The sequence below is a fragment of the Kluyvera sp. genome, from assembly GCF_047971185.1.
Lineage (GTDB): Bacteria > Pseudomonadota > Gammaproteobacteria > Enterobacterales > Enterobacteriaceae > Kluyvera.
In genome coordinates, this window is record NZ_JBKDZH010000108.1 from 1 (window position 1) to 45,961 (window position 45,961).

General features: G+C 59.1%; 43 protein-coding genes and 2 rRNA genes. 22 read left to right on the plus strand and 23 right to left on the minus strand.

Annotated elements, in window-relative coordinates; all coding sequences use genetic code 11:
• The 6 genes from ACK5JN_RS21400 to ACK5JN_RS21425 form a co-directional block, all read left to right on the plus strand.
• A partial coding sequence (locus tag ACK5JN_RS21400) for a molecular chaperone (protein WP_416871988.1) occupies window positions 1–517 on the plus strand: 517 nt, incomplete at its 5' end.
• Window positions 501–2,720 (plus strand): fimbria/pilus outer membrane usher protein, encoded by a 2,220-nt coding sequence (locus ACK5JN_RS21405; protein WP_416871989.1) that lies wholly within the window; start codon window positions 501–503, stop codon window positions 2,718–2,720. The genes ACK5JN_RS21400 and ACK5JN_RS21405, both read left to right, overlap by 17 nt.
• A complete protein-coding gene (locus tag ACK5JN_RS21410) occupies window positions 2,711–3,679 on the plus strand; it encodes a spore coat U domain-containing protein (RefSeq protein ID WP_416871990.1) in 969 nt (322 codons plus the stop codon). The genes ACK5JN_RS21405 and ACK5JN_RS21410 overlap by 10 nt, the downstream gene beginning before the upstream one ends.
• A 110-nt stretch (window positions 3,680–3,789) precedes the next feature.
• Entirely contained in the window at window positions 3,790–4,542 is a 753-nt protein-coding gene (locus ACK5JN_RS21415) for a winged helix-turn-helix domain-containing protein (RefSeq protein ID WP_416871991.1), read from the plus strand.
• 3 nt (window positions 4,543–4,545) lie between these two features.
• On the plus strand, window positions 4,546–5,022 hold the full coding sequence (locus ACK5JN_RS21420) for a hypothetical protein (RefSeq protein WP_416871992.1): 477 nt from the start codon (window positions 4,546–4,548) through the stop codon (window positions 5,020–5,022).
• 39 nt (window positions 5,023–5,061) lie between these two features.
• Window positions 5,062–5,577 carry a GNAT family N-acetyltransferase gene (locus ACK5JN_RS21425; protein ID WP_416871993.1) on the plus strand — a complete coding sequence of 172 codons (516 nt, stop codon included), beginning with the start codon at window positions 5,062–5,064 and terminating at the stop codon, window positions 5,575–5,577.
• A 26-nt stretch (window positions 5,578–5,603) separates the two neighbouring features.
• On the opposite strand, the gene tsr is transcribed toward ACK5JN_RS21425, so the two are convergent.
• The 5 genes from tsr to ACK5JN_RS21450 form a co-directional block, all read right to left on the minus strand.
• A complete protein-coding gene (gene tsr, locus ACK5JN_RS21430) occupies window positions 5,604–7,271 on the minus strand; it encodes a methyl-accepting chemotaxis protein (protein ID WP_416871994.1) in 1,668 nt (555 codons plus the stop codon).
• A gap of 262 nt (window positions 7,272–7,533) precedes the next feature.
• Complete coding sequence (locus ACK5JN_RS21435; RefSeq protein WP_416871995.1) at window positions 7,534–7,875, minus strand: HigA family addiction module antitoxin; 342 nt, start codon at window positions 7,873–7,875, stop codon at window positions 7,534–7,536.
• Between the two features lie 80 nt (window positions 7,876–7,955).
• On the minus strand, window positions 7,956–8,261 hold the full coding sequence (locus ACK5JN_RS21440) for a type II toxin-antitoxin system RelE/ParE family toxin (RefSeq protein WP_416871996.1): 306 nt from the start codon (window positions 8,259–8,261) through the stop codon (window positions 7,956–7,958).
• A 138-nt stretch (window positions 8,262–8,399) separates the two neighbouring features.
• Complete coding sequence (locus ACK5JN_RS21445) at window positions 8,400–9,407, minus strand: Ldh family oxidoreductase (protein WP_416871997.1); 1,008 nt, start codon at window positions 9,405–9,407, stop codon at window positions 8,400–8,402.
• Window positions 9,408–9,493: 86 nt separating this feature from the next.
• A complete protein-coding gene (locus ACK5JN_RS21450; protein ID WP_416872028.1) occupies window positions 9,494–10,537 on the minus strand; it encodes a zinc-binding alcohol dehydrogenase family protein in 1,044 nt (347 codons plus the stop codon).
• Between the two features lie 145 nt (window positions 10,538–10,682).
• Here ACK5JN_RS21450 and ACK5JN_RS21455 point away from each other — a divergent pair, with 145 nt between their 5' ends.
• On the plus strand, window positions 10,683–11,600 hold the full coding sequence (locus ACK5JN_RS21455; protein ID WP_416871998.1) for an FCD domain-containing protein: 918 nt from the start codon (window positions 10,683–10,685) through the stop codon (window positions 11,598–11,600).
• Here the strand turns inward: ACK5JN_RS21455 and ACK5JN_RS21460 are convergent.
• The 3 genes from ACK5JN_RS21460 to ACK5JN_RS21470 are packed head-to-tail and all read right to left on the minus strand — an operon-like array spanning window position 11,597 to window position 16,158.
• Entirely contained in the window at window positions 11,597–13,759 is a 2,163-nt protein-coding gene (locus ACK5JN_RS21460; RefSeq protein WP_416871999.1) for a glycosyl hydrolase family 28 protein, read from the minus strand. The two genes, ACK5JN_RS21455 and ACK5JN_RS21460, sit on opposite strands and share 4 nt — an antisense overlap.
• Window positions 13,760–13,774: 15 nt before the next feature.
• Window positions 13,775–14,857: a glycoside hydrolase family 88/105 protein gene (locus ACK5JN_RS21465; protein ID WP_416872000.1), complete on the minus strand. Its 1,083-nt coding sequence runs from the start codon at window positions 14,855–14,857 to the stop codon at window positions 13,775–13,777.
• 11 nt (window positions 14,858–14,868) lie between these two features.
• Window positions 14,869–16,158 carry an extracellular solute-binding protein gene (locus ACK5JN_RS21470; RefSeq protein WP_416872001.1) on the minus strand — a complete coding sequence of 430 codons (1,290 nt, stop codon included), beginning with the start codon at window positions 16,156–16,158 and terminating at the stop codon, window positions 14,869–14,871.
• A 420-nt stretch (window positions 16,159–16,578) separates the two neighbouring features.
• Here ACK5JN_RS21470 and btsT point away from each other — a divergent pair, with 420 nt between their 5' ends.
• The 3 genes from btsT to yjiA all read left to right on the plus strand — a co-directional run bounded on the left by btsT (window position 16,579) and on the right by yjiA (window position 20,004).
• On the plus strand, window positions 16,579–18,729 hold the full coding sequence (btsT, locus tag ACK5JN_RS21475; protein WP_416872002.1) for a pyruvate/proton symporter BtsT: 2,151 nt from the start codon (window positions 16,579–16,581) through the stop codon (window positions 18,727–18,729).
• 107 nt (window positions 18,730–18,836) lie between these two features.
• On the plus strand, window positions 18,837–19,040 hold the full coding sequence (locus ACK5JN_RS21480; protein WP_035893372.1) for a YbdD/YjiX family protein: 204 nt from the start codon (window positions 18,837–18,839) through the stop codon (window positions 19,038–19,040).
• A 10-nt stretch (window positions 19,041–19,050) separates the two neighbouring features.
• Entirely contained in the window at window positions 19,051–20,004 is a 954-nt protein-coding gene (yjiA, locus tag ACK5JN_RS21485; protein WP_416872003.1) for a GTPase, read from the plus strand.
• A 47-nt stretch (window positions 20,005–20,051) separates the two neighbouring features.
• Here the strand turns inward: yjiA and ACK5JN_RS21490 are convergent, their stop codons facing one another.
• Window positions 20,052–21,422 carry an NAD-dependent succinate-semialdehyde dehydrogenase gene (locus ACK5JN_RS21490; protein WP_416872004.1) on the minus strand — a complete coding sequence of 457 codons (1,371 nt, stop codon included), beginning with the start codon at window positions 21,420–21,422 and terminating at the stop codon, window positions 20,052–20,054.
• 149 nt (window positions 21,423–21,571) lie between these two features.
• Between ACK5JN_RS21490 and ACK5JN_RS21495 the strand changes: the two genes are divergently transcribed.
• Together ACK5JN_RS21495 and ACK5JN_RS21500 are read left to right on the plus strand one after the other, a co-directional pair.
• Complete coding sequence (locus ACK5JN_RS21495) at window positions 21,572–22,315, plus strand: helix-turn-helix domain-containing protein (RefSeq protein WP_416872005.1); 744 nt, start codon at window positions 21,572–21,574, stop codon at window positions 22,313–22,315.
• A gap of 47 nt (window positions 22,316–22,362) precedes the next feature.
• Complete coding sequence (locus ACK5JN_RS21500) at window positions 22,363–23,001, plus strand: LysE family translocator (protein WP_416872006.1); 639 nt, start codon at window positions 22,363–22,365, stop codon at window positions 22,999–23,001.
• Window positions 23,002–23,040: 39 nt separating this feature from the next.
• On the opposite strand, the gene ACK5JN_RS21505 is transcribed toward ACK5JN_RS21500, so the two are convergent.
• The gene (locus ACK5JN_RS21505) at window positions 23,041–23,205 is read right to left on the minus strand and encodes a DUF1127 domain-containing protein (RefSeq protein ID WP_416872007.1); all 165 of its coding nucleotides are present in this window, start codon (window positions 23,203–23,205) and stop codon (window positions 23,041–23,043) included.
• Between the two features lie 178 nt (window positions 23,206–23,383).
• On the opposite strand from ACK5JN_RS21505, the gene ACK5JN_RS21510 reads away from it, so the two are divergent.
• Window positions 23,384–24,805: a PLP-dependent aminotransferase family protein gene (locus ACK5JN_RS21510; RefSeq protein WP_416872008.1), complete on the plus strand. Its 1,422-nt coding sequence runs from the start codon at window positions 23,384–23,386 to the stop codon at window positions 24,803–24,805.
• Window positions 24,806–24,846: 41 nt separating this feature from the next.
• Here the strand turns inward: ACK5JN_RS21510 and ACK5JN_RS21515 are convergent, their stop codons facing one another.
• The 3 genes from ACK5JN_RS21515 to ACK5JN_RS21525 form a co-directional block, all read right to left on the minus strand.
• Window positions 24,847–25,149 (minus strand): BrnA antitoxin family protein, encoded by a 303-nt coding sequence (locus ACK5JN_RS21515; protein ID WP_416872009.1) that lies wholly within the window; start codon window positions 25,147–25,149, stop codon window positions 24,847–24,849.
• Entirely contained in the window at window positions 25,136–25,378 is a 243-nt protein-coding gene (locus tag ACK5JN_RS21520) for a BrnT family toxin (RefSeq protein WP_416872029.1), read from the minus strand. Before ACK5JN_RS21520 ends, ACK5JN_RS21515 begins: the two co-directional genes overlap by 14 nt.
• 296 nt (window positions 25,379–25,674) lie before the next feature.
• Window positions 25,675–26,619 (minus strand): TauD/TfdA dioxygenase family protein, encoded by a 945-nt coding sequence (locus ACK5JN_RS21525; protein ID WP_416872010.1) that lies wholly within the window; start codon window positions 26,617–26,619, stop codon window positions 25,675–25,677.
• Between the two features lie 207 nt (window positions 26,620–26,826).
• Here ACK5JN_RS21525 and ACK5JN_RS21530 point away from each other — a divergent pair, with 207 nt between their 5' ends.
• The 5 genes from ACK5JN_RS21530 to ACK5JN_RS21550 all read left to right on the plus strand — a co-directional run bounded on the left by ACK5JN_RS21530 (window position 26,827) and on the right by ACK5JN_RS21550 (window position 29,801).
• Window positions 26,827–27,069 (plus strand): DUF2164 domain-containing protein, encoded by a 243-nt coding sequence (locus tag ACK5JN_RS21530; RefSeq protein WP_416872011.1) that lies wholly within the window; start codon window positions 26,827–26,829, stop codon window positions 27,067–27,069.
• On the plus strand, window positions 27,066–27,536 hold the full coding sequence (locus ACK5JN_RS21535) for a GNAT family N-acetyltransferase (protein WP_416872012.1): 471 nt from the start codon (window positions 27,066–27,068) through the stop codon (window positions 27,534–27,536). The genes ACK5JN_RS21530 and ACK5JN_RS21535 overlap by 4 nt, the downstream gene beginning before the upstream one ends.
• A gap of 77 nt (window positions 27,537–27,613) precedes the next feature.
• On the plus strand, window positions 27,614–28,765 hold the full coding sequence (locus ACK5JN_RS21540) for a double-cubane-cluster-containing anaerobic reductase (RefSeq protein ID WP_416872013.1): 1,152 nt from the start codon (window positions 27,614–27,616) through the stop codon (window positions 28,763–28,765).
• An 8-nt stretch (window positions 28,766–28,773) separates the two neighbouring features.
• The gene (gene yjiL / locus ACK5JN_RS21545) at window positions 28,774–29,535 is read left to right on the plus strand and encodes a putative 2-hydroxyacyl-CoA dehydratase activator YjiL (RefSeq protein ID WP_416872014.1); all 762 of its coding nucleotides are present in this window, start codon (window positions 28,774–28,776) and stop codon (window positions 29,533–29,535) included.
• On the plus strand, window positions 29,532–29,801 hold the full coding sequence (locus tag ACK5JN_RS21550) for a DUF3343 domain-containing protein (RefSeq protein WP_416872015.1): 270 nt from the start codon (window positions 29,532–29,534) through the stop codon (window positions 29,799–29,801). Before yjiL ends, ACK5JN_RS21550 begins: the two co-directional genes overlap by 4 nt.
• A gap of 99 nt (window positions 29,802–29,900) precedes the next feature.
• Here ACK5JN_RS21550 and ACK5JN_RS21555 read toward each other — a convergent pair whose 3' ends face one another.
• The 7 genes from ACK5JN_RS21555 to ACK5JN_RS21585 form a co-directional block, all read right to left on the minus strand.
• Window positions 29,901–30,980: a glycoside hydrolase family 88/105 protein gene (locus tag ACK5JN_RS21555; protein WP_416872016.1), complete on the minus strand. Its 1,080-nt coding sequence runs from the start codon at window positions 30,978–30,980 to the stop codon at window positions 29,901–29,903.
• The gene (locus ACK5JN_RS21560) at window positions 30,977–33,388 is read right to left on the minus strand and encodes a hypothetical protein (RefSeq protein WP_416872017.1); all 2,412 of its coding nucleotides are present in this window, start codon (window positions 33,386–33,388) and stop codon (window positions 30,977–30,979) included. The genes ACK5JN_RS21555 and ACK5JN_RS21560 overlap by 4 nt, the downstream gene beginning before the upstream one ends.
• Before the next feature lie 238 nt (window positions 33,389–33,626).
• Window positions 33,627–35,297: a hypothetical protein gene (locus tag ACK5JN_RS21565; protein ID WP_416872018.1), complete on the minus strand. Its 1,671-nt coding sequence runs from the start codon at window positions 35,295–35,297 to the stop codon at window positions 33,627–33,629.
• Between the two features lie 72 nt (window positions 35,298–35,369).
• Window positions 35,370–36,431, minus strand: coding sequence for a DUF2955 domain-containing protein (locus ACK5JN_RS21570; protein ID WP_416872019.1), 1,062 nt, complete (start codon window positions 36,429–36,431; stop codon window positions 35,370–35,372).
• Window positions 36,421–37,488, minus strand: a complete 1,068-nt coding sequence (locus ACK5JN_RS21575; RefSeq protein WP_416872020.1) for an HlyD family secretion protein — start codon at window positions 37,486–37,488, stop codon at window positions 36,421–36,423. The genes ACK5JN_RS21570 and ACK5JN_RS21575 overlap by 11 nt, the downstream gene beginning before the upstream one ends.
• Window positions 37,489–37,492: 4 nt before the next feature.
• On the minus strand, window positions 37,493–37,960 hold the full coding sequence (locus tag ACK5JN_RS21580) for a MarR family transcriptional regulator (protein ID WP_416872021.1): 468 nt from the start codon (window positions 37,958–37,960) through the stop codon (window positions 37,493–37,495).
• Window positions 37,961–38,055: 95 nt separating this feature from the next.
• A complete protein-coding gene (locus ACK5JN_RS21585; protein ID WP_416872022.1) occupies window positions 38,056–38,394 on the minus strand; it encodes a YebF family protein in 339 nt (112 codons plus the stop codon).
• Window positions 38,395–39,050: 656 nt separating this feature from the next.
• On the opposite strand from ACK5JN_RS21585, the gene trpS reads away from it, so the two are divergent.
• From trpS to ACK5JN_RS21605, 4 genes are all read left to right on the plus strand, one after another.
• Window positions 39,051–40,058 carry a tryptophan--tRNA ligase gene (gene trpS / locus ACK5JN_RS21590; protein WP_416872023.1) on the plus strand — a complete coding sequence of 336 codons (1,008 nt, stop codon included), beginning with the start codon at window positions 39,051–39,053 and terminating at the stop codon, window positions 40,056–40,058.
• 263 nt (window positions 40,059–40,321) lie between these two features.
• A complete protein-coding gene (locus ACK5JN_RS21595) occupies window positions 40,322–41,389 on the plus strand; it encodes an HlyD family secretion protein (protein WP_416872024.1) in 1,068 nt (355 codons plus the stop codon).
• Entirely contained in the window at window positions 41,386–44,115 is a 2,730-nt protein-coding gene (gene rbbA, locus ACK5JN_RS21600; protein WP_416872025.1) for a ribosome-associated ATPase/putative transporter RbbA, read from the plus strand. The genes ACK5JN_RS21595 and rbbA overlap by 4 nt, the downstream gene beginning before the upstream one ends.
• The gene (locus ACK5JN_RS21605; protein ID WP_416872026.1) at window positions 44,115–45,239 is read left to right on the plus strand and encodes an ABC transporter permease; all 1,125 of its coding nucleotides are present in this window, start codon (window positions 44,115–44,117) and stop codon (window positions 45,237–45,239) included. The genes rbbA and ACK5JN_RS21605 overlap by 1 nt, the downstream gene beginning before the upstream one ends.
• Window positions 45,240–45,279: 40 nt before the next feature.
• On the opposite strand, the gene ACK5JN_RS21610 is transcribed toward ACK5JN_RS21605, so the two are convergent.
• The 3 genes from ACK5JN_RS21610 to ACK5JN_RS21620 all read right to left on the minus strand — a co-directional run.
• On the minus strand, window positions 45,280–45,411 hold the full coding sequence (locus tag ACK5JN_RS21610) for a hypothetical protein (RefSeq protein ID WP_416872027.1): 132 nt from the start codon (window positions 45,409–45,411) through the stop codon (window positions 45,280–45,282).
• A gap of 9 nt (window positions 45,412–45,420) precedes the next feature.
• Window positions 45,421–45,536, minus strand: a 5S ribosomal RNA gene (rrf, locus tag ACK5JN_RS21615).
• Window positions 45,537–45,630: 94 nt separating this feature from the next.
• A 23S ribosomal RNA gene (locus tag ACK5JN_RS21620) occupies window positions 45,631–45,961 on the minus strand; the annotation flags it as partial.

Sequence of the window (45,961 nt, forward strand, 5' to 3'; positions counted from 1 at the left end):
CAGCAGCCCGGCGGTCACCGCGCTAAAGCCCGGCCAGCAGCAGCTGGTGCGTATCGTGGTGCTTAACCCCACATCTCACCCGCATGAACAAAGCTTCCGGTTGCTGGTTGATGAGCTACCCGGCGGGCATCAGGGCGGCACGGAGCAAAACGGCGTCCATTTTCTGCTGCGCTACTCCATTCCGCTGTTTATCGCCAGCGGCCAGGCAAAGAGTCACGATGAAGCCACCCAGCTCACCTGCACGTTACAAGATGCCCGCATTGGCTGTCACAACCGGGGAACCGCGCATGTGCGGCTGAGTAACGTCGAAGCGCTCAACGCGCAGGGACAGGTCACGGAAACACTCTCCGGGCTGGCCGGTTACGTCCTGCCAGGCCAACGATTCGTGCTGCCGTTTAAACAGTTGCACCGACATTCGCCCTCCTCACTGCGCGCGTATCTGAATGAACATACCCAGGCCAGCCTGCTTAACCTGCATCCTGCTGCTATGGCTACTGTCAATGACGCTCCACGCTGAGCCTCCCACCGCCAATACGCAATACCTCTCCGTCACCGTAAACCACTACACCTACGATGGTTTATGGGCTATACGCGTGGTGGATCATGCGTTGTGGATCGCTGCTGACGACGCGGTCAAGCTGGGCATTGCATCCGGGCAGGTAAATGCAGACTGGCTCAATCTTTCCGCCCTGCAGAACATTGAGGTCGATTTCGACAGCCTGCAACAGCAGCTGTCGCTCACGGTTCCCGAGCAAGCGCTCACCCACGTTCAGCATCTGGACGGCCAGCCCCACGCGACCACGCCCGCGTGGCAACAGGCGCAGCCGCTGGGTAACCTCACGCTCGACTATTCCCTGTACTCCAGCGATACCCCCAGCCAGCAGCAAACCAGCCTGCAAAGCCAGCTGCAGACCTCCGGCTGGCTACCGGGGCAGCTTAGCAGCAGCATGAACAGCCGCGTGCAGCATGGGCAAAGCGCCGAAGGCACCACCCATACCCGGCTGATGACCACCTGGCAGCACGACTTCCCGCAGTGGCTCACCAGCGTCGCGGTCGGCGACAACATTACCACCGGCGTCAGCTGGAGCCGTCAGGTACGCTTCGCGGGCCTGCATCTGGCGCGTAATTTTCAGCTCGACCCACAGCTAAACACCGCGCCGCGCGCGCAGTTCAGCGACAGCGTAGCGTTGCCGTCGACCGTCGATTTGTACATTGACGGCCTACAGCAAAGCCGCCAGCAGGTGAAGCCAGGCAGCTACATTCTCGACACCCTGCCCACCTTCTCCGGCAGCGGACAGGCGCAGGTGGTGATTACCGACATCAACGGCCAGCGCCGGGAAGTGACGCTTGATTTGTACGGCGCGCCGGACATGCTGGCCCAGGGCGTCAGCAGCAGCTCGCTGGACGTCGGCTGGCTACGCAAAAACTACGCCGAGCGCTCAAACGACTACGCGGCTTCGCCCTTGCTCGACGCAGGCTGGCGTTACGGGATGAGTAACAACCTGACCGTTAGCGCGCACACCGAACAGCATCACGATACGCACAACATCGGCGTCGCCGGCGACTGGCTGATCTCACCGCGGGCCGGGATTATCAGCGGCCACGCGGCCGCCAGCCGAAGCCCGCAGGGAGAAGGCAACAAATGGGGCATCGGCTACCAGTGGAACGCGCAGGGGCTAGGTTTCTCCGCCAATACCAGCCGCAGCGATCGTGACTGGGCGGATCTCGCCCGCGTCAGCGGTAGCCTGCCGATACGGCGAAGCGATAACCTGTGGGTGAGCCAGACCGTCTCCGGCTGGGGAACGCTGGGCGCCGGCTGGGTGCGCCAGGATAGCGCCCGCTACCTGAACGCCAGCTGGTCAAAATCCTTTCACAACCGCATCTCAGCAACGCTGGGCTATACCCACGCGTTAAGTTCCGGCGACAAGACCGTGCAGCTGATGCTCTCCATTCCGCTCGGCAACCGCGACGCACTCTCGTTACAGGCGGGAAATCAGTCATCACGCTGGGATTACCGCCACCAGCCGGATAACCAGCTGGGCGGCTGGTCGTGGCAGGTAAGCCAGAATACCGGCAGCACATCACGTCAGGAGCATGCGGACATCGGTTACCTCGGCCAGTACGGCGAGTGGCATGCTGGCGTGGACCGTGACCAGAGCAGCGCCAGCCGCTATCTCAGCGGCGAAGGTTCGATGATGCTGCTGGAAAATCACGCCTATGCGCTGCGCTACAACCGCCAGGGGATCGCGCTGGTCTCCACCAACGGTATTCGCGATGTGCCCATCGCCGTTGAAAATCGCCGGGCGGGGAAAACCGATGAAAACGGCTACCTGCTGCTGACGGATTTGCCGCGCTATCACAATGCCAGAATCTCGCTCGACCCGCTGAACCTGCCGCCGGAAGTCGTCACCCCCTTCACCGAAATACTCGCCCAGCCGGGAATGACCACCGCGGTGAAGGTTGATTTTCAGGTGCATCGCGCGCGCCTGGTGACGGCTCAACTGCGCGATCGCCAGCGCCAGCCTATCGCGGTTGGCAGCAGCGTAAGCTATACCGGCGGAGAATCCATCGTCGGGCGCGACGGCTTTATCTGGCTGGAGAGTCCGCCGATGCCGGGCACCTTAAGCATTCATACGCCCTCTGGTCCCTGTGAAGTGACGCTTCCCGCCGCCGCTTCCGCTGCCACAACCTTCAATCTGGGAACTTTATCGTGCCACTAAAACTGCCGCTCGCCTCGCTACTGCTGCTGATGGTGACTCTGTTTTCAAGCCCCGCGAAATCCGCCAACTGCTGGATTACCCAGGGGGCGTCCACCGCATTTGGTACGCTGGTAGCGGGCAACACCAGCTCAGCGCAGTCGAGCGTAAAGTTCAGCTGCTATGCCGATTACGGCGAAACGCGCTACTTCAACGTCTGCCTGAGCAGCCTGGAATCGGCGCCGTTTAAAATGACCTCCAACGGCGATGAAGAAGGCAAGCAGTACACCATGCTGTTTCGCCTTTTCAGCGCCGTGGATAACAGCCTTGAGTTGACCTCCATCGGCGCAGGACGCGCGCTGCAAACCGCGCTGACGATTGGCGGCAACCAGACCTCCGGCGGCAGCTTTGCGCTACAGGCCACCATACCCTCCGGGCAAAACAACCTGCCGGTGCGTAGCTACTTCAACTATACTTTGGGGCTTAAGCTGACGTGGAACAGCGCCACCAGTAAAGAGGCGCTCACCGGTTGCCAGGACGGTAACTGGCAGGGGGAAGCGACGGATGCGTCATCCAGCGCCAGCGCGACGCTGTCCGATAGCTGCTTTATTCAGGGCGTTACGGCGCTCAACTTTGGCGCTGTCGATAGCACCGCGCTCATCTCCCGTCTCGCTTCGACGGCCAGTATTCGCGCGCGCTGCCCGATGGGGACAACCTATTCGCTTGGCATCAGCAGCGGTGAACATGCGTCGGGTAGCCAACGACAAATGTGTAATGAGCATCAACAGTGTCTGCAATACGCCCTCTGGCAGGATGCCAGCGCGACGCGTCCCTGGGGCACAGAACCAGGCAACAATACGATGGAAATGAGCCATCATGATGGGAGCGTGCAGACGGTTACCGTCTACGGTACGGTGCCGACGCAAACCCTCACCGGCACGGGCGTATTTAGCGATGACGTTGTGGTTACGCTCACTTATTAATCTAAATATTGCGCGGTCTGGATCAATGTTACCGATAACAATCCGCGGTATTATAATCCTTCTCGCACTGGGTCACTCTTTTTTCTCTGAAGCGGATCGCCGACAACTCCATGAAATACCTGCTCGCAGACGCCATCGTCTATGACAACGAGGATGGTTCACTCACCCTACAAAATGCGGATGCCGAAAGTCAGACGCTGACCTGTACGGCACAGACCATCCTCAACCTGCTGATTGCCCATCACGGCATGGTGGTCGAACGCGAGGTTTTTCTCCAGCAGGTGTGGGACGATCGCGGCCTGCGCGGCTCGAGCAACTCGCTGAATCAGTACATCAGCATTCTGCGTAAAATGCTGGCGGGGCTGGTGCCGGATAACCTGTTTATCGTCACCGTTCCCAAAGTTGGATTTATGCTCAGCGCGGATATCAGCGTGGTGCAGCTTGATATGCCCATCGCTGCGCCCGCGCCAGCCCCTGCGCCGGTCAGCGTGAAGCGCGCTAGCCCGAAAAAGCTAAACTGGCTGTATGGCGCCGTCACCGCCGTGGTACTGACCCTCTGCGGCGCCGCGCTATTCTGGAACGCCCAGCGTCAGCACATTGAACCGCATCTGCTGGATCACATCGACAGCTGCCCGGTCTATACCCTGGCGCCCCTCTCTGAGGTATTTACAAAGCAGGCACAGGCGCTGGTCAAAGAGATAAAAAACGCCGGCGCGTTCTCGTGCCTGCCCAGCTCGATTTTTTACGTGCATATTCAGGACCCGGTGCTTTATGGCGACGAGGGGCGTCTGGTCCTGTCACAGTGTTCCCAGTTCCGCGGTAAGGCCAGTACTTGCCAGACGCTGTATTTTTACGAGTGGTAGAGAGTGAAACAGAAAAAAAGACTTTTTTGCGTCATCGCACTCAATGCGCTGCTCATCCTGGGCACCTTGCTGTGGATACACCAAAGTACGCGTCTATCCATGACCTGCCAGGGCAGCCTGACTTATAAAGACAGCCATCAGGATAACCATTTCACCTTTGAAGGGATGGTGGTCATGCACTTTACGCCGGACGGTACGGGCTACTTCAATATCAACGGTGACGTCATGAGTCACGGCCAGAACATGAAGGTATCGCGTCAGGAGAGCTTTAACTGGCGCTACGTACATGAATCGTTCTATCAGCTCCACATCACCCAGGTGGAAAAGTTCGGCCACGATAACGTCCCCGCAGGCGTCTTCGAACAGTACGCGCTGGGCATCACTGCGGGTCAAAAAAGGCTGCTGAGCATTCGCAAAACGCCGGATAAGGCGATGGTGGTCAGTAATTTTTACTCCCCGATTTTGCTCTGTGCCGGATAACCCTCCCACTGGCGTATCTCCCCCGGCTATACTCAGCGCATGAACGACACTTTTCGCCCGACATCCCCGGCGGATATCGCCGCCCTGCCCGCCATTGAACGCGCCGCCGCGCAGCGCTTCCACCAGCTGCCGGCGCTGAGCTGGCTTGCCGCTGGCCCGGTCATCGATGCCGCAGAACATCAGCGTTACGTTGATAACGCCCTGAGCTGGTTAGCGCTGGCCGACGGTCGGCCCGTGGGGTTTCTGCTGGCGGAAGCGCACGGCACCTCGCTCTTTATTGTCGAATTGTCGCTGCATATTGACTGGCAGGGGCGCGGTCTTGGCCGCGGATTGATGGACTACACGATTGACCAGGCGCGAGAAAAAGGCTTCAGCGCGCTGACGCTCACCACCTTTCGCCAGGTACCGTGGAATGCGCCGTGGTATGCGCGTCTGGGATTTGAAGCCGTGCCTGAGCCCTTGCTTAGCGACGCGCTGCGGCAGAAACTCAATGAGGAAGCGGCGCACGGTCTGGCAGCGGAATCGCGCTGCGCCATGCGCCTGAAGCTGGATTAACGCGCCCGGACAGGGGCGCGAAAACATCAGAAGGTTTCCCAGTTTTCCCCGCTATCGGTCGCTGCCGCTTTACGCAGCAGGCCAGGCGCAGGCGTCACCGCCGCGCTAACCGCTTCACGACTGGCGCTCGCCTGGCTTTGCTGGATACGAAATACCGCGACCGCCTGCGTCAGACGGCTGGCCTGCTCTTCCAGCGCCGCCGCCGCCGCTGCGGACTCTTCCACCAGCGAGGCGTTCTGCTGGGTCACGCGGTCCATCTCCGCTACCGCCAGCCCCACCTGGTCGATCCCACGGCTCTGCTCATCCGACGCAGAGGCGATTTCGCCCATAATATCGGTCACGCGGGTTACCGCATTCACAATCTCATCCATGGTTTCACCGGCGCTTTCCACCAGCGTGGAGCCGAGATCGACGCGGTTAACCGAGTCTTCAATCAGGCTCTTGATCTCACGCGCCGCCTGGGCGCTGCGCTGCGCCAGGTTGCGCACTTCCCCGGCCACCACCGCAAAGCCCCGGCCTTGCTCACCGGCGCGGGCGGCTTCCACCGCAGCGTTCAGCGCCAGAATGTTGGTCTGGAAGGCAATACCGTCAATCACGCTGATAATATCGGCGATTTTCTGCGAACTGGCGGTGATATCGCGCATGGTCTGCACCACGTTATCCACCACCTTGCCGCCCTTCTGCGCGGTTTCCGACGCGCTCAGCGCCAGATGGCTAGCCTGGCGCGCGTTTTCGGCGTTCTGCTTCACCGTCGCCGTCAGCTCTTCCATACTGGCCGCGGTCTCTTCCAGCGAGGCCGCTTGCTGCTCGGTACGCGAAGAGAGGTCGTTATTGCCCATCGCAATTTCGCTCGCCCCGCTGTAGATAGCATCCGCCCCCTGACGCACTTCGCCCACGGTGCGCGCCAGCTCGGCCTGCATGTGGCGCAGCGAATTCGCCAGCTGCCCCATTTCATTATCGCTCTCAACGTCAATGCGCTTCACCAGATCGCCGCCGGCAATGTGGCGAATGCTGTCGATTAAACGATTCAGTGGTGCGATAAGCGTTTTGCGCACGCCCAGCCAGACGGTAACGATCACCGCCAGCACCGCAATCATCACCCCGAACAGGATCCACATCGCCTGGCTATAGGAGGCGTTGCTGTCCTTCACCGCCAGCTCGTAGAGGCCGTCGTTCTGCTGCAGATAGTTGACGTACGCTTTCTCAAAACCATCCTGATAGCCCTGGGTAGGCTGGTCGAAGAAATCGTTGATCTTGCCCGCGCCGAGCAGTTGAATCAGCTCCGCCAGCGCGCCGTGATAGATATCGTAGTTACGCTGAATCTCCAGCGCCGCCGCTTCGCTTTGGCGCGGGTCGCGCGGCATCGCGGTGTATTCAGCCCAGCGTTTTTCCGCCTCGCTCAGCGATTTCGTGGCAATCTGCATCAGCTCGGCAACGGTAGCGCCGCTGCCGATATTGTTCTGATCCATCATGTAGCGGATCCCGGCGCGGTTGAGCGTGTTGCGGGTTTGCAGCAGGGCGACCCAGCTGCCGTTCAGCCCGGACTGCTGCTGACGCACGGTTTGTAAGATGGTGAAGTTCTCTTTGTCATGCTTCAGTGAATTAAAGAACAGGCCCCCTGAGACCATCTGCAACAAGCCAAACAACACCAAAACCAGCACGAGACTGGTGACGATTTTAATACGCTTTAACACGTTTCTCTTTCCTCCAGACGAATAACGAATTTTCGGCGGGGAAAGGAAAAACTTTATAGAAAATGTGACTATTAATACGCGGGGATGGCGGGATATTTGGGGGCTAATCGTGTCACTTATTCGAACGAGCATCGCTAGCGGGCACAGAGGAGAGCCCTTATGGTCGTTTTCGTTGTTCGAAGAACGTTAACCAAAGGGCTAAGCCGGTTTTATCCCTGGCGCAGGTAAACGTTCGTGGATTACGCGCTGCAGGCTATCGCCGTTATGCCGCTTTGCCATCCGCTTTTGAACGTGCGGCCAGGAAGTCTTCTGCGGTCACAATTTTATCCAGCGCCACCTGAAGTCGCGCATCGTTTTCTGTTTCCCAGACATCGACAGCTGCCTGTAAGTTAAGCCAGAACTCAGCCGAGGTACCAAACGCTTTAGCCAGGCGGAATGCCATGTCGGTCGTGAGTTTACGATTATTGTTAACCAGGGCGCTTATCGTGTTGCGGTGAACCTGCAGCATCTCAGCAAGATCGTTGATTTTTAGCTCAAGCGGTTCCAGGTATTCAAAAAGGAGAATATCTCCTACCGTCGTCGGCTTTCTGGTGGCCTGATTCATAATTTACTCCATGATAGTCGGCAGCTTAGCTGCGGTCGACTTAGCGCCAGACAGATCGCTAAGTCGATCATTTCACTTGATTAGTATTCATGCGGGTCTAAATAGAGGTCTTGCGCTTTACCGTTTACCCACCTGAATATTAATCGGTACTGCTTATTCACTCTGATTGAAGAATATTCTTTGAGCTTTCCCGTCAGTGCTTCATAACGGTTGCCGGGCGGTGACATTAAGTCTTTATAAGTGGCTGCTGCATTAATGATATCCAGCTTACGTGCCAGGGCTGCATGTATATCTGGAGGGATTTTTTTATCCGATGCCGCATGCTTAAAAAAATCCTCGAGCCAGCCATCTCGAAAACTTCCGATGTTTCCCCGCTTATCAGGCATCTCATGGCATCTCCTTTGCTTAGCTTAAGGGAGATAATAGCGCACCAATGCACAGTGCACAAGTGCACCAAATCACCATAAAAGCGTTTTATCTAAGCTTGACCACCTCTCCCTACAAGGAGAGGTAATCGTATGCCGTCAACGCAGCGCGCAGATTTCCTCATACAGGCTACGCGAAAGATTCAGCCCCTGCTGCTCGCTCTGCTGTCGCGCCTGATAGCGCCGTTCGCCCGGCAGCCTTGCGCCCTGCGCCTGCATACCGCTAAACAGCGTCTCGGCGCGCGCCAGATGCGCCGCGGCGTCATCGCCAAGGAAACGCGCCGGGTCAAGCGCCAGAATCAGCTCGCCGCCGTACGGCAGGCCGCCCGCGCCGTTGTCCCACGCCAGCGATTCCGAGCTGGTCATATCGCCAATCAGCGGCCCGGCAAACAGCTCCACCATCGCCGCCAGCGCCGATCCTTTATGGCCGCCAAAGGTCAGCATCGCCCCGTCGAGCACCGCCTGCGGATCGGTGGTCGGCTGGCCGTCGCTATCAATCCCCCAGCCTTCGGGAATCGCTTTGCCCGCCCGTTGATGCAGCTGAATCTCCCCGCGCGCCGCCGCGCTGGTCGCCATATCAAAAATAAACGGCGGTTTGTCGCCGCGCGGCCAGCCGAAGGCGATAGGGTTGGTACCAAACAGCGGCTGGCTCCCGCCCGCCGGGGCTACCCACGCATGGCTTGGCGTGCAGGCATAACCCACCAGCCCGACCTCGGTCAACGGTTCAACGTCGGCAAACAGCGCGGAGAAATGCACGCAGCGGTTGATCGCCAGCGCCGCAATGCCGCTGTGACGCGCCTTCTCAATCAGCAGCGGCAGCGCCTGCTCATACGCACACAGCGAATAGGCGCCGTGGGCATCGGCTTTCACGATCGCCGGGGCCTGATCGACGATGGTCGGCTCGGCGTCCGGCGACACTTTGCCTTTGCGCAGGGTTTCCACAATGCCGAGCAGCCGCCACAGGCCGTGCGACGCGCAGCCGTCGCGTTCGCCCGCCGTCACGTTGCGCGCAATGGCGTCGGCGTGAGGCTGTGAAAAACCGTTGGCGCGCAGGACCTCGAAGGCCAGCGCGTAAGCGTCGTTGAGTGCGATGTTGAGCGTTGTCATGTCAATCTCCGTATTATTGTTGTACTGGCATAAAGCGTAGACGGAGGCGCAGGTTTTACTTGGTTAACGTAGTGATTTAAATCACATTAATTCCCAGAGGCGCCGTCGATGTTCTCCGCAAACTCTATCACGCCTTTAATCAGCCGTGGGTTATTGATGACGTCGCGCTCAAAGGTGCTACCCAGCTCGCTAAAGCGCAACCGATGGGTCAGCAGCATCTCAGCGCGAAGCGCCCCGCTGCGCATCAGCTCGCCGACGCGAGCAAAATCTTCGGTGTTGGCGTTGCGGCTGCCCATCAGGGTGGTCTCTTTTTTATGAAACTCCGGATCGGAAAATTGAAGATCGCCTTTAAACAGGCCGACAAAGACGATACTGCCGCCATGGCGGATCAGATCCACCGCGCGATTCATCGACTGCGGGCTGCCCGTGGCATCAACGATCTTTTGCGCCAGGTTGCCGCCAAACAAGCCGCGTAGCCGGGCGTTAAAATCCGCCGCCAGCGGATCGAGCGTCGGTAGATCCAACTGCGCCGCCACGTGCGCCCGCCGCTCGCTGCTGACATCCGCCACCGCCACCCGCGCCCCTTCAGCTTTGGCAATGGCCGCCGCGCCGAGGCCAATGGGCCCCGCGCCGACCACCAGCACCTCGTCGCCCGCCTGCACCGCCGCTCTGCGCACCGCGTGGGCGCTGATGGCAAACGGTTCAATCAGCGCCACGGCCTCCGGCGCAATACCTTCCGCCAGCAGGATGTTTTGCTGCGGCACGCACAGAAACTCGCTAAAACCGCCGTCACGATGCACGCCGATCACCGCGATATTTTCACAGCAGTTGTCGCGTCCGCTGCGGCAGGCGCTACAGCGATGGCAGGCCACGTAGGGGATCACCGCCACCTGTTGGCCCACCCGCCATGCCTGAACGGCGCTGCCCACCGCCACAATATCGCCACAAATTTCATGGCCTAATACCCGCGGGTAGCTGAAAAAAGGCTGCTTGCCTCCCCATGCGTGGATATCCGTACCGCATATTCCGACCGTTTTTATTTTTATTAACACCTCATCTTGTTGTGGTTTTGGAATATTTCGCGACTGCCATGCCCATTCACCTGGCTGCTGACAAACTAACGTTTTCATAATAATCATTGGGGCTTCTCCTTTTATGTTCTCCTTGTTATTGTGGATTTCGCGTTAATTCCGCATCAGCGCGACAAATTCTTGTGAATGCCAACGCAGAAATAGGTTTTAAATTCGTTTTTAATCATTATCAGGAGGATGCAGCATGAGCCGTTCGCAGAATTTACGTCGTAGCGTGGTGAATCAGATTATCGATGGGATCGCCCGCGGTCATATTCCTTCTCCGCTGCCGGTGCAGTCGGCGCTGGGCGAGATGTACAACATCAGCCGCACCACCGTCAGGCACATTCTTACCCACCTGCAACAGCGCGGCGTGCTGGAAAAAATAGGCAATGATTACATTGTGCTACGCAAACCCGATGCGCTGGACGGCTTCGAGTGCACCCAGGCGCCGCTCGAAGAACAGACGCAGATTTTTGAACAGGCGTTCTTTTCCATGATTAACCAGCGGCAGCTGAAGGCCGGGGAAGTGATGAGCGAAATTGCGCTGGCCAAAATGGCCGGCGTCAGCCCGGTGGCGGCCAGAGAATATTTGCTGAAATTTGGCCGCTATAATCTTATCGTCAGCGAAAAGCGCGGCCTTTGGCGTATGAAAGAATTTGACCGCTCCTATGCCGAGCAGCTTTTTGAATTACGCGAAATGCTGGAATTACACGCCCTTCAGCGTTTTCTTAATTTACCCTACGGGGACCCTCGCTGGCTCCAGGCGAAAACATTACTGGAGCACCATCGGCAATTAAGAGACCGCATTGGTGACAACGTAAAAACATTCTCCCAGCTCGACCGGGATTTTCATGCTTTATTGCTTTCGGCCGCCGACAATATATTTTTTAATCAGTCACTGGAAATTATCTCGGTTATTTTCCACTTCCACTATCAGTGGGATGAAAGCGATCTTAAACAGCGCAATATTATCGCCATTGATGAGCACATGATGATCCTGATCGCGCTGATCTGCCGTAACGAGATCGACGCCACCCTGGCGCTGCGCAACCATTTAATGACGGCGAAGCAGTCGATGATCCGTTCTATCGATCAAACTGCCCGCCGCCAACCCGACTAGCGCAGCGACTTCACCTGCCGCTGCGGCGCATCCTGGTCACCCATAAAGTGGCCAATCGCCAGCAGCATTTCCAGCGCCTCGTGGCGGCGCAGATAGCGGCGTGGGCGGAAGCGGCCTTCTTCATCGCAGCGCATAAAGCCAAAGGCCACCGCGCGCTGGGCGTTAGTCAGATAGATATCGCGCAGAATGCGTCCGTCGGTAAAGGTCGATTGCAGCATCGTTGAGGCGTTACGGTACGACACGCCGCAGCTCATCATGGCGACCGTCGCCGCTTCCTCACGGCGAATCGGCCTGTCGGGCAGAAATTTCCCCTGCACCAGCGCCATCATGCCGCGCTGAATCAGCGCGGCAATACCCGGATACCAGACAGAATCCGGCGCAATATCCTGGATGACGACCCCATTCGATGGCTGATACTGCAAGCCCCACAGGCGAACGATCATCTGCGCCAGCTCAAAGCGGGTCATACACTCCGCGCCGCTTTCCTCTTCGATCACCCCGCGCGCGCGTAAAATGCCGGCATTCACCGAACTGCCGTTTGCCAGATCGATGCTGCCCTCAGGCTGAATCAGCCACGGTTTACTCAGCAGGCTCATATCACCGTAGTTCACCCGACAGCGAATAAAGCGCCCGGCCATCGTCGGCGTCAGTGCCAGAATGTCGCCCTCGCCCAGCGGCGTCATCGGCCCTTCCGCCGTTTTTCCCAACCACCACGAATAGCGCAGCACCGCGTCGTCATTGCCCGGCAGCTGCGCAATCGCTCGCAGATAGTCCCCCACCTGCGGTAGCCCACGAATAAACAGCTGCACCGGACGCGGATAGGCCAGCTCGTTAATGGTGACGTTTTCCATCTTCACGCCGCTGCCCCAGTGGGCAGCGTGCAGCGGATGCTCGACGTCGGTGATGCGAATATCCTTCAGCACCAGCCCTTCAATGGGCGACTGCGCCAGCCCCTCGATAAACAGACCATATTCGCCGCCGCTCGCTTCCAGGTCTTCAACCACAATATTGCGAAAACGCGGCAGATGGCTGCCGTAGACGCCCTCGGCGTAGTTCATGGTGGCGTGGACCACCGCATCGCGCACCCGCTTCACCCGCGAGTGGCGCAGCCAGACGTTTTCAATCACCCCGCCGCGCAGGGCGTTGGCCTTGAGACGCAGCGGGTAGGTTAACGCCGGGCTATCAAACTCGTTGCCCACGGCGAAGACGTTGCGAATGCCGCCGCTCATCTCGCTGCCCAACGCAATACCGCCGTGGCCGTCGGCAAAACGGTTATTGCGGATGATGATGTTTTCACAGGGAACGTTGGCTTCACGGCCGTCGCGATCGCGCCCGGACTTGATGGCGATGCAGTCGTCGCCGGAGTCAAACAGGTTGTCTTCAATTAATACGTCGCAGCAGCTTTCCGGGTCGACGCCATCGTTATTGTGGCCGTGGGAGCGCAGAGTCATGCGCCGGACGGTGACGTTACGGCACATGACCGGATTCACCTGCCACATCGGCGAGTTGCGCAGCGTGACGCCTTCCAGCAGGACGTTCTCACAGCGCAGGGTCTGAATAAACATCGGCCGCAGGTAGTGGCCGTCGCCAAAACGGCGCTCGGCGACCGGCACGCCGTTGAGGTTCATTTCGCGCAGGCGCAGGCTGGCCGGGCGCTGCAGGTTGCGGGCGGAAGTCGACCAGGCGTGCTCAATCTGATGCGTCCAGTGCCACCACACGCTGTTGCTGGCCTGGCCGTCCAGCACGCCCCGCCCGGTGAGCGCGATATTTTGCGCATCGCAGGCGTAAATCAGCGCGCGGTAGTTCCACAGCGGCGAGCACTCCCAGTGGCCAAACGCCAGCGGATAGTGCGCTTCGGTGGTGTCGGTGGTAAACAGCAGCACGCTCTGCGGGCTGGCCAGATGCAGGTTAATGTTGCTGAGCAGCGCCAGCGAGCCGGTGAGATAGCGCCCGGCGGGGACGATGACCCTGCCGCCGCCCCGACGATGGAGATCGGTGATGGCCCGCTGAAGCGCCTGCGTATCCAGCGTGACGCCGTCGCCAACGGCGCCATAATCGCGCACGTTCACCTCGTTGTCAGGGATGCGCGGATCGTGGATCCGCGCCAGAATCTTTTGCTCTTCCTCGACGCTCAGCACCGCGCAAGGGTTTGTCGTCATGACCTTGTCCTTAAGTTATCCGTTTAAATGGGCAAGCGCTTCCCCTAGCGCCAGCATGGCCAGCGACTGCCCGTAGGCGCGCTGACGAACGCGGATATCCAGATAGTGCTGGAGGTCGCGCCCTACCGATGTGCCAGCCGACACGTCAGCCACTTCCCCTTGATCGTTAATCCGTGCAATCAGCGCCTGGATGCCCGCCCAGCCCGCATCACGGCAGCGGTTGTCCAGCAACCCCAGCCGCGCGCCTTTCAGCAGCGCGTAGGTCAGCCCGGCGGTTCCCGACGCTTCCTGATAGCTTTCGGGGTGGTCGATTAACGTCGACCACATCCCATTGTTATGCTGGTAGTGCACCGCCGCCTGCATCTGGCGGACAAACGCCTCGCGAATAAAGCGCGTATTCGCGTTATCCGCCGTCGCCATCTCCAGAAAATCGACGCTGCCCACCGCCGCCCAGCCGTTACCCCGCCCCCACAGCGCCGCGCCGTAGTTGTTGCGGTCGATAAAGCTCCAGCCGTGCATCCACAGCCCGCTGCGACGGTCGACGAGGTATTTGATGTGCAGTAAGAACTGATACGCCACATCGTCCATGTAGTGCGGTTTATTGAGCAGCTGCGACGCCCGGGCGTGGAACAGGCCGCTCATAAACAGCGTATCGACCCACAGCTGCTCTTCGTTGAGATGGTCGCTGGTGCAGTGGGTATAGCCGTTTTCCTGGGTGCGCAGCAGGCGCGTGTCGATCCAGTCGGCGTAGTCGGTGATATCCGCCAGCCAGCCGGTTTCGCCCAGCTCTGCCGCCATGCAGGTGGCAGTCAGCATCGGCGCCATCCGGTTGATGTTTTTCTCCGGCAGCCCTTCGGCCATCCGTCGTGAGAACCAGCCGTTCAGGTAATCGAGGTAGCGCGGCTCGCGGGTAATCTGATACAGACGCCAGATACCGTAAATGCCCACGCCCTGCGACCAGTCCCAGTTTTCAATCGACAGGTCAGAGGCGATAACTTTCTGTTTTTTTAGCTCAGCGTCGTTGGTGCGCACCACAATCACTTCATTAAACAGTGTATCCAGCTTGCTTAAAATGGACTCTTTTAATAATTGCGACATAACCACCTCAATTACATGATCTTTTTCAGGACGCGCTGCGCGCGCTGGGGAAATTCATCGGCCAGCTGTTCGAGGGTGAGCTGCCCGTAGTCGTAGCGCTGAACCGCATCGAGGAAATAGGACAACAGCTGCGGGTTTTCAAACCACGGCGACGGCTCAATTTTGCCCATCAGCTGGTCTACCTGCGCCAGCCCCTGCACCTGAATCTGGCTGTTATCCAGCACGCCATCCTGTTGCAGGACTTTGACCGCCTCGGCGCTCAGCGGCACGCCGCGCTGGAGACCCATGGCTTTAATCCCCTGCGGGTCGTTGAGCAGGAAGTTGATCAGCTTCGCCGCCAGCTCCGGGTGTTTGCTGTTTTTACCGATGGAAAACATCATCGCCGGTTTAAAGAAGATGCCAGCGTCGGTCGCGCCGGGCAGCATCGGATAAGGCCCCACTTCCAGATGCGCAGGCGGGCGCAGGCTACCGGCGAAGGTGCCGTCGGTGCTCCAGGTGTGAACGCCGCCAATTTTGCCGTCCAGCCACGGTTTAATTTCCCAGGCGTTGGCTTTGCCGAAGGCTGAGAGGTACTTCATCGACGGAATAACGTGGTTATCCACCAGCTTTTTATACATGCCGAAATAGTCCCGCCACTGTTCGCGGCTGTAGGTAAAGTCTTTCTTCTGCGGGTCAATCATCGGGATGTTGTATTTCTGCACCATATAAGAGTTCAGAAACGTCATGATGGTGGTGTCGTGATTGGCGAGGATAAACGGGTAGTAGTCGTCCCCCAGCTTATTTTTGAACGCCGGACCGGCGGCAATCATCTGCTCCCAGGTCTGCGGATAGGCGACGCCCGCTTTTTTCCACAGTTCCGGGTTGTAGTACATCGACCGCCCGGTCATCGCCACCGGCACGCCGTTGAGCTTGCCGTTCATGGTGACTAACTGTTTGCCCTGGCTGGAAAACTGGCTGAGGTCGATTACCGCCGACTGGCGCTGAATGTCATAAAAACCGTCGCCGTTCTTCGAGAACATCACCAGCCAGTTCCAGTTAATCTGCATCACGTCCGGCTCGGTATTGCCCGCCAGTTGGGTGCTCAGGCGGGATAAATAGCCGTCCCAGCCGCTGGGCTCGGTATTGATTTTAACGTCCGGGTTTTGCGCCTCGAAGGCTTTAATCGCCTCGGTGGTTGCCTGATGACGCTGGTTGCCGCCCCACCACGACATGCGTAATTCCGTGGCCGACTGCCCCACCGCTGGCCACAACATGCCCGCTCCCAGAACCAGACAAAGTGCTTTTAGCCGCATATTTTTCATTGTGTTCATCCTTTTTATGGATACAGGTCGGCAGGCTGCATGGCTCACCGGCCGGGTTGAGCCAATAGTCGGGAAAAAGCGGCGGCGCGGAGACGGTCATCACGCTGAGTTGTGATCAATTAGTGACAATAGTGTTTTTTATTGGTTTTTAATCATACGTAGTTGCGCGTAGAGAAACGGCGACAGGAAAAAAACTTGCGATCTCAATCACATATTTTAGCGTCGAACAAAGGTTGCCCAACCGCTTACCGCGAAAAGTGACCGCTTAGCCTCCGCTTTTAACCGCTCACCCATTTACCCAACTTTACGCGCGCGTAGGTCTGGCAAGCTAATCAGCACAATCACTACCTCCTCAACCCGCAAACCCAAAAACAACGGCAGCTTCGGCTGATTATTAATCTTAAAAAACCAGGTTTTACTATGGATACTAAAAAGCTATTCAAGCACATACCCTGGGTGATTCTCGGAATCATCGGTGCGTTTTGCCTTTCGGTCGTCGCCCTGCGCCGCGGTGAGCACGTCAGTGCCCTGTGGATCGTCGTGGCGTCGGTTTCCGTTTATCTGGTGGCCTATCGCTACTACAGCCTGTACATCGCCCAGAAGGTGATGAAGCTCGACCCGACGCGTGCGACGCCGGCGGTCATCAACAACGACGGCCTGAACTACGTGCCGACCAACCGCTACGTGCTGTTCGGCCACCACTTCGCCGCCATCGCCGGCGCCGGTCCGCTGGTCGGCCCGGTGCTGGCCGCACAGATGGGCTACCTGCCGGGTACGCTGTGGCTGCTGGCGGGCGTGGTGCTCGCGGGCGCGGTGCAGGACTTTATGGTGCTGTTTATCTCCACGCGCCGTAACGGTTCGTCGCTGGGTGAAATGGTCAAAGAAGAGATGGGCCGCGTGCCGGGCTCCATTGCCCTGTTCGGCTGCTTCCTGATTATGATCATCATCCTGGCGGTGCTGGCGCTGATCGTGGTGAAAGCGCTGGCGGAAAGCCCGTGGGGCGTGTTCACCGTCTGCTCAACCGTGCCGATTGCGCTGTTTATGGGTATCTACATGCGCTTTATCCGCCCGGGCCGCGTCGGCGAAGTGTCGGTGATCGGTATCGTGCTGCTGGTGGCCTCGATTTACTTCGGCGGCGTGATTGCCCACGACCCGTACTGGGGCCCGGCGCTGACCTTTAAAGACACCACCATCACCTTCGCGCTGATTGGCTACGCCTTTATCTCTGCCCTGCTGCCGGTATGGCTGATTCTGGCACCGCGCGACTACCTCGCCACCTTCCTGAAAATCGGCGTGATTGTTGGCCTGGCGCTCGGCATCGTGATCCTCAACCCGGATCTGAAAATGCCGGCCGTGACCCAGTACATCGACGGCACCGGCCCACTGTGGAAAGGCGCGCTGTTCCCGTTCCTGTTCATCACCATCGCCTGTGGCGCGGTTTCTGGCTTCCACGCGCTGATCTCCTCCGGCACCACGCCGAAGCTGCTGGCGAACGAAAACGACGCGCGTCTGATTGGTTACGGCGCGATGCTGATGGAGTCCTTCGTGGCGATTATGGCGCTGGTTGCGGCCTCTATCATCGAACCGGGCCTGTACTTCGCGATGAATACCCCTCCGGCGGGCCTTGGCATCACCATGCCGAACCTGCATGAGATGGGCGGCGAGAACGCGGCGCTGATTGCCGCACAGCTGAAAGACGTGACCGTCCACGCGGCGGCAACCGTCAGCTCCTGGGGCTTCGTCATCAGCCCTGAGCAGATCCTGCAAACCGCGAAAGACATCGGTGAACCGTCGGTGCTGAACCGCGCGGGCGGCGCGCCAACGCTGGCGGTCGGTATTGCTCACGTGTTCCACAAAGTGCTGCCGATGGCTGACATGGGCTTCTGGTACCACTTCGGTATTCTGTTCGAAGCGCTGTTCATTCTTACCGCGCTGGATGCCGGTACCCGTGCGGGCCGCTTTATGCTGCAGGATTTGCTCGGCAACTTCGTACCGTTCCTGAAGAAAACCGACTCGCTGGTGGCTGGCGTGGTCGCCACCGCCGGTTGTGTGGGGCTGTGGGGTTACCTGCTGTATCAAGGCGTGGTTGACCCGCTGGGCGGCGTGAAGAGCCTGTGGCCGCTGTTCGGTATCTCTAACCAGATGCTGGCCGCCGTAGCGCTGGTACTGGGCACCGTTATCCTGATTAAGATGAAGCGCACCAAATACATCTGGGTGACCACCATCCCGGCAGTATGGCTGCTGATCTGCACCACCTGGGCGCTGGGCCTGAAGCTGTTCAGCTCCAACCCGCAGATGGAAGGCTTCTTCTACATGGCTAACCAGTACAAAGAGAAGATTGCGGCAGGCGGCGAGCTGACCGCGCAGCAGATTGCCAACATGAACCATATCGTTATCAACAACTACACCAACGCGGGCCTGAGTATTCTGTTCCTGGTGGTGGTATACAGCATCATCTTCTACGGTTTCAAAACCTGGATGCAGGTGCGCAATAGCGATAAACGTACCGACAAAGAGACACCTTACGTGCCGGTACCGGAAGGCGGCGTGAAGACCTCTTCGCACCACTAACCCCTTTGCCGGATGGCGCTGCGCTTATCCGGCCTACAAGTTCCGCTCTCGTAGGCCGGATAAGGCGCTAGCCGCCATCCGGCTTTATCTATTATCGGGATGGCATAATGTTTGGTAACTTAGGGCAGGCAAAAAAATACCTCGGTCAGGCGGCGAAAATGCTGATTGGCATTCCGGACTACGACAACTACGTCGAACATATGCAGACCAACCATCCGGATAAACCGTACATGACCTATGAAGAGTTCTTCCGCGAGCGCCAGCAGGCACGCTACGGCGGCGACGGAAAAGGCGGCATGCGCTGCTGCTAAAGGAGACACCATGGCACCGATTGCAGTTACCCTACTTACCGGTTTCCTCGGCGCGGGCAAAACCACCCTGCTGCGCCACATCCTCAACGAACAGCACGGCTTCAAAATTGCCGTGATTGAAAACGAATTCGGCGAAGTCTCGGTCGACGACCAGCTGATTGGCGACCGCGCCACGCAGATCAAAACCCTGACCAACGGCTGCATCTGCTGCACCCGCTCCAACGAGCTGGAAGACGCGCTGCTCGACCTGCTCGATAACCTCGACAAAGGCAATATCAGCTTCGACCGGCTGGTGATTGAGTGCACCGGCATGGCCGACCCCGGCCCGATTATTCAGACCTTCTTCTCCCACGAGGTGCTGTGTGAACGCTATCTGCTGGACGGCGTGATTGCGCTGGTCGACGCGGTGCACGCCAACGACCAGATGAACCAGTTCACCATCGCGCAATCCCAGGTTGGCTATGCCGACCGCATTCTGCTGACCAAAACCGACGTCGCGGGCGCTGCCGAAAAGCTGCGCGAACGCCTGACGCGCATCAACGCCCGCGCGCCGGTGTACACCGTCACCCACGGCGATATCGACCTCGGCCTGCTGTTCAACACCAACGGCTTTATGCTGGAGGAGAACGTCACCTCAGCGCCGCGCTTCCACTTTATGGCCGACCAACAAAATGACGTGTCGTCTATCGTGGTGGAGCTGGATTACCCGGTGGATATCAGCGACGTCTCCCGCGTGATGGAAAACCTGCTGCTGGACTTCGCCGATAAGCTGCTGCGCTACAAAGGGATGCTGTGGATTGACGGCGAGCCAAACCGCCTGTTGTTCCAGGGCGTACAGCGCCTGTACAGCGCCGACTGGGACCGCCCGTGGGGCGATGAAACCCCGCACAGCACGCTGGTGTTTATTGGCATTCAGCTGCCGGAAGAAGAGATTCGCGCGGCGTTTGCCGGTTTACGCCGATAGCCGCAAGAACTGATGCCCTCCCGGAATGAGAGGGCATCGGCACACCGTTATTTCCGCACTACCACCAGCTTCTGGTTCACAAACTCTTTAATCCCCAGATCCGACAGCTCGCGCCCGTAGCCGGAACGCTTCACGCCGCCAAACGGCAGTTCGGCCGCGGTATCGGTCAGCCAGTTGATGTAGACCATCCCGGTCTCGATGCGCGAAGCCATTTTCTTCGCCCGTTCAATATCCTGGCTGAATACCGCACCGCCCAGGCCGTAGTGGGAGTCATTGGCCAGCGCCACCGCTTCATCGTCGTTCTTCACCACGTAAATCTGCGCCACCGGGCCAAAGAACTCTTCAAAGTACGCCGGGTTGTCGCGCGTGATATTCGTCAGAATGGTCGGTTCAAAGAAGCTGCCGTCGCGCTGCACCGGCTTACCGCCTAAGTGCAGCTTCGCGCCGTTTTTCACCGCCGCGTTCACCTGTTTGGTCAGCGTTTCCAGCGCATCCTTAGAGGACAACGGCCCCAGCGTGGTGCTTTCGTCCAGCGGATCGCCAATCTTCACCTGCTTAAACGCCTCGGTGAATTTGTCCAGGAACGCGTCGGCAATCTTCTCATGCAGAATAAAGCGTTTCGCCGCGGTACAGACCTGCCCGGCATTGTTCAAGCGCGCATTAACGCCAATTTTCACCGCCTTTTGCAGGTCGGCATCGTCCAGCACCACAAACACATCGTTACCGCCCAGCTCCAGGGTCGATTTTTTAATGTGCTTCGCCGCCTGTGCAGCCACCACGCTACCCGCTTTTTCCGAGCCGGTGAGCGCCGCCCCCTGTACGCGATCGTCGGCGATAATCTTCGCCACCTGATCCTGTGAGATATAGAGGTTAGTCCACGCCCCTTCCGGCGCGCCCGCTTCACGGACCAGATGCGCGAAGGTCTCCGCGCAGTGCGGCACAATGCTGGCGTGTTTGGCCAGCACCGGGTTACCCGCCGCCAGGTTCGGCGCCAGTACGCGCATCAGCTGGTAATAGGGGAAATTCCACGGCTCAACGGCCATCAGCACGCCAATCGGGTGATGCTCGACCCACGCCTCGCCCAGCTCAGATTTATACTTCACCGGCGCTAAAAACGACTTCGCGTTATCGGCGTAGTAGCGGGCGATTTGCGCACAGAGTTTTACTTCACCGCGGCTCTGCTCAATCAGCTTGCCCATCTCCTGGCTGGCGATTTTAGCCAGCTCCTCCGCGCGCTCGTCAATCAGATCGGCAAGCTTATTCAGCACCGGCAGGCGTTGGTCTATATCGCCTTTCGCCCAGTCGGAGTGATACAGCGCATCGGCGGCCTTCAGCGCCACTTCGACGTCCGCATCGCTATGCGAGGAATATTCTTTAATAAGCTGGTTGGTGGCAGGATTAACTGTCTGGTAGGCCATATTGTGTCTCCTTGTTTTACCGCTTAGGGTATTAAGCGTAGTCAAGATGACTGGATATGGGCGTAAAGTTGGGTATAAACGGAGGTTTCCGACCGGCAGCCTTTGTTTCAGGATGTGATATAACACCCCAAAACCTTCTGGACGATCCCATGACCACCGCGCGCGACATTCAACAAACGTTTACCCGCCATCCCGGGCTGGAGCTGCGCAGCACCTGGCAGAGCACGCAGCCGTATAAGCGTCATAGCCACCCGCAGCTGTCGATCGGCGCCATTGTGGAAGGGCAAACGCGCTGCGTCTGCCACGGCCAGCAGTACCTGCTGAACCCCGGCGATATCATCGTCATCCCCGCGCGCGCGCCGCATAGCTGTAACCCGGTGCAGGGGCTGGCGCGCAGCTACCATATGCTATACCTCGATACCGCGCTTCCTCTCGCGCAGCAGCATATCCGCAACGAGGCGCTGTTCGGGCTGTACCTTGCCGTGGTGGAGCAGATGTCGACGGCGGCCGTCGACGCGCTGTTAGCCGCGCTCACCCTGCGCGTGGAGGTCGCACAGACGCTGCGCCCGACCAGCCAGCAGCTACAGCAGGCGCTGCTGGCCGACCCGGCCGCCCCGCTCTCTCTTGATGAACTCGCTCAACGATTCTCACTGCGTAAAGAGACGCTAATCCGCACCTTCAGACAGGACACCGGGCTGACTCCCGGCGGCTTTCTCAACGTCTCGCGCGTGGAATACGCCAAAGCGCGGCTGCGCGCCGGAGACGATATTGCCGATGTCGCCTACCAGAGCGGTTTTGCCGACCAGAGCCATTTCCATAAAACCTTCGTCAGTTACACCGCTGCCACGCCGCGCCAGTACGCCCTCGGTCGATCAATATCTGACAATAATTAATGCGTGAGCAGACATATGCTGACCGCAGTATGTTTACTGAGGTTGCTATGGAACAGGTCACGACGTTATTTCCTCCGGCGTTTCCCGCGCTGGCGCTGGCGCATTTTATGGCGCTGCTCAGCCCCGGGCCGGACTTCTTTTTACTGGTCGGCTACGCCGTGCGCTACCGGCTACGCGGCAGCATCGGGCTGTGTCTGGGGATCGCGGCGGGCAACGGGCTGTATATCCTGCTGGTGGTCATCGGCTCCGGCCTGCTGCGCGAGGTGCCGCTGCTGTTCAGCGCTATTGAACTGCTGGGCGCCGCCTATCTGCTGTGGGTAGGCCGCCAGCTGTTGCAAAGCCGCGCCGGGACACTGGAATGGCACGCCGCCGCCGCGCGCCCCTCTCTGTCGCGCCAGCTTGTGCTCGGCCTCGGTTCTTCGTTACTGAATCCGAAAAACGCGCTGTTTTATCTGGCGCTGATGACCGCGCTGCTCGGCCCTGACGTCACGCTGGCGCAGCAAACCGTCTGCGGCATCTGGATGACCAGCGTGGTGCTGCTGTGGGATCTGCTGCTGGTGACGCTCATCGCCCTGCCGCAGGTACAGCGCCGATTGGGCAATCTGATCTGGAAAATTGAACGGGCCGCCGGAGCGATACTGATCGGCTTCGGCGGCTGGATCCTGTGGCAGTTTTTGGTCGGATGAACCATCACTGGCGACGTGGATCCCACGTCGCTGCAATCATTAGTTCACCTGGTCGCGCCGCAGCCCCACATCTCTCAGCTGTTCATCGCTCATTCGCTGCAGTACGCGGCGCGTTTGCTGCACGCGCCACCAGCTTTTGACAAATCGCCACACCAGCACAAACCCAATAAACGGCTGTTTCGCTCTATTCTCGTGAAATTCCATACTTTGCCTCCTCACCTTGCCAGAGGCTTTATCTTCGCGGATTTTCGGCTTAACAATACAGATGCAAAAAACACTTTTCTTTAACATACAGATTCGCTAAAACGGTATCTGCGTGCGGTTTTTTTCGCCTGACTGTACTGGTTTTTTCATCTGTATGGCGACAAACGGGGATACAGCAATGACGCGTTACCAACATCTGGCCAATCTGCTGGCCGAGCGAATTGAACAGGGGCTGTATCGTCACGGTGAAAAACTGCCCTCGGTACGCAGCCTGAGCCAGGAACACGGCGTGAGTATCAGCACCGTACAGCAGGCTTATCAGACGCTGGAACAGCGCCAGCTGATTACCCCGCAGCCACGCTCCGGCTACTTCGTCGCGCCGCAGAAAGCCCAGCCGCCGGTGCCGCCGATGTCGCGCCCGGTACAGCGCCCGGTGGAGATCACCCAGTGGGATCAGGTGCTCGACATGCTGGATGCCCGCAGCGATAAATCGATTATCCCCTTTGGCGGCGGCTCGCCGGACATCGACCAGCCCAGCCTGAAACCGCTGTGGCGCGAGCTGAGCCGGGTGGCGCAGCACAATATTAACGAGGTGCTGAGCTACGACGAGCTGGCCGGCCGCCGCGACCTGCGCGAGCAGATCGCCCGGCTGATGCTCGACGGCGGATCGGTCGTTGACGCCGACTCGCTGATCATCACCAGCGGCTGCCACAGCTCGCTCTCGCTGGCGCTGCTGTCGGTGTGCCAGCCCGGCGACATCATCGCCGTCGAGTCCCCCTCCTACTACGGCACCATGCAGCGGCTGCGCGGCTTAGGGCTGAAGGCGATCGAGATCCCCACCGATCCTGACACCGGGATCAGCGTCGAAGCGCTGGAGCTGGCGCTGGATCAGTGGCCGATCAAAGGGGTGATTCTGGTACCCAACTGCAATAACCCGCAGGGCTTTATCATGCCCGACGCCCGTAAACGCGCGGTGCTGAGCCTCGCCCAGCGCTACGATATGGTGATTTTTGAAGATGATATCTACGGCGATTTAGCCACCGACTACCCGCGCCCGCGCACTATCCACTCATGGGATATCGACGGCCGGGTGATGCTCTGTAGCTCGTTTACCAAGACCATCGCCCCCGGCCTGCGCATCGGCTGGATTGCGCCGGGCCGCTATTACGACAAGCTGCTGCAGATGAAGTACGCTGCCAGCGGCACCAACGTGCCGGCCACGCAGATTGCCGCGACCAATTTTATTCGCGAAGGCCACTACCACCGCCACGTGCGGCGGATGCGGCAGATCTACCTGCGCAACATCGAGATCTACACCAACTGGCTGCGAGAATATTTCCCCTGCGGGATCTGCGTCACCCGCCCGACCGGCGGTTTTCTGTTGTGGGTGGAGTTACCCGAGCAGGTTGATATGGTCTGCGTCGCCCAGCAGCTGTGCCGGATGAAGATCCAGGTCGCGCCGGGATCGCTGTTTTCGGCATCGGGAAAATACCGGAACTGCTTAAGGATCAACTGCGCCCTGCCGCCGATTGAGAAGCATCGGGAGGTGATGGTGCAGCTGGGAATGGCGGTGAGGGTGGCGATGGAGCCGGAGCTATAGCGATGTGTTCCAGGGCCGCATAAGGTAAAGCGGCCAGCCTATTATTTCTTATTTTGCTCGCGCAGCATCGCTTCGCGCAAAATGGCATTGAGTCGCGTCTGATACCCCTTTCCAGGGCGTTTTAACCATTCCATCACGTCAGCATCAATACGCACGGAGGCCTGCGTTTTCAACGGACGGAAAAACTTACCGCGAGTCGCCTCTGACCACTGGTCATCTTCTGTCGCAGGAATATCGCTGTAATCAATTCGATCATCCGATTTATTCGCCAGCGCTTTCAGTTCAGCCTCGTGCTGAGGACTCAGCGCGGATGCGCTGCCGTGTTTATGCTTAACCATGCTCATAACGACTCCTCTCTTTACGGTCTGCTTTTCTGGCGCTGATGATGCGAATAACTTCATGACCGCTTTCGAACCGCACGCTGTGGGCCACCAGAATAACCACAATGCCATGAACAAGACCGATGGTCTGCCAACGATACTCGCCGTTCTCATGCCGATCCTGTCGCGACAGATGCCGGGGATCGTCAAACACCAGCACCGCATCTGCAAAACGAACAGCGTGTTTCCTCAGGTTACTTTTTGCCTTGTTTGCATCTCATTCAAACTCCATTGGCATTTCCGCCCCTGATTGTATATACAAAAATGTATCTACAATTATCTTTTAATCATAGCAATACGGTTGGAAATAGCTTCACATTTTGCGCATGTGAGGTCAGAAAGAGGATTGATGTCAAGGTGATGGAAAGCTGCACTAAACAGCGTCAGGTGCAGGAGTTTATCGAGGTGATTGCTGGCAAGCCGCGCAGACGAGAAGCGTAGAGAAAACGGCCGGGTGGCGCTGCGCTTTCCCGGCCTACCGTTCGAGCGTTACGACGCCTTACTCACCGCCCTTTCCCCATTCGCCGCATCCTGCGGTTTTGCCACCGTGCGGCTGTGGCTGCCGTCCACCCCCACCGCAATCTCCCCTTCCACCGTCACCCGGCGCACCACGCGCGGCTGGGTGCCGTAGTCGTTGACCGCGTAATGTTGGGTGCTGCGGTTGTCCCAAATCACCACGTCGTCCTGCTGCCACTGCCAGCGCACGGTGTTGTCGAGGCGGGTGATGCGGTTTTGCAGCAGTTCGAACAGCTGCGCGGATTCCCGCGAGCTAAAGCCCACCAGCCGTTTGACGAAATGCCCCAGCAGCAGCGCGCGTTCGCCACTGACCGGGTGGACGTGCACCACCGGGTGCTCGGCTTCCCACAGCGATGAGACAAACACTTTCTGGTGATGCGCCAGGCGGTGACTTTCCACGACGACGCGCTCGGCGCCGTAGTCATAGTCGTTGCTGTGCACCGCGTGCAGGGTGTCGACGAAGCGCTTGAGCGTCTCCGGCAGCTGTTCGTAGGCGCGGGCGGTGTTGGCCCACACGGTGTCGCCGCCGTATTCCGGGATGGTGACGCCGCGCAGGATGGAGATTTTCGGGAAGGCGTCAACGAAGGTGACGTCGGTGTGCCAGGAGTCGGCGCGGCCGCCGCCTTTCGAGGCGTCGAGTTCGAACAGTTTGGTGCCTTCCGGGGACGGAACCGTGGGATGGGGAACAATCCTGCCGAAGCGCGCGCCGAAGGCCTGATGCTCGGCATCGGTCAGGTGACTTTGCTGGCGGAAGAACAGCACTTTGTATTTGACCAGCGCGGCCTCCAGCTGGGCGAAAGTCTCTGCATCCAGTTCGGCGGAAAGACGGATATCGCGGATCTCCGCGCCGATATTACCCGCCACGCGGCGTACGTTCAGTAAAGGAAAATCGGTATCAGCAGTGTTCACAGCAGTCATGATTGCGCCCCTTTAAAATCGTCAGAAACCCGAATATAGAAATATTCCGCCAGGTCACAAAGTCGAGTTTGTGATATTGATAGGTCGCAGATGGGATTGCATTATTCGGCATCGAGCCGCCCCGGGGTCGGCGTAAACGCCTCGCCCGGGCTACCAACTTGTAGCCCGGCCAAGCGCAGCGCCGCCGGGAATGACACAGGAGTCTTTATGAGCACGGAAATCAACCTCACCCCCGCCGGGCGCGAGAAGCTGCGCGATCAGCTAACGGATTACTGCGCTAAACAGTTCGACCTCGAGCTGGAGCAGTTCGACGCGGAGTTCTTTATCGATTTTATTATCGAGAAGCTGGGGCCGGCCTTTTATAACGCCGGGATTGATGAGGCGATTCGCACCCACTTTGCGTGGAGCGAGCGCATTCAGGAAGAGATGGATCTGAAGAAAATTCTATGAGTTCACAGCACGCTATTCGCTCTTTACGCGACCATCCCGAGCAGATGGAGGCGGTTATCGCCTATTTCCAGCAACAGTGGGCCTCGGAAGCATCCATGATGGTTTACGACGACGCGCTGCGCCGCACGCCGGGGGCGAAAAATCCGCTGCCGCAGTGGTACTGGCTACAGGACGGCGAACGTATCATCGGCTGCGCGGGGTTGATTACCAACGATTTTATTAGCCGCGGCGAGCTGTATCCGTGGCTGTGTGCGCTCTATATTGAGCCGGAATACCGTCAGCAGGGGTTGGCCTGCCGGTTGATTGAGCATATTGCGCAGCACGCTCGCACGCTTGGGTTTAGTCAGCTGCATCTGTGTACCGATATCGATGGTTTTTACGAGAGAGCGGGCTTCGTATTCAACGGGCTGGGCTACCATCCGTGGGGAGAATCTTCCCGGGTCTACAGCCGAGAGCTGGGGGCATGATCAACAAAACCATACTTTAAACAGGGTTATAATGGCGACTCATTTTATCGTCTCCCGTGTTACGGGGAAGGAAAATCATGTCGCTTATCACCGATCTACCCGCCATTTTCGATCAGTTCTCCGAAGCCCGCCAGAAAGGCTTTCTCACCGTGATGGACCTCAAAGAGCAAGGCACGCCGCTGGTCGGCACCTACTGCACCTTTATGCCGCAGGAAATTCCGCTGGCGGCGGGCGCGGTGGTGGTCTCGCTGTGCTCCACCTCTGATGAAACCATTGAAGAGGCGGAGAAAGACCTGCCGCGCAACCTCTGCCCGCTGATCAAAAGCAGCTACGGCTTCGGCAAAACCGATAAATGCCCCTACTTTTATTTCTCCGATCTGGTGGTCGGTGAAACCACCTGCGATGGCAAGAAGAAGATGTACGAGTACATGGCCGAGTTTAAGCCGGTACACGTGATGCAGCTGCCAAACAGCGCCGCCGATGCCGCCTCCCGCGCGCTTTGGAAAGCGGAAATCCTGCGTCTTCAGCAGGCGGTTGAAGCACGTTTTGGCACGGCGATTACCGAAGCCTCCCTGCGCGAGGCCATCGCCCTCAAAAACCGCGAGCGCCGGGCGCTGGCTAACTTCTACCGCGTCGGGCAGCTCAATCCTCCGGCGCTCAGCGGCAGCGACATTTTGAAAGTGGTGTACGGCGCAACCTTCCGCTTCGATAAAGAGACGCTGATTGACGAGCTGAACGGCATGGCCGAGCGCGTGCGTCAGGAGTGGGAAAGCGGTAAGCGGCTGGACGCGCGCCCACGCATTCTGATCACCGGCTGCCCGATCGGCGGCGCGGCGGAGAAAGTGGTGAAAGCCATTGAGGATAACGGCGGCTGGGTGGTGGGCTATGAAAACTGCACCGGCGCGAAGGCCACCGAGCGCTGCGTCGACGAGGACGGCGACGTGTACGACGCGCTCACCGACAAATACCTCGCCATCGGCTGCTCGTGCATCTCACCGAACGACCAGCGTTTAACGTTGCTCAGCCAGATGGTGGAAGAGTACCAGGCCGACGGCGTGGTGGACGTGATTTTGCAAGCCTGCCATACCTATGCCGTTGAATCGATGGCGATTAAGCGCCACGTGCGTCAGCAGCATAATATTCCCTACATCGCCATTGAGACCGATTACTCGACCGCCGATATCGGTCAGCTCAGCACCCGCGTCGCGGCCTTTATTGAAATGCTGTAGGAGCGCGCGTGACGTTATCAATAGGTATTGATTCAGGGTCGACGGCCACCAAAGGCATCCTGCTGGAAGGCGGCGAAATTCGTCGTCGCTTCCTCTGCCCGACGCCGTTTCGCCCCGCCGACGCCATCGTTGAGGCATGGGAGACGCTGCGCGCCGGGCTGGAGACGCGGCCGTCTTTGACGCTGACCGGCTACGGTCGCCAGCTGGTTGATTTTGCCGATAAGCAGGTGACGGAGATCTCCTGCCACGGGCGCGGCGCACGGCTGTTAGCGCCGCAAACCCGCACGGTGATTGATATCGGCGGTCAGGACAGCAAGGTGATCCAGCTGGATGAAGACGGCAATCTCACCGATTTCCTGATGAACGACAAATGCGCGGCAGGGACCGGGCGCTTTCTGGAGGTGATTTCCCGTACGCTGGGGGCCAGCGTCGAGCAACTGGATGCGCTGACGGAAGGCGTTGAACCCCACGCCATTACCAGTATGTGCACAGTGTTTGCCGAGTCCGAGGTGATTAGCCTGCGCTCGGCGGGCGTGCCGCCGGAGGCGATTCTGGCGGGGGTGGTGAATGCGATGGCCCGGCGCAGCGCGAACTTTATCGGTCGGCTTTCGGCGCAGGGGCCACTGCTGTTTACCGGCGGCGTCAGCCACTGTGCGGCATTTGGCAGAATGCTGTCGGCGCATGTGAATATGCCGGTGCAGACGCACCCGGACGCGCAGTTTGCCGGGGCGATCGGCGCGGCGATGATCGGGCAACGGGTGAGAACATGACGGAGTATCTGTTTTTGTTTCACTCCACGCTCGGGGTGGTGCGCACGCGTAAAGCGCTCCAGGCGGCGGGGATCGCCTTTCGGGTCGCCGATATCCCGCGCCAGCTGCGCGGCGGCTGCGGGCTGTGTATTTATCTGTATTGTCCGCAGGGTGACGAACTACGCTGGGTGATCTCCGGCGCAACGGAGAGTATTTACCGCTGCGACGAGGGTTTTCAGCTGCTGCACGCATTCTCTGCACCCTCACATAACCCGGGCGAGGCATAAACGCCCGCGGTTTTGCCGGGTGGCGGCTTCGCCTTACCCGGCCTACAGAATCGTCCCGTAGGCCGGATAAGCGCAGCCTCATCCGGCACGCACCGCAGTTTAATGGCTCCACTTCTCCTGCCGCAACTCCAGCAGCAGCAGCATCATCAGCGCCTGGGCATACGGCACCGGGGCCATGGCGATATCGCAGTAGTATTGCAGATCCGGGCCGACCATCGTCCCTTTCGACGCTTCCAGCACGATCCCGCCTTCGTCGATCCGATCGCGCAGCGCGTGCCAGGCGCGCAGGGCATTGTCGGCGACCTTTTCATCGAGGATCCCCATCCGCACGCCGCGCAGCATGCCATAGGCGATCCCGGCGGTGGCGGAGGATTCCTGCGGCGACAGCGGATCGTCGAGCAGGGTGTGCCACATGCCGTTGTCAGCCTGTAGTTCGCACAGCGTATTGACCTGCCGCGCCACCACCACCGAGAGATAGCGCTTCACGCTGGCGTCGAGGCTGTCGCCGAGCAGGGCGATAAATTCGGGGATCGCTACGGTGATCCACGCGTTGCCGCGGCCCCAGAAGGCTTCCGAGAAATGATGTTTGCCGACAAACGTCCAGCCGTGATACCACAGGCCGCTCGCCGGTTCGCACAGGTAGCGGGTGTGCAGCAGGAACTGATACGACGCTTCGTCGATCAGATCGTTGCGCTTCAGCACCACGCCCGCCGTGCCGAGGAACAGGCAGGTCATAAACAGCGTGTCATCCCACAGGTGGCCGGTGTTCGGCTGCTCTTTCACCACGTGCTGGAAGCCGCCCTCTTCGGTTTTCGGCAGCGTGCGTAGCAGCGAATCGGCCCAGTCGTTGACCACCTTCAGCAGATCGTCGCGCCCGGTATGGCCGGCCACCAGCGCGAGGGTGATCATCGGCGCGGTGGTGTTGATCTGGATCGCCGGCAGCCCTTTTGCCAGCTGATCTTCATACCAGGTGAGGATCGACTGCTGTAATTGCGCGTCGTTCTGCTGACGAGCGTACTGCCAGAAACCGTACAGGCCGACGCCGACCTCCCATTCCCACTCTTCAAAGTGGATGGCAAACCCTTCGCCGCTGCTGGTGTCAACTTCGCCCATGTTTTTCAGGCGGCAGAAGCCCTGAACCACCTGCTCCAGCAGGGTGCTTAATGCTGTGTTGTTCATTGCGCGTCTCCTGACAGCGTAATCTGTAGTTCATTGCCCACCAGCGTCGGGAACGCGACGGCTGCGCCATTGTGCAGGCATTCACTCTGCCAGCTCAGCTGCATCAGCGTGTGTCGGCCATCGTTGACCACTGCGACATCCGCGTGATGCGCAATGCGCAGCCCCTGAATGCGCTGGCAGAACGCCTCGAAATCGCCCTCGCCCACCTCCAGCCACCACGCCACCTGACGTCCTTCGGCGCGAACTTCATCACCGATAACGCTCAGCGGCTGCGAGCAGAACACGGCGGCAAACGCGTTGCCCGCGCGCATCGCGTAGCCCTGCGCCACGGGGCGCACTTCATCAAAGGCTTCGGCGTGAAGGTGAAGATGGGTCCAGCCCAGCGCCTCATGCTCATCCATCTGCCACAGCAGCATCGCCCGGTTGTCGGCCTGCATCACGCGCGGCAGCACGCCGTTGCCGGCCCAGAAGGAGGGGCGCGCTTCGCTGCCCGGCGCAACGTCGCCCGGATGGTTAATCCACAGACGGGCATCCGGGCGCGTGGCAAACTGCACGTCGACCAGATGCTGCTGATGCCCACGTTCGCCGGTGTGATGATCGACACAGCTGGAGAGCGACACGCCCGCCTGTTTCCAGGCGACGATATTGCCGCCGCCGCACTGGTAGTGGGCGCTCAGCGTGCCGTGGTTCAGACGCGCATAGCGTGCAGACTCTACCGGCGGCACATAGTCGCTCAGGCAGAAGAACGGCAGCGAGGCGCACTTACGGTTAACGTGCCCACCGCCCCAGGCGACGTGGCCGAAGGCGGAAAGCTCGCTCATCGGGCTCGCCAGCAGCTCTTTTTCATACACGCGGCCCATGGTTCCCGCGGCAATCCCGGACTGGTAGTGCAGCGCGCTGGTGAGCATCAGGCGGTCGATCAGATGGCGCGCGCGCTGGCGCAGCGTGGCGTCGTCGGCCAACTGATAGAGCGCGAACAGGCCAATGTAGTCTACCGGGTAATACGGCGCCGAATTCCACTCCACGAACCCCTGTTGTTCAACCGCATCAAACCAGGCGTGCAGACGCTGGGTGGCGATCGCCCGCTGTTCGCGACCTCGACGGCCAGAAGCGGTAAACAGATCGTCGGGGAACAGCTGCCCGGCCAGGTACTGCGCGGTGTGGAAGCACAGCGCGTGGTTCTCACTCCAGTACCACATCACGTCGTTGCCCAGTTCGTCATACCCGTAGCGATAGCCGACAATCGCCGAGCGCACGCGCTTCCACAGCACCGCCGGGAAGTGTTCGCCGTGGAAGTCATGCCAGATCCACAGCAGCGGTACCATGGAGAAATCCGAGCAGTCCTGGCGGGCACTGATACGCTGGAGCGTGCTTATCAGCAGTTCCTGCGCCAGCGGGCCGCTGTCGCCAACGTGCAGCATCGCCAGCAGGCGGCCGGTGCGCGGCACGCCGTGTTCGGCGATGTAGCTCAGCGCCACGCGCTTGCGGGTCTCCAGCACGCCCTCGCCGCCGGGCAGCACGTCGTCGGCCAGTACGGTCAGGCTCAGGCTGCGGCTCATGGTGACGTCGCCCAAACGGGCGGTCAGTTCAAGGCGATAGTGTCCCATGCCAACGTTTGTCGGCAGCGGCAGCGTCAGCCCGGTGCTGTCGGCGGTCACCGTACCGAAATCCAGCGCACAGGTGGCGATGGCGTCGTTGCCCAGGCTGTGGATAGCGCCGCACAGATGTAACGTCCGCTCTGCCAGGCAGTCCAGATGCAGCCGCTGATACTGCGCGGTCGCCGTGGCGGGCAGCGAATCCAGTACCACCTGCAGCGTCTCAACGTCGTCGCTGTTCAGGCCCGGCAGCGCGGCATCTAGCGCCGTCTCGCCGAGGTAGACCATGCGAAAGGCAAAAATCGTGTCGCGTTCAAACAGCTCGTCGAGGTGAATCAGCAGCGCGTTGTCTCCCTGCTGAAGCGGGATGTCAACGGCCTGCGTTTGCAGTGTGTTGCGGGTAAACGGCGTAAAGCAGGCCGCCAGTTCACCGTCACGCCAGATACGCACGCCGCCGCAGGTGGCAATCTCAAAGGGATAGGTCGCCGTCTTCGGCGCATGCAGGGTGACGCACAGCCAGCGCTGGCAGTGGGTCGCCACGTTCTGGACGCCGGAAAAAGTCAGCGTATCGCTGACGCCGGTCCAGGTGATGGCCGCCGCCGGAAGCGCACGCGCGGGTGACACCGTGCGCTGCGCCGCGTCGCGGCGGAAAATGCGTCGACAAAAGGAGTCCTGCGCCGGGCCTTTGCCGTTGGCGAACTGATAGTCCATCGGTTCATCCACCGCTTCACCGGTAAAAAATTCGGCAAACCGCTCATTGTGCGGCAGTGACACCGTAAAGCGCGTCAGCGCCTCGCCCGCAACCAGCCTCATAATACTTTCCTCAATAGCCGCTCAGTTATGACGCGCTATTTTCTGGAAAGGATGAGAAGCAGGCTATCAGCAGGATGGCGGGGTTTTGCGGAACTGCCCGATCATTCACATTCCCGGGACATCGCCCGGATGAAATGTGACGAAAATCACACCCAGCAATCCATTGCCGCCGTTGATAGCGGGAAAACTCACGTTTCCCGCCATCGAGGCGTTAATGGTTGGTGATCGCAATCACATTTCATCCCTTCAGCTGCGTCAACTCGTGGCTCAGACTGTCGGCCAGCATGCGCACGCGGGTCGGGTCAAACATCACGTGTAGCCCCGGCGAGGCGTCGGTGTGGCGGGTGCAGAAACTCTCCATCTCGGCGGCGCAGCGGTACAACTCCTGAATATTCACCTGGCAAATCTCGCGCATGCTCCAGCTGTTCTCCACCAGCCGCGCGAAGTGCAGCGTGAAAAAGGCTTTTTGCGCGTGGCGGAATAGCAGGCAGTAAAGGTCGAAGCCCTGCCACTCCTCCCGCCAGCGCTGGTGCAGCGAGAAGGGAAACGCGGCGCGATCGGCAAACGCCAGCGCCTGCTCGCGCAGGGTCACCGCGGCCTGGTAAGCGCTGTCCTTTTCTTCGGCAATCAGCGACAGGTTGCGCCCGGAAATCCCGACGTCGCTGGCGCTGAAGAAAATATCGCGTTCGGAACCGGGCAGCCAGTGGTTGCGGTTAAGCTGGCCGTACAGGCTCCACACCGCCTGCCCGTAGCTGGCGGGCACCTGGCTGTGGCGATGGAAGACGTGATCGCGCACGTAGATGGCCTGATACAGCACCTGCCCGGCCTGGCCCATCAGCGACTGAAATTCGTCGAAGGTTGCCTCATCGGGACGCCAGCCGTAGCACTCATCCAGCCAGTGGGTCAGCAGCGCCGCGCGGGTCAGATGCTCGTTTTCCCGCGCCAGAATCTGGCTACAGGCCACCAGATTGCACTCGCTCAGCGTGCCCATCACCCAGTGATTATCGACCCCTTCCCAGCTGGTTTTGCACACCGCGCCGGTGATGGTCGGGTTGCCACGGCACCACAGCAGGCGGCCCTGAAGTTCGTCAATGCGCGGGAACGGAAACACGCCCCAGCCCACCTCTTCGCCCACCAGATCCAGCTCCACCCATACGTCGCGATCTTCTACGTCCAGCAGCGCCGGGTTGTTGGGAAAGGTCGGCCAGAAGCGCTCCGGCGTTAGCTTAATCGACACCGAGACGCACTCCGGCAGCGTGCGAATGGCCTCCATCACGTTGCTGATGTCGTGGTTGCCCGCCGGGAAGGCGCGCAGCACCAGGTGCTTATTTTCACGCATCACCGCGCGGGCCATGGCGCTGAAGCATTGGGTATAGCGGGAAAGGCTGCGGGGGTCGATATGCGGCGAGGGATCGTCCTGCCCGGTCAGCTCCCAGTTGGGCCGGGAGATGGGCAGCAGGCCGTCGGTGTTGGAGAGCGCCACCAGCAGGCCGCTGATGTCGGGGATCTGTTGGCACAGTAACGTGAGCTTATCCGCCAGATACTGGCACCAGAATTCGACGTCGAAGCGGATGCTGCCGTCTTTATCAATCAGCTGCGGGTGCGCCGCCAGCAGGTCGGCGGGAAAGCTCAGCTCTTTGGCCTGCAGGTAAAATTTCAGGCCATGCTGACGGCAGAATCCGGCCAGCCGGTTGAGGTACACGCAGCGGGCGCGCTGCTGGCTGGAGAGGCGATCGTTGTACTGATGCGGGGTGTAGCCTTTCGGCGAGACGAGCTTATCAAACAGGTCCGTTTGCCCCACCACCACGGTATTAAACTCATGGCGAGCCGCCCACAGCACCAGCTGGCAGGCTTTATCCCAGTTCCAGAACTCCTGATTATTCAGTTCCAGCGCGCGCGTTTTCCACATCGTCTCTCTCCCTCTCACCAGGCGGCTATTGTAAGCACAGATGGAGGGAAACAATCAGCGTCCGGAAGTGCGTTACTTCACAATAAAGCGCGTTGGCGCAAAACAGTTGAGCAGGCGGTGCAGAATAAACACCAGCGTCAGCGTGGCCAGCAGCGAGACCGTGACCGAGGTGGCGCGGTAGAGATCGCTGAACACCAGATCGCCGTCCGGTTGGAGGTTCTGACCAAACATAATGCCGATGGTGGTGATACTGGCGAAGCCGACGCCCGCCCCCACTTTCTCCATCACGTGCAGCCGGGCGCTGAAAGCCAGCCCGAGGCCGATCAGCGGCATCATCAGCAGCATATGGCTGCTGTGGTCGTAGAGGATCAGCTGAATCACCAGAATGTACAGACAGGCCAGCACTACGCCCGCCACGCGCCAGATCGAGCTGATCACCGCGCCGCGGTAGTGCATGGGGAACAGGATCAGGATCCCCGCCATCAGCGCCGACAGCGAGTCGCTGAGATCGCTCACCTGGAAAACGATAAAGATAATGGTCGCCACGGTGCCGGAGAGCAGCGATTCATGGCGCACGCGGGCGTCGTCTTTTTCAATCAGCGGCGGCGGCGTGCGCGGTTCGGCGTCCGGGATCAGGTAATGCATCAGCGCGCTCAGCCCCACCGCCATCACGCTGGCTTCCACGTTGGAGAACAGCAGCGTATGCCAGTTGGCCGAGGGGTAGCTCATAAAGTTGAGCATCACGCTCTGGCACACTACCCCCATCGAACCGAACAGGAACAGCGGCCCTTTGCTCATAAAGCGAAAACGCATCACGTACAGCGCAAACACCACCAGCGTCATGATCACCGGCCATTGGCTCAGATAGCCGATGATCAGCACCATTTCGAGGCAGTTCAGCGAGGCGCTAAAGATAAACTGTTTGGCGACATGGCGGTTAAACACCGGCACCAGCGCCGTTAACAGCAGCGGGTAAACCACGTAGAACACGCCGTACTGGGTATCGAAAAAGCTCGAAATACTCAGCGCTAACATGCCGGCAAAAGAGATGCGCAGAGTCTGCCGGAAATCATTCGCCGTATAGACGATATTGCCGTGAGGGGTGAAGACCTGCGCGAGGGTATTAATAGACATAGTGCAACCAGCTCACCAGATGGATTTGCAGGCCGGAGAAGAAGCGGGCAAACGCGCCCTCGCTGTTGTACAACTGCACGGTGGCGCGCGCGCCGGTCGGCAGGGTTTTCTCCAGCGGCTCCTCCAGCGCCACGTGAATACGCATACGCTGCGCGTCACGCACCCAGCGGGTGGACTGCTCCGGCTGCGACAGTTCGCCGTTCACTTCTTCCTGGCCGGCAAGGATCCCGGCGTCGCTGCTGGTCACCCGCGCGGCGAACACTTTCCCCGGCAGGGCATCAAACACCACCGCCGCATCGGTGCCCTGCCGGGTATGGCGCAGGCTCTTTTCACGGAAGTCGGCAACGATGTCGGTCTTCTGATTGACCACCGCCATCACCGCGCTGCCCGCCGAGGCGTACAGGCCAGGGCTAAGCTGCAAGTTACTGACGGTGCCGTCCGCTTCGGCGCGAATTTGGGTCCAATCAAGGTTGAGCTGTGCTTCCTGTAGCGCCGTCTGATACTGCTGGAGGGTGACGTTGCGTCGGTCATCGCGCTCGCCGCGCTGAATTTGCAGGTTGTGGATCGAGGCGCGCAGCGCGCTGACCGACTGCTCGCTGGTCTGCCAGGTGGTGCGTACTTTATCGAGATCCGCCTGCGAGACGTTCTGCATGCGGCTCAGGCTCTGGTAGCGTTCGTAGGTCACGCGATCGTTGCGGGCGGTGAGCTGCGCGGTTTTGAGGTTGGCCTCGGCAGCGGCGATTTGGGCGTCCAGCTGCTGGTTGCTCAGTCTGGCCTGAGCCAGCGCTAGCGCAGCGGCATCGACCTTATTCTGGAACGGCGTCGGGTCCAGCTCGTACAGCAGGTCACCCTTTTTCACTGCGCTATTGTTGTGCACGTAAACCTGCGAGACGTAGCCGGATACGCGGGACGAAATTGGCGTCACCACGCGCATCACCGTGGAGTCCGGCGTCAGCGGGATCCAGATATCGGCAACGATAAAATAGGCAAACATCAGCAGGAAAGAGGCAATACTCACCCTTACCCAGCGGGCAAACTTCTGTTCTGGCGTCATCATGGTGTTAGTCGGTTTTATTATTTTGTTCGCGGATATTCCGCAGATTGCAGGCTATTTGATTCAGGGTGTCGCTAAACTTCGCGATGTCCTCAGCGGGAATACCGGTGGACACGCGGGCCTGGAAGACTTCAATCACCTGGTTTAGCGTCTGGAGCACCGACCGACCTTCGTCGGTCAGCGTCAGCAGGCGAATTCGTTTATCGTACGGCGATACCGTGCGCAGCAGGTAGCCCTGCTGCTCAAGCAGGGTGAGCGTGCGCATCAGCGGCGGCAGTTCTATCCCCTGCATTTCCGCCAGCTCGCTCACCGAGACGTTATCGCCCAGCTGATGCAGCTGCATCAGCACCGTCCAGCTGGACTGGGTCAAGCCGGTATCGGTAATCGCATGATCGATGATCGAACGCCATTGGCGCACGACCATGGCCATGCGCATTCCCATCGGACGATGGGCAAACAGTTCATCTTCAGTCATGGCAATCTCCGATCGTTTTGTACGATTACGATAATACTTACCATGATAAGTATCAAGGAACGAACGGTCTTAACCGCATGGATTGTAAAATGGCCCTACTTACCGGCGATGTATTCCACGTCCATCGTTTCGCAGTCGACAAAACCAATCCGTGCCAGTTTAGTCATCGGCCCTTTGGCCACGAACGGCACGCGATATTCATCTTCTTCGATGGTGACTTCACCAAAAATCAGCTCCGGCGTCAGCGTGCCAAGCGTGCTTTTCTCGCGATACCAGTGCGGAAAGCGGCCTCGTAAATAGTCATCTTTGACGCGCAGCAGCGCTTTACGGGAAAGATCGGTGCGACACGCGGCGGCGGTGTCGGAAAACGTTTCATCGATCACAAATATGATGGTAATGCCCGCAGTCAGCAGGCTACAAAATAGTGCGGTCACTAATAATGTTTTTTTCATGCTGAAGGTAGGTATGTTGAGTTTAATAATTATGGCATCAGTAATTATTCTAAAAACAAATAAAAACATGTAAAGCAATGCGTTGGTATTGTTTCGTAAATATCGAGCGAATGACTCAATATAAAGGATGAGTTGCCCTCTATTACGATGATCCTCCCTGTTAGCCCATGGTGATTATTATGCTACCAGTCAACCCAATAGACGGCTGACGGTTCTCCTGCCGCGTGAGTTTAAGTCGGATAAACAATGCTACACAATTCGTTAATTACGATATATGACCGCGATTTATTTTGAAGATTAAAGACCTCGAGAATAACTAATACCAGCAAAGGTTCGTCAGCATCATGAAATATCATGAGGGATACGCCACGTTATTATTCTCTTTTATAGAAAATCATTATTTCTTATTTGTTGAAAAATTTGCTGCCTGGCTGAGCAGTAAAAGGTAGACAGCCCGCCCAATCTGGTGGCAGGATAAAGAGATGAACACAAACGTGACCGTTATCCGCTCAAACCGTTGGTGGCTGCCTTCATAACAGGCGGCACGGGTTACGTTATCTTTTTTCAAAGCCGCCGAAAGGCGGCTTTGTTGTTTATCAGTCTCGTCTTTCGGCTTTACGCCTCATAAGGAGCAACTGATGAATACAACGCATACCATTCTTACCGGCGACCGTCCTACCGGGCAGCTACATCTTGGGCACTACGCGGGCTCGCTGCGCCAGCGCATTGAGCTACAGCATCAACACCAGCAGTTTATCCTGATTGCCGACCTGCAGGGGCTGACCGACAACGGCAGTAACCCGCAGAAAATCAGCCACAATATTCTGGAGGTCATGGCCGACTATCTGGCCGTCGGAATCGACCCGCAGCGCACGACGATTTGCCTGCAATCCGCCCTGCCTGCGCTGGCGGAGCTGACCGCGCTGTATATGAATATCGTCACCGTCGCGCGCGTGGAGCGTAACCCGACGGTAAAAAATGAGATTGCGCAGAAAGGCTTCTCCCGCGCGCTGCCGGTGGGCTTTATGGTCTATCCCATCAGCCAGGCCGCCGACATTACCGCATTTGGTGCCGATCGGGTGCCCGTTGGCGACGATCAGCTACCAATGATCGAACAAACCAACGAGATCGTGCACAAGATGAATAGCCTGACGACCGAGCCAGTGCTGCGCCACTGTAAGGCGATGCTGAGCGACGTCAGCCGCCTGCCGGGCATTGACGGCGGGGCGAAAATGTCGAAGTCACTGGGCAACACGCTCACGCTTGGCGCCAGCGAAGCGGAGATTCATCAGGCGGTCAGCGCGATGTATACCGACCCCAATCACCTGCGGGTGGCAGATCCAGGGAAAATTGAGGGCAACGTTGTCTTCACCTACCTCGACGCCTTTCATCCCGATAAAGCTCTGGTCGCCGACATGAAAGCGCATTACCAGCAGGGCGGGCTGGGCGACAGGCAGTGTAAAAACGTGCTGGAAGCCTGTTTACAGGAGCTGCTGGCTCCAATCCGCGAGCGTCGCGCCACCGTGATTCAGGATAAAGGTATGCTGCTGGATCTCCTGCGCCAGGGCAGTGAACGGGCGCATGAGGTCACGCAGCAGACGCTGCACGCGGTGAAGCGCGGGCTGGGGCTGCCCATTTTGTTCTGAACGCCCGAGGGCATCGACCAGAAAGTGGATGCCCTGCGCGCATTTTGATTAATCGTGTTACAGAATCCGCAAGACCCTGTTAATGGTATGGACATAATCAATGTCGATGCTAGTATGACATTGACAGTAGCTATATTTATGCGTGTTTCATTTCCGGCCTGGAGTGCTGATGATGACCACATGAGTAGCACACTTCACAGCATCCTCCTCCCCTTCAGACCGGTACGCGCACCACTTCGCCACAGGGAATAAGCGGGTAGCGTATGGACAAATTCAAGCAGCGTTGGGTCTGGTATATCGTCGGTTTCGCGGTGGTGATTGCCGCCGTGGCATGGTGGATGCTGCGTCCACCAGGGCTACCGGAGGGCTTCGCCAGCAGTAACGGCAGAATTGAAGCCACCGAAGTGGATATCGCCAGCAAAACCGCCGGACGTATCGAGGCGATTGTGGTCAAAGAGGGGCAGTTTGTCCGCCAGGGCGACATCCTGGCGAAGATGGACACCCGCGTTCTCAACGAGCAGCGGCTGGAAGCCGCCGCGCAAATCAAAGAGGCGCAGAGCGCCGTCGCCGCGGCAAAAGCGCTGCTCGACCAGCGGCAAAGCGAAATGCGCGCCAGCGAAGCGGTGGTGAAACAGCGCCAGGCCGAGCTGGACTCAACGTCTAAACGCCACGCTCGCTCCAGCACCCTCTCGCAGCGCGGTGCGGTATCGGCTCAGCAGCTTGACGATGATCGCGCCGCCGCCGAAAGCGGCCGGGCTGCGCTCGAATCTGCCCGCGCTCAGGTCTCTGCGGCTAAAGCGGCCATCGAAGCAGCGCGTACCAGCATCATTCAGGCGCAAACCCGCGTCGAAGCCGCCCAGGCTACCGAACGACGTATCATGGCCGACATTGACGATAGCACGCTGAAGGCTCCTCGCGACGGGCGCATTCAGTATCGCGTCGCCGAGCCCGGCGAAGTGCTGGCCGCCGGTGGCCGGGTGCTGAATATGGTCGATCTGGCCGACGTCTACATGACCTTCTTCCTGCCGACCGAGCAGGCTGGCCTGCTGGCGCTGGGCAGCGAAGTGCGCCTGATCCTCGACGCCGCACCGGATCTGGTGATCCCCGCCCATATCAGCTTTGTCGCCAGCGTCGCCCAGTTCACGCCCAAAACGGTAGAAACCAGCGACGAGCGGCTGAAATTGATGTTCCGTGTGAAAGCGCGCATCCCGCCCGAGCTGCTGGCTGAACACCTGGAATATGTGAAAACCGGCCTGCCGGGCATGGCCTACGTCCGACTGGATAACCAACAGCAATGGCCCGCCATGCTGATGGTGAGGCTGCCGCAATGAAACAGGACGTACATCCCCCGGTCGCTCAGCTTGAGCACGTCGGCCAGCGCTTCGGCACGACCGTGGCGCTCAACGACATTACGCTGACCCTTCCGTCCCGCTGCATGGTGGGGCTGATTGGCCCGGACGGCGTGGGCAAATCCAGCCTGCTGTCGCTGATTGCCGGTGCGCGGGTGATTGAACAGGGCAATGTCATGGTGCTGGGCGGCGATATGCGCGACGCCGATCATCGTCGCGACGTCTGCCCGAAAATCGCCTGGATGCCGCAGGGGCTGGGCAAAAACCTGTATCACACGCTGTCGGTATACGAAAACGTCGACTTCTTCGCCCGCCTGTTTGGCCACGATAAGCGCGAACGTGAAGCGCGTATTGATGAGCTGCTGCACAGCACCGGGCTGGCGCCGTTCCGCGATCGTCCGGCCGGGAAGCTCTCCGGCGGTATGAAGCAGAAACTGGGCCTGTGCTGCGCGCTGATCCACGATCCGCAGCTTTTGATCCTCGATGAACCCACCACCGGCGTCGACCCCCTTTCCCGCGCGCAATTCTGGACGCTTATCGACAGTATCCGCGAGCGCCAGCCTGACATGAGCGTACTGGTCGCTACCGCCTATATGGAAGAAGCCGAGCGCTTCGACTGGCTGGTCGCGATGAACGACGGGGAGGTGCTGGCCACCGGCAGCGCGGAAGAACTGCGTATGCAAACCGCCAGCCAGACGCTGGAACAGGCGTTTATCGCGCTGCTGCCGGAAGCGCAGCGCAATGCGCACCAGCAGGTGATCATCCCACCGCGCGACGCGAGCGAAGAAGAGATTGCCATTGAAGCCCGCGGCCTGACGATGCGCTTCGGCGATTTTGTCGCGGTTGACCACGTTAACTTCCGCATTGCCCGCGGCGAGATTTTTGGCTTTCTGGGATCTAACGGCTGCGGTAAATCCACCACTATGAAAATGCTGACCGGGCTGCTGCCCGCCAGCGAGGGCGAAGCGTGGCTGTTCGGCCAACCGGTGGATCCGAAAGATATCGCCACCCGCCGCCGCGTCGGCTATATGTCGCAGGCCTTTTCACTGTATAGCGAGCTGAGCGTCCGTCAGAACCTGGAGCTGCACGCCAGGCTGTTCCACATCCCGGACGCCGAGATCCCCGGGCGCATCAAGGAGATGAGCCAGCGCTTTATGCTCACCGATGTCGAAGATGCCCTTCCTACGGCGCTGCCGTTGGGGATCCGCCAGCGTCTGTCGCTGGCGGTAGCGGTGATTCATCGCCCGGAAATGCTGATTCTTGATGAGCCGACCTCCGGCGTTGACCCGGTCGCCCGCGATATGTTCTGGCAGCTGATGGTTGACCTGGCGCGGCGGGATAAGGTCACCATCTTTATCTCCACCCACTTTATGAATGAGGCCGAGCGCTGCGACCGTATTTCGCTGATGCATGCGGGTAAGGTGCTCGCCAGCGATACGCCGCAGGCGCTGGTAGAGCAGCGCGGTGCGGCGACGCTGGAAGAGGCCTTTATCGCCTACTTACAGGAGGCCTCTGACCCCGCTCCCGTTACAGAAATAGGGGATGCGCCCGTGAAACCCGAGAGCGAGCCGCCACGCCGGGCCTTTAGCCTGCGCCGCCTGTTCAGCTACAGCCGCCGTGAAGCGCTGGAACTACGACGCGATCCGGTGCGCTCGACGCTGGCCCTGCTCGGCACGGTGATCCTGATGTTTATTATGGGCTATGGGATCAGCATGGACGTCGAGGATCTGCGCTTTGCGGTGCTCGATCGCGATCAAACCGTCAGCAGCCAGGGCTGGGCGCAGAATATCGCCGGGTCGCGCTATTTTATCGAGCAGCCGCCGCTGTATAGCTACGACGATCTCGATCGCCGTATGCGCGACGGCGAGCTGGCGGTGGCAATCGAGATCCCACCTGACTTTGGCCGCGATATTGCGCGTGGCACACCGGTGCAGATTGGCGTGTGGATTGACGGCGCGATGCCAAACCGCGCGGAAACGGTGCGCGGCTACGTGCAGGCGATGCACCTTTCGTGGTTACAAGAGATGGCCGGGCGGCAATCTTCTGCCAGCCGGGATAACACGTTGATTTCTATTGAGACACGCTATCGCTATAACCCGGACGTGAAAAGCCTGCCGGCGATCGTCCCGGCGGTGATCCCGTTGCTGCTGATGATGATCCCGGCGATGCTCAGCGCGCTGAGCGTGGTACGGGAAAAAGAGCTCGGTTCGATCATCAATCTGTACGTCACGCCGACCACCCGCAGCGAGTTTTTACTCGGCAAGCAGCTGCCGTATATCGTGCTGGGGATGTTCAACTTTCTGCTGCTGTGCGCGCTGTCGGTGTTTGTCTTCGGCGTGCCGCACAAAGGCAGCTTCCTGACATTAACGCTGGCGGCGCTGCTGTACGTCACCATCGCTACCGGGCTGGGACTGCTGATCTCTACCTTTATGAAGAGCCAGATTGCGGCGATCTTCGGTACGGCGATCATTACGCTAATCCCCGCCACCCAGTTTTCAGGGATGATCGACCCGGTGGCCTCACTTGAAGGGCCGGGGCGCTGGATCGGCCAGATCTACCCAACCAGCCACTTCCTGACCATCGCGCGCGGTACATTTTCGAAGGCGCTGGGCCTGAGCGACCTGTGGGTATCGTTTATTCCACTGCTGATTACCGTGCCGCTGGTGCTAGGGCTTTCCGTGTGGCTGCTGAAAAAACAGGAGGGGTGATGCGCGGACTACGCAATATTTATAACCTCGGCGTAAAGGAGCTGCGTAGCCTGCTGGGCGATAAGGCAATGCTGGCGCTAATCGTGTTTGCCTTTACCGTGTCGGTTTACTCCTCCGCAACGGTAATGCCCGGCTCGCTGCATCTGGCGCCGATTGCCGTGGCAGATATGGATAAATCACAGCTTTCCTCACGGATTATCAATAGCTTTTATCGACCGTGGTTTCTCGAACCGGCACTGATTACCGCCGATGAGATGGACGCGGGGCTGGATGCCGGACGGTACACCTTCGCCATCAACATTCCGCCGAATTTCCAGCGTGACGTTCTGGCGGGCAGGCAGCCGGATTTGCAGGTAAACGTGGATGCCACGCGCATGAGTCAGGCGTTTACCGGCAATGGCTATATCCAGAATATCGTCAGCGCTGAGGTGAACAGCTTTGTGTCCCGTTACCGCGAAAATAGCGTGCTGCCGGTGGAGTTGGCGGTGAGGATGCGCTTTAACCCGAACCTTGAACAGGAGCGCTTTGGCGCGGTGATGGCGATCATTAACAACATCACCATGCTGGCAATCGTATTGACCGGCTCGGCGCTGATCCGCGAACGCGAGCATGGAACGGTGGAGCATCTGCTGGTGATGCCGGTGACGCCGTTTGAGATTATGCTCGCCAAGATCTGGTCGATGGGGCTGGTCGTACTGGTGGTGTCGGGACTGTCGCTGGTGCTGATGGTTCAGGGGGTGTTGCAGGTGCCGATTGAAGGCTCAATCCCGCTGTTTATGCTGGGGGTGGCGCTGAGCCTGTTTGCCACAACGTCGATCGGTATTTTTATGGGGACGATTGCCCACTCAATGCCGCAACTGGGATTATTGATGATTCTGGTGCTGCTGCCGCTACAGATGCTTTCCGGCGGTTCGACGCCGCGCGAGAGTATGCCGCAGCTGGTGCAGGATATTATGCAAACCATGCCGACGACCCATTTTGTTAGCCTGGCGCAGGCGATTCTCTATCGCGGAGCGGATTTTGCCATCGTCTGGCCACAGTTTTTGACGCTGCTGGCGATTGGCGGGGTATTTTTTACGGTCGCGCTGGTGCGTTTTCGTAAGACGATTGGGGAGATGGGTTAGCGGGAGCCGCCCCGGCGTCGGCGTAAACGCCTCTTCCGGGCTACGCGGGCGTTTCATCCGCAATATGACCACCGTCATCACCGTCCGGTAGCCCGGGCGAGCGCCAGCGACCCCGGGATTTCACCACGCCACAGACGCAAAAAAGCCCATCCGTCAGGATGGGCTTCTTCACTTATTTGATGCCTGGCAGTTCCCTACTCTCGCATGGGGAGACCCCACACTACCATCGGCGCTACGGCGTTTCACTTCTGAGTTCGGCATGGGGTCAGGTGGGACCACCGCGCTACAGCCGCCAGGCAAATTCTGTTATCAGACCGCTTTGTGCGTTCTGATGTTATCTGTATCAGGCTGAAAATCTGTCTTCTCTTCGCCAAAACACCTTCGGCGTTGTAAGGTTAAGCCTCACGGTTCATTAGTATCGGTTAGCTCAATGTATCGCTACACTTACACACCCGACCTATCAACGTCATAGTCTTTAACGTTCCTTCAGGAGACTTAAAGTCTCAGGGAGAACTCATCTCGGGGCAAGTTTCGTGCTTAGATGCTTTCAGCACTTATCTCTTCCGCATTTAGCTACCGGGCAATGCCATTGGCATGACAACCCGACCACGAGTGATGCGTCCACTCCGGTCCTCTCGTACTAGGAGCACCCCCCCACACTTCTCCAGCGCCCACGGCAGATAGGGACCGAACTGTCTCACGACGTTCTAAACCCAGCTCGC

Coding starts and splice junctions, on each gene's coding strand:
- ACK5JN_RS21405 (WP_416871989.1), top strand. CDS start 501: ATGACGCTCCACGCTGAGCCTCCCACCGCCAATACGCAATACCTCTCC.
- ACK5JN_RS21415 (WP_416871991.1), top strand. CDS start 3,790: ATGAAATACCTGCTCGCAGACGCCATCGTCTATGACAACGAGGATGGT.
- ACK5JN_RS21425 (WP_416871993.1), top strand. CDS start 5,062: ATGAACGACACTTTTCGCCCGACATCCCCGGCGGATATCGCCGCCCTG.
- ACK5JN_RS21435 (WP_416871995.1), bottom strand. CDS start 7,875: ATGAATCAGGCCACCAGAAAGCCGACGACGGTAGGAGATATTCTCCTT.
- ACK5JN_RS21440 (WP_416871996.1), bottom strand. CDS start 8,261: ATGCCTGATAAGCGGGGAAACATCGGAAGTTTTCGAGATGGCTGGCTC.
- ACK5JN_RS21445 (WP_416871997.1), bottom strand. CDS start 9,407: ATGACAACGCTCAACATCGCACTCAACGACGCTTACGCGCTGGCCTTC.
- ACK5JN_RS21450 (WP_416872028.1), bottom strand. CDS start 10,537: ATGAAAACGTTAGTTTGTCAGCAGCCAGGTGAATGGGCATGGCAGTCG.
- ACK5JN_RS21455 (WP_416871998.1), top strand. CDS start 10,683: ATGAGCCGTTCGCAGAATTTACGTCGTAGCGTGGTGAATCAGATTATC.
- ACK5JN_RS21460 (WP_416871999.1), bottom strand. CDS start 13,759: ATGACGACAAACCCTTGCGCGGTGCTGAGCGTCGAGGAAGAGCAAAAG.
- ACK5JN_RS21465 (WP_416872000.1), bottom strand. CDS start 14,857: ATGTCGCAATTATTAAAAGAGTCCATTTTAAGCAAGCTGGATACACTG.
- ACK5JN_RS21470 (WP_416872001.1), bottom strand. CDS start 16,158: ATGAAAAATATGCGGCTAAAAGCACTTTGTCTGGTTCTGGGAGCGGGC.
- btsT (WP_416872002.1), top strand. CDS start 16,579: ATGGATACTAAAAAGCTATTCAAGCACATACCCTGGGTGATTCTCGGA.
- ACK5JN_RS21480 (WP_035893372.1), top strand. CDS start 18,837: ATGTTTGGTAACTTAGGGCAGGCAAAAAAATACCTCGGTCAGGCGGCG.
- yjiA (WP_416872003.1), top strand. CDS start 19,051: ATGGCACCGATTGCAGTTACCCTACTTACCGGTTTCCTCGGCGCGGGC.
- ACK5JN_RS21490 (WP_416872004.1), bottom strand. CDS start 21,422: ATGGCCTACCAGACAGTTAATCCTGCCACCAACCAGCTTATTAAAGAA.
- ACK5JN_RS21495 (WP_416872005.1), top strand. CDS start 21,572: ATGACCACCGCGCGCGACATTCAACAAACGTTTACCCGCCATCCCGGG.
- ACK5JN_RS21500 (WP_416872006.1), top strand. CDS start 22,363: ATGGAACAGGTCACGACGTTATTTCCTCCGGCGTTTCCCGCGCTGGCG.
- ACK5JN_RS21505 (WP_416872007.1), bottom strand. CDS start 23,205: ATGGAATTTCACGAGAATAGAGCGAAACAGCCGTTTATTGGGTTTGTG.
- ACK5JN_RS21510 (WP_416872008.1), top strand. CDS start 23,384: ATGACGCGTTACCAACATCTGGCCAATCTGCTGGCCGAGCGAATTGAA.
- ACK5JN_RS21515 (WP_416872009.1), bottom strand. CDS start 25,149: ATGAGCATGGTTAAGCATAAACACGGCAGCGCATCCGCGCTGAGTCCT.
- ACK5JN_RS21525 (WP_416872010.1), bottom strand. CDS start 26,619: ATGACTGCTGTGAACACTGCTGATACCGATTTTCCTTTACTGAACGTA.
- ACK5JN_RS21530 (WP_416872011.1), top strand. CDS start 26,827: ATGAGCACGGAAATCAACCTCACCCCCGCCGGGCGCGAGAAGCTGCGC.
- ACK5JN_RS21535 (WP_416872012.1), top strand. CDS start 27,066: ATGAGTTCACAGCACGCTATTCGCTCTTTACGCGACCATCCCGAGCAG.
- ACK5JN_RS21540 (WP_416872013.1), top strand. CDS start 27,614: ATGTCGCTTATCACCGATCTACCCGCCATTTTCGATCAGTTCTCCGAA.
- ACK5JN_RS21550 (WP_416872015.1), top strand. CDS start 29,532: ATGACGGAGTATCTGTTTTTGTTTCACTCCACGCTCGGGGTGGTGCGC.
- ACK5JN_RS21555 (WP_416872016.1), bottom strand. CDS start 30,980: ATGAACAACACAGCATTAAGCACCCTGCTGGAGCAGGTGGTTCAGGGC.
- ACK5JN_RS21560 (WP_416872017.1), bottom strand. CDS start 33,388: ATGAGGCTGGTTGCGGGCGAGGCGCTGACGCGCTTTACGGTGTCACTG.
- ACK5JN_RS21565 (WP_416872018.1), bottom strand. CDS start 35,297: ATGTGGAAAACGCGCGCGCTGGAACTGAATAATCAGGAGTTCTGGAAC.
- ACK5JN_RS21570 (WP_416872019.1), bottom strand. CDS start 36,431: ATGTCTATTAATACCCTCGCGCAGGTCTTCACCCCTCACGGCAATATC.
- ACK5JN_RS21575 (WP_416872020.1), bottom strand. CDS start 37,488: ATGATGACGCCAGAACAGAAGTTTGCCCGCTGGGTAAGGGTGAGTATT.
- ACK5JN_RS21580 (WP_416872021.1), bottom strand. CDS start 37,960: ATGACTGAAGATGAACTGTTTGCCCATCGTCCGATGGGAATGCGCATG.
- trpS (WP_416872023.1), top strand. CDS start 39,051: ATGAATACAACGCATACCATTCTTACCGGCGACCGTCCTACCGGGCAG.
- ACK5JN_RS21595 (WP_416872024.1), top strand. CDS start 40,322: ATGGACAAATTCAAGCAGCGTTGGGTCTGGTATATCGTCGGTTTCGCG.
- rbbA (WP_416872025.1), top strand. CDS start 41,386: ATGAAACAGGACGTACATCCCCCGGTCGCTCAGCTTGAGCACGTCGGC.
- ACK5JN_RS21605 (WP_416872026.1), top strand. CDS start 44,115: ATGCGCGGACTACGCAATATTTATAACCTCGGCGTAAAGGAGCTGCGT.